The organism is Amycolatopsis sp. WAC 01416 (genome assembly GCF_003947485.1).
In the GTDB taxonomy this organism is placed as follows: Bacteria; Actinomycetota; Actinomycetes; order Mycobacteriales; family Pseudonocardiaceae; genus Amycolatopsis.
In genome coordinates, this window is record NZ_QHHX01000016.1 from 1 (window position 1) to 55,894 (window position 55,894).

Annotated in this window: 55 protein-coding genes, 2 tRNA genes, 1 rRNA gene and 1 other RNA gene (1 of these 59 cut by a window edge); 37 read left to right on the top strand and 22 right to left on the bottom strand. The window is 67.6% G+C overall.

The annotated features are described in order from the left end of the window. The first annotated feature begins 6 nt into the window (after nucleotides 1-6). A 5S ribosomal RNA gene (rrf, locus tag DL990_RS38885) occupies nucleotides 7-123 on the top strand. Nucleotides 124-244: 121 nt separating this feature from the next. Here the strand turns inward: rrf and DL990_RS38890 are convergent. After that, the gene (locus tag DL990_RS38890; protein WP_125801672.1) at nucleotides 245-688 is read right to left on the bottom strand and encodes an Lrp/AsnC family transcriptional regulator; all 444 of its coding nucleotides are present in this window, start codon (nucleotides 686-688) and stop codon (nucleotides 245-247) included. A gap of 107 nt (nucleotides 689-795) precedes the next feature. Here DL990_RS38890 and DL990_RS38895 point away from each other — a divergent pair, with 107 nt between their 5' ends. The 5 genes from DL990_RS38895 (at nucleotide 796) to DL990_RS38915 (ending at nucleotide 6,961) form a co-directional block, all read left to right on the top strand. After that, nucleotides 796-1,248 (top strand): rhodanese-like domain-containing protein, encoded by a 453-nt coding sequence (locus DL990_RS38895; protein WP_125801673.1) that lies wholly within the window; start codon nucleotides 796-798, stop codon nucleotides 1,246-1,248. An 87-nt stretch (nucleotides 1,249-1,335) separates the two neighbouring features. Continuing rightward, nucleotides 1,336-2,091 carry a type 1 glutamine amidotransferase gene (locus DL990_RS38900; RefSeq protein WP_125801674.1) on the top strand — a complete coding sequence of 252 codons (756 nt, stop codon included), beginning with the start codon at nucleotides 1,336-1,338 and terminating at the stop codon, nucleotides 2,089-2,091. A 93-nt stretch (nucleotides 2,092-2,184) separates the two neighbouring features. Beyond that, entirely contained in the window at nucleotides 2,185-3,315 is a 1,131-nt protein-coding gene (locus DL990_RS38905; RefSeq protein ID WP_199746783.1) for an inorganic phosphate transporter, read from the top strand. 108 nt (nucleotides 3,316-3,423) lie between these two features. Beyond that, on the top strand, nucleotides 3,424-6,396 hold the full coding sequence (locus DL990_RS38910) for a bifunctional [glutamine synthetase] adenylyltransferase/[glutamine synthetase]-adenylyl-L-tyrosine phosphorylase (protein ID WP_125801675.1): 2,973 nt from the start codon (nucleotides 3,424-3,426) through the stop codon (nucleotides 6,394-6,396). Nucleotides 6,397-6,526: 130 nt separating this feature from the next. After that, nucleotides 6,527-6,961, top strand: a complete 435-nt coding sequence (locus tag DL990_RS38915) for a thioesterase family protein (protein WP_043847922.1) — start codon at nucleotides 6,527-6,529, stop codon at nucleotides 6,959-6,961. 92 nt (nucleotides 6,962-7,053) lie between these two features. Here the strand turns inward: DL990_RS38915 and glnA are convergent, their stop codons facing one another. Then, on the bottom strand, nucleotides 7,054-8,478 hold the full coding sequence (glnA, locus tag DL990_RS38920; RefSeq protein ID WP_005167524.1) for a type I glutamate--ammonia ligase: 1,425 nt from the start codon (nucleotides 8,476-8,478) through the stop codon (nucleotides 7,054-7,056). Nucleotides 8,479-8,650: 172 nt separating this feature from the next. Between glnA and DL990_RS38925 the strand changes: the two genes are divergently transcribed. Beyond that, nucleotides 8,651-9,136: an RDD family protein gene (locus DL990_RS38925; RefSeq protein ID WP_233599245.1), complete on the top strand. Its 486-nt coding sequence runs from the start codon at nucleotides 8,651-8,653 to the stop codon at nucleotides 9,134-9,136. Between the two features lie 64 nt (nucleotides 9,137-9,200). Here the strand turns inward: DL990_RS38925 and DL990_RS38930 are convergent, their stop codons facing one another. Both DL990_RS38930 and DL990_RS38935 read right to left on the bottom strand, forming a co-directional pair. Then, nucleotides 9,201-10,154, bottom strand: a complete 954-nt coding sequence (locus DL990_RS38930) for a hypothetical protein (RefSeq protein ID WP_125801676.1) — start codon at nucleotides 10,152-10,154, stop codon at nucleotides 9,201-9,203. Between the two features lie 102 nt (nucleotides 10,155-10,256). Beyond that, on the bottom strand, nucleotides 10,257-10,985 hold the full coding sequence (locus DL990_RS38935; RefSeq protein WP_125789192.1) for a DUF4191 domain-containing protein: 729 nt from the start codon (nucleotides 10,983-10,985) through the stop codon (nucleotides 10,257-10,259). A 63-nt stretch (nucleotides 10,986-11,048) separates the two neighbouring features. Between DL990_RS38935 and DL990_RS38940 the strand changes: the two genes are divergently transcribed. The 6 genes from DL990_RS38940 (at nucleotide 11,049) to DL990_RS38965 (ending at nucleotide 15,572) form a co-directional block, all read left to right on the top strand. Next, nucleotides 11,049-13,136, top strand: a complete 2,088-nt coding sequence (locus DL990_RS38940; protein ID WP_125789193.1) for an ATP-dependent DNA helicase UvrD2 — start codon at nucleotides 11,049-11,051, stop codon at nucleotides 13,134-13,136. A gap of 216 nt (nucleotides 13,137-13,352) precedes the next feature. Beyond that, nucleotides 13,353-13,619 (top strand): hypothetical protein, encoded by a 267-nt coding sequence (locus DL990_RS38945; protein WP_125789194.1) that lies wholly within the window; start codon nucleotides 13,353-13,355, stop codon nucleotides 13,617-13,619. 167 nt (nucleotides 13,620-13,786) lie between these two features. Next, complete coding sequence (locus DL990_RS38950) at nucleotides 13,787-14,170, top strand: WhiB family transcriptional regulator (protein WP_125801677.1); 384 nt, start codon at nucleotides 13,787-13,789, stop codon at nucleotides 14,168-14,170. After that, nucleotides 14,167-14,424 (top strand): hypothetical protein, encoded by a 258-nt coding sequence (locus DL990_RS38955; RefSeq protein WP_125801678.1) that lies wholly within the window; start codon nucleotides 14,167-14,169, stop codon nucleotides 14,422-14,424. Before DL990_RS38950 ends, DL990_RS38955 begins: the two co-directional genes overlap by 4 nt. Nucleotides 14,425-14,526: 102 nt before the next feature. Continuing rightward, a complete protein-coding gene (locus DL990_RS38960) occupies nucleotides 14,527-15,396 on the top strand; it encodes a bifunctional 2-polyprenyl-6-hydroxyphenol methylase/3-demethylubiquinol 3-O-methyltransferase UbiG (protein WP_125801679.1) in 870 nt (289 codons plus the stop codon). Continuing rightward, nucleotides 15,393-15,572: a hypothetical protein gene (locus DL990_RS38965; RefSeq protein ID WP_125789197.1), complete on the top strand. Its 180-nt coding sequence runs from the start codon at nucleotides 15,393-15,395 to the stop codon at nucleotides 15,570-15,572. The genes DL990_RS38960 and DL990_RS38965 overlap by 4 nt, the downstream gene beginning before the upstream one ends. 5 nt (nucleotides 15,573-15,577) lie before the next feature. Here the strand turns inward: DL990_RS38965 and DL990_RS38970 are convergent, their stop codons facing one another. From DL990_RS38970 to DL990_RS38980, 3 genes are all read right to left on the bottom strand, one after another. Then, complete coding sequence (locus DL990_RS38970) at nucleotides 15,578-16,489, bottom strand: hypothetical protein (RefSeq protein ID WP_125801680.1); 912 nt, start codon at nucleotides 16,487-16,489, stop codon at nucleotides 15,578-15,580. A 142-nt stretch (nucleotides 16,490-16,631) separates the two neighbouring features. Continuing rightward, a complete protein-coding gene (locus DL990_RS38975) occupies nucleotides 16,632-17,972 on the bottom strand; it encodes an AarF/ABC1/UbiB kinase family protein (RefSeq protein WP_125801681.1) in 1,341 nt (446 codons plus the stop codon). Nucleotides 17,973-18,049: 77 nt separating this feature from the next. Beyond that, nucleotides 18,050-19,084 (bottom strand): ThiF family adenylyltransferase, encoded by a 1,035-nt coding sequence (locus DL990_RS38980; RefSeq protein ID WP_125801682.1) that lies wholly within the window; start codon nucleotides 19,082-19,084, stop codon nucleotides 18,050-18,052. A 163-nt stretch (nucleotides 19,085-19,247) separates the two neighbouring features. Here DL990_RS38980 and DL990_RS38985 point away from each other — a divergent pair, with 163 nt between their 5' ends. Continuing rightward, nucleotides 19,248-19,811: a M48 family metallopeptidase gene (locus tag DL990_RS38985; protein ID WP_125789290.1), complete on the top strand. Its 564-nt coding sequence runs from the start codon at nucleotides 19,248-19,250 to the stop codon at nucleotides 19,809-19,811. A gap of 6 nt (nucleotides 19,812-19,817) precedes the next feature. Here DL990_RS38985 and DL990_RS38990 read toward each other — a convergent pair whose 3' ends face one another. Continuing rightward, nucleotides 19,818-21,167: a zinc-dependent metalloprotease gene (locus tag DL990_RS38990; RefSeq protein WP_125801683.1), complete on the bottom strand. Its 1,350-nt coding sequence runs from the start codon at nucleotides 21,165-21,167 to the stop codon at nucleotides 19,818-19,820. A gap of 203 nt (nucleotides 21,168-21,370) precedes the next feature. Here DL990_RS38990 and DL990_RS38995 point away from each other — a divergent pair, with 203 nt between their 5' ends. Beyond that, entirely contained in the window at nucleotides 21,371-22,375 is a 1,005-nt protein-coding gene (locus DL990_RS38995) for a PDZ domain-containing protein (protein ID WP_199746789.1), read from the top strand. A 130-nt stretch (nucleotides 22,376-22,505) separates the two neighbouring features. Here DL990_RS38995 and DL990_RS39000 read toward each other — a convergent pair whose 3' ends face one another. Next, entirely contained in the window at nucleotides 22,506-23,054 is a 549-nt protein-coding gene (locus DL990_RS39000) for a PPA1309 family protein (RefSeq protein ID WP_125789203.1), read from the bottom strand. Between the two features lie 156 nt (nucleotides 23,055-23,210). Here DL990_RS39000 and DL990_RS39005 point away from each other — a divergent pair, with 156 nt between their 5' ends. Both DL990_RS39005 and DL990_RS39010 read left to right on the top strand, forming a co-directional pair. Further along, nucleotides 23,211-26,204: a UPF0182 family protein gene (locus tag DL990_RS39005; protein WP_125789204.1), complete on the top strand. Its 2,994-nt coding sequence runs from the start codon at nucleotides 23,211-23,213 to the stop codon at nucleotides 26,202-26,204. Between the two features lie 67 nt (nucleotides 26,205-26,271). After that, nucleotides 26,272-26,345, top strand: a tRNA-Met gene (locus DL990_RS39010). Between the two features lie 210 nt (nucleotides 26,346-26,555). On the opposite strand, the gene DL990_RS39015 is transcribed toward DL990_RS39010, so the two are convergent. Then, nucleotides 26,556-28,004 carry an FAD-dependent monooxygenase gene (locus DL990_RS39015; RefSeq protein ID WP_125801684.1) on the bottom strand — a complete coding sequence of 483 codons (1,449 nt, stop codon included), beginning with the start codon at nucleotides 28,002-28,004 and terminating at the stop codon, nucleotides 26,556-26,558. Between the two features lie 92 nt (nucleotides 28,005-28,096). Here DL990_RS39015 and DL990_RS39020 point away from each other — a divergent pair, with 92 nt between their 5' ends. The 8 genes from DL990_RS39020 to DL990_RS39055 all read left to right on the top strand — a co-directional run bounded on the left by DL990_RS39020 (nucleotide 28,097) and on the right by DL990_RS39055 (nucleotide 33,994). Further along, the gene (locus DL990_RS39020) at nucleotides 28,097-28,690 is read left to right on the top strand and encodes a TetR family transcriptional regulator (protein ID WP_125801685.1); all 594 of its coding nucleotides are present in this window, start codon (nucleotides 28,097-28,099) and stop codon (nucleotides 28,688-28,690) included. Nucleotides 28,691-28,774: 84 nt separating this feature from the next. Then, nucleotides 28,775-28,848: transfer RNA gene (locus tag DL990_RS39025), tRNA-Met, on the top strand. A gap of 277 nt (nucleotides 28,849-29,125) precedes the next feature. After that, nucleotides 29,126-29,626, top strand: coding sequence for a PadR family transcriptional regulator (locus DL990_RS39030; RefSeq protein ID WP_125789207.1), 501 nt, complete (start codon nucleotides 29,126-29,128; stop codon nucleotides 29,624-29,626). A gap of 66 nt (nucleotides 29,627-29,692) precedes the next feature. Next, complete coding sequence (prfB, locus tag DL990_RS39035) at nucleotides 29,693-30,796, top strand: peptide chain release factor 2 (protein ID WP_125789208.1); 1,104 nt, start codon at nucleotides 29,693-29,695, stop codon at nucleotides 30,794-30,796. Between the two features lie 135 nt (nucleotides 30,797-30,931). Next, a complete protein-coding gene (gene ftsE / locus DL990_RS39040) occupies nucleotides 30,932-31,621 on the top strand; it encodes a cell division ATP-binding protein FtsE (protein ID WP_005168409.1) in 690 nt (229 codons plus the stop codon). A 51-nt stretch (nucleotides 31,622-31,672) separates the two neighbouring features. Beyond that, nucleotides 31,673-32,566: a permease-like cell division protein FtsX gene (gene ftsX / locus DL990_RS39045; RefSeq protein ID WP_125789209.1), complete on the top strand. Its 894-nt coding sequence runs from the start codon at nucleotides 31,673-31,675 to the stop codon at nucleotides 32,564-32,566. Between the two features lie 52 nt (nucleotides 32,567-32,618). Next, nucleotides 32,619-33,101: an SsrA-binding protein SmpB gene (gene smpB, locus DL990_RS39050; protein WP_101612637.1), complete on the top strand. Its 483-nt coding sequence runs from the start codon at nucleotides 32,619-32,621 to the stop codon at nucleotides 33,099-33,101. Next, nucleotides 33,098-33,994, top strand: coding sequence for an amidohydrolase family protein (locus tag DL990_RS39055; RefSeq protein WP_125789210.1), 897 nt, complete (start codon nucleotides 33,098-33,100; stop codon nucleotides 33,992-33,994). The genes smpB and DL990_RS39055 overlap by 4 nt, the downstream gene beginning before the upstream one ends. Here DL990_RS39055 and DL990_RS39060 read toward each other — a convergent pair. The 5 genes from DL990_RS39060 to DL990_RS39080 all read right to left on the bottom strand — a co-directional run bounded on the left by DL990_RS39060 (nucleotide 33,984) and on the right by DL990_RS39080 (nucleotide 38,306). Then, entirely contained in the window at nucleotides 33,984-35,309 is a 1,326-nt protein-coding gene (locus DL990_RS39060; protein WP_125801686.1) for an acyltransferase, read from the bottom strand. The two genes, DL990_RS39055 and DL990_RS39060, sit on opposite strands and share 11 nt — an antisense overlap. A 93-nt stretch (nucleotides 35,310-35,402) precedes the next feature. Then, a complete protein-coding gene (locus DL990_RS39065) occupies nucleotides 35,403-35,654 on the bottom strand; it encodes a hypothetical protein (RefSeq protein ID WP_125789212.1) in 252 nt (83 codons plus the stop codon). Between the two features lie 144 nt (nucleotides 35,655-35,798). Further along, nucleotides 35,799-36,440: a response regulator transcription factor gene (locus tag DL990_RS39070; RefSeq protein ID WP_125789213.1), complete on the bottom strand. Its 642-nt coding sequence runs from the start codon at nucleotides 36,438-36,440 to the stop codon at nucleotides 35,799-35,801. 52 nt (nucleotides 36,441-36,492) lie between these two features. Then, nucleotides 36,493-37,632 carry a sensor histidine kinase gene (locus DL990_RS39075; RefSeq protein WP_125801687.1) on the bottom strand — a complete coding sequence of 380 codons (1,140 nt, stop codon included), beginning with the start codon at nucleotides 37,630-37,632 and terminating at the stop codon, nucleotides 36,493-36,495. After that, nucleotides 37,629-38,306 (bottom strand): sensor domain-containing protein, encoded by a 678-nt coding sequence (locus tag DL990_RS39080; RefSeq protein WP_125801688.1) that lies wholly within the window; start codon nucleotides 38,304-38,306, stop codon nucleotides 37,629-37,631. Before DL990_RS39080 ends, DL990_RS39075 begins: the two co-directional genes overlap by 4 nt. 155 nt (nucleotides 38,307-38,461) lie before the next feature. On the opposite strand from DL990_RS39080, the gene ssrA reads away from it, so the two are divergent. The 4 genes from ssrA to DL990_RS39095 all read left to right on the top strand — a co-directional run bounded on the left by ssrA (nucleotide 38,462) and on the right by DL990_RS39095 (nucleotide 40,355). Continuing rightward, nucleotides 38,462-38,834: a transfer-messenger RNA gene (gene ssrA / locus DL990_RS39085) on the top strand. Nucleotides 38,835-39,282: 448 nt separating this feature from the next. Further along, nucleotides 39,283-39,438, top strand: a complete 156-nt coding sequence (locus DL990_RS41630; protein WP_199746784.1) for an alpha/beta fold hydrolase — start codon at nucleotides 39,283-39,285, stop codon at nucleotides 39,436-39,438. Between the two features lie 3 nt (nucleotides 39,439-39,441). Further along, nucleotides 39,442-39,819 (top strand): alpha/beta fold hydrolase, encoded by a 378-nt coding sequence (locus DL990_RS41635; protein WP_199746785.1) that lies wholly within the window; start codon nucleotides 39,442-39,444, stop codon nucleotides 39,817-39,819. A 320-nt stretch (nucleotides 39,820-40,139) separates the two neighbouring features. Continuing rightward, on the top strand, nucleotides 40,140-40,355 hold the full coding sequence (locus DL990_RS39095; RefSeq protein ID WP_065913043.1) for a hypothetical protein: 216 nt from the start codon (nucleotides 40,140-40,142) through the stop codon (nucleotides 40,353-40,355). Here the strand turns inward: DL990_RS39095 and DL990_RS39100 are convergent. After that, nucleotides 40,343-41,128, bottom strand: a complete 786-nt coding sequence (locus DL990_RS39100; RefSeq protein WP_125789217.1) for an IclR family transcriptional regulator — start codon at nucleotides 41,126-41,128, stop codon at nucleotides 40,343-40,345. The genes DL990_RS39095 and DL990_RS39100 overlap by 13 nt on opposite strands. Before the next feature lie 338 nt (nucleotides 41,129-41,466). On the opposite strand from DL990_RS39100, the gene hutH reads away from it, so the two are divergent. From hutH to hutI, 5 genes are read left to right on the top strand one after another with little or no spacing between them, the layout of a single operon-like run. After that, nucleotides 41,467-42,993, top strand: a complete 1,527-nt coding sequence (gene hutH, locus DL990_RS39105) for a histidine ammonia-lyase (protein ID WP_125789218.1) — start codon at nucleotides 41,467-41,469, stop codon at nucleotides 42,991-42,993. Nucleotides 42,994-42,997: 4 nt separating this feature from the next. Then, nucleotides 42,998-44,650, top strand: a complete 1,653-nt coding sequence (gene hutU / locus DL990_RS39110; protein ID WP_125801689.1) for a urocanate hydratase — start codon at nucleotides 42,998-43,000, stop codon at nucleotides 44,648-44,650. Beyond that, complete coding sequence (locus DL990_RS39115; RefSeq protein WP_125801690.1) at nucleotides 44,647-45,843, top strand: allantoate amidohydrolase; 1,197 nt, start codon at nucleotides 44,647-44,649, stop codon at nucleotides 45,841-45,843. Before hutU ends, DL990_RS39115 begins: the two co-directional genes overlap by 4 nt. Continuing rightward, nucleotides 45,840-47,135, top strand: a complete 1,296-nt coding sequence (locus tag DL990_RS39120; protein ID WP_125789221.1) for a formimidoylglutamate deiminase — start codon at nucleotides 45,840-45,842, stop codon at nucleotides 47,133-47,135. The genes DL990_RS39115 and DL990_RS39120 overlap by 4 nt, the downstream gene beginning before the upstream one ends. Continuing rightward, nucleotides 47,123-48,286: an imidazolonepropionase gene (gene hutI / locus DL990_RS39125; protein ID WP_125801691.1), complete on the top strand. Its 1,164-nt coding sequence runs from the start codon at nucleotides 47,123-47,125 to the stop codon at nucleotides 48,284-48,286. The genes DL990_RS39120 and hutI overlap by 13 nt, the downstream gene beginning before the upstream one ends. A 175-nt stretch (nucleotides 48,287-48,461) precedes the next feature. Here hutI and DL990_RS39130 read toward each other — a convergent pair whose 3' ends face one another. Both DL990_RS39130 and DL990_RS39135 read right to left on the bottom strand, forming a co-directional pair. Further along, on the bottom strand, nucleotides 48,462-49,220 hold the full coding sequence (locus DL990_RS39130) for a hypothetical protein (protein WP_125789223.1): 759 nt from the start codon (nucleotides 49,218-49,220) through the stop codon (nucleotides 48,462-48,464). Beyond that, entirely contained in the window at nucleotides 49,217-49,426 is a 210-nt protein-coding gene (locus DL990_RS39135) for a hypothetical protein (RefSeq protein ID WP_007034335.1), read from the bottom strand. Before DL990_RS39135 ends, DL990_RS39130 begins: the two co-directional genes overlap by 4 nt. A 97-nt stretch (nucleotides 49,427-49,523) precedes the next feature. Between DL990_RS39135 and DL990_RS39140 the strand changes: the two genes are divergently transcribed. Beyond that, nucleotides 49,524-51,146 (top strand): histidine kinase, encoded by a 1,623-nt coding sequence (locus DL990_RS39140; RefSeq protein WP_233620706.1) that lies wholly within the window; start codon nucleotides 49,524-49,526, stop codon nucleotides 51,144-51,146. Next, nucleotides 51,121-51,795, top strand: a complete 675-nt coding sequence (locus tag DL990_RS39145) for a response regulator transcription factor (protein WP_125789224.1) — start codon at nucleotides 51,121-51,123, stop codon at nucleotides 51,793-51,795. The genes DL990_RS39140 and DL990_RS39145 overlap by 26 nt, the downstream gene beginning before the upstream one ends. Here the strand turns inward: DL990_RS39145 and DL990_RS39150 are convergent. Beyond that, nucleotides 51,740-52,861, bottom strand: a complete 1,122-nt coding sequence (locus DL990_RS39150) for an FAD-dependent monooxygenase (RefSeq protein ID WP_125801692.1) — start codon at nucleotides 52,859-52,861, stop codon at nucleotides 51,740-51,742. The genes DL990_RS39145 and DL990_RS39150 overlap by 56 nt on opposite strands. Before the next feature lie 43 nt (nucleotides 52,862-52,904). Between DL990_RS39150 and DL990_RS39155 the strand changes: the two genes are divergently transcribed. Then, on the top strand, nucleotides 52,905-53,450 hold the full coding sequence (locus tag DL990_RS39155; RefSeq protein WP_125801693.1) for a TetR/AcrR family transcriptional regulator: 546 nt from the start codon (nucleotides 52,905-52,907) through the stop codon (nucleotides 53,448-53,450). Nucleotides 53,451-53,687: 237 nt separating this feature from the next. On the opposite strand, the gene DL990_RS39160 is transcribed toward DL990_RS39155, so the two are convergent. The 3 genes in view from DL990_RS39160 to DL990_RS39170 are tightly spaced (each overlapping or abutting the next) and all read right to left on the bottom strand, a layout consistent with a single transcriptional unit that may run on beyond the window. Next, nucleotides 53,688-54,434, bottom strand: a complete 747-nt coding sequence (locus DL990_RS39160; protein ID WP_125801694.1) for an ABC transporter permease — start codon at nucleotides 54,432-54,434, stop codon at nucleotides 53,688-53,690. Then, nucleotides 54,431-55,477: an acetylhydrolase gene (locus DL990_RS39165; RefSeq protein ID WP_233599246.1), complete on the bottom strand. Its 1,047-nt coding sequence runs from the start codon at nucleotides 55,475-55,477 to the stop codon at nucleotides 54,431-54,433. Before DL990_RS39165 ends, DL990_RS39160 begins: the two co-directional genes overlap by 4 nt. Further along, nucleotides 55,474-55,894, bottom strand: the end of a protein-coding gene (locus tag DL990_RS39170; protein WP_125801695.1) for an ATP-binding cassette domain-containing protein. It continues 497 nt past the right edge of the window; the window shows 421 of its 918 coding nt (coding positions 498-918); its start codon lies beyond the right edge, outside the window; it ends in the stop codon at nucleotides 55,474-55,476. The genes DL990_RS39165 and DL990_RS39170 overlap by 4 nt, the downstream gene beginning before the upstream one ends.

Here is a 55,894-nt window from a genome sequence, read left to right on the forward strand (position 1 = left end):
CAGTGTTTCGGTGGTCATAGCGTCAGGGAAACGCCCGGTCCCATTCCGAACCCGGAAGCTAAGCCTGACAGCGCCGATGGTACTGCAACCGAAGGGTTGTGGGAGAGTAGGACACCGCCGGACTAACATTGAACAAGGTCTGGGACCTGGTCGAGAACCCCGAGTTCTCCCAGGTCCCAGACCTTTTTCATACCCATCTCCGCCAGGTGACAGCAAAGGTCCCTTGCTCTCTCCGCGGCCTCGCTCAGCTCTGCCGACCGACCGCACGTCGGCGCACAGGCGACGAGAAGACCAGCGAAGTCGTCGTCTCCCCATAGCGCTGCATCCGCTCTACGAGCTCCTCCAACTCCGCGGTGTTCCGGCAGGCGACCCGCACAAGCCAGCACTCGTCACCCGTGACGTGATCGGCGTCGAGCACCTGTGGCAGGACCAGAATGGTTTCGCGGAAGCGAGCCGTGTCGAGGCTCCGTACCTTCGCCCGGACTATCGCCTCGATCGGTAGCCCGAGCTTCGCCAGGTCGACCCCGGCCGAGTATCCGGTGATTATCCCCCTCTCCTCGAGCCGGCGGACCCGCTCGGTCACCGCGGGTGCGGACAGCGACACCCGTCGGCCGAGCTCCGAGAAGGTCAGCCGGCCGTCGGACTGGAGCAGTTCGAGTAACTGCCAGTCGAGATCATCGAGGTTCACGGAACTCCAGGTCGATCGTCATGCCCGCCAGGGATCTCCAGGCTAACCGGCGGTGAGACCTGGATTCTCCGATGTTCGGATCGAACAGTGAGCAGCAGGATTGAGGTATGACGACCGAACCCCGCGTACTGATGTTTCCGGCCCTGGACAGTGCGACCGCGGCCGCGCACCTGCGAGCCGAACTCGCACTCGAGGTGGACCCCGACGACCTTGTCCAAGACCTCACGTCTGATGCTCGGCACGGGTACGTGATCGTCGAGACCCGAGCAGCTGAAGCCTTCGCGTCGGCTCGCATCCCCGGTGCGATCAACCTCCCGTATCGGGACATGACGCCCGAGTCGGTCAGTGAGTTGGACCGCGCCCTCGTCTACGTCTGCTACTGCGAGAGCATCCACTGCAACGCCGCGACCAAGGGAGCCCTGAAACTCGCGGAGCTCGGCTTCAAGGTCAAACGGCTGTCCGGCGGCATCATCGCCTGGCAAGCAGCCGGCTATCCCATTGACCGGGACACCTTGGTGCCCGCCCTCACCTCCGCGCCCACCCCACGCTGCGCCTGCTGACCAGAGGGAGCAGGGGGACCTTTGCTACCGCCCGTCCCGGAGCGATAGCAAAGGTCCCCTGCTCTCCCAGGGTCGTAGGCTGGTGAGGTGACCGCTCCCAAGTTGCTCGTCATCCAGCCGGATGCATCAGACCCGATCGGCCCACTCGGCGACTGGCTCACCGAGGCGGGAGCCGAGCTCGACATCCGGTTGCTGCCCGATCAGACTCTCCCCGCCGTTCTTGATGGGTACGGGGGCGTCGTATGCCTCGGCGGCGGGATGGGCGCCAACGATGACGACGCACACCCGTGGCTCGCGGACGTGCGGAAGCTTCTTTCGAAGGCTGCTGGCGCGCGTATCCCGACGCTCGCGATCTGCCTCGGCGGTCAGCTCCTGGCGGTGGCGTTGGGCGGCAGCGTCGCGACCGGCGATCAAGGGCCTGAGGTCGGCCCAGGGCTCGTGTCCAAGAAGGACGCAGCCTGGATCGACCCGCTCTTCGCGGAACTGCCGCTCATGCAAGACGTCCTCCAGTTTCACAACGACGCGATCACCCGGCTGCCCGCGGGCGCCGAGCTTCTGGCCTCCTCGCCGCGGTATGCCTACCAGGCCTTCCGGTTCGACCGTTGTGCCTACGGTGTCCAGTTCCATGTCGAGACGACACCGGACGTGGTCCTCGACTGGGCGCGGCAATCGCCGGAAATGGCGGAACTCACCCGGCCGGACGTACTGACCCCGGAAAACCTCGCCCGAGTGCATGCCGATATCACCGAAACCTGGCGACCGTTCGCCCACCGCTTCGTCCGACTGGTGTCCGGTGACCTCGCCCCGGCTGCGGACCGTCAACGTACATTGCCGATGGCTTAACGACTTATGTCTCAAATGCGTATGGGTTATTAACACTCCGGTCTTGCCGTCAGGTACCTTGCGAAGGGAATTTCGAAGGGTTCGGAGGTCGGGGTGGAGCCCTCAGTGTTGGTCGTGCTCGTCGTCGTCACGGCCCTAATTTTCGATTTCACGAACGGGTTCCACGACACGGCCAACTCGATGGCGACGTCGATCGCCACCGGGGCGTTGCGTCCCAAGGTCGCGGTGACGATCTCCGCGGTTCTGAACCTGGTCGGGGCCTTCCTTTCGGTCGAAGTGGCCAAGACCATCTCGAATGGACTGGTCGACGACACCAAGATCGGACCGGCGATCGTGTTCGGTGGCCTGGTCGGGGCGATCGTATGGAACCTGGTCACCTGGTTCGTCGGACTGCCGTCCAGCTCGTCCCACGCGCTGTTCGGCGGGCTGATCGGCGCCACGTGGGTGTCGGCCGGGACGGACTCCGTCCATTTCGGAAAGATCGTCGAGAAGGTGCTGGTTCCAGCGGCGCTGTCGCCGGTCTTGGCAGGCCTCGCCGCGATGATCGTGACGTACTTCGTCTACCGGATCTTCGTCCGCCGCGGCCGCACTGCCGGCTTCCGAGTCGGGCAGATCATTTCGGCTTCGCTGGTCTCGCTCGCCCACGGTACGAACGACGCGCAGAAGACCATGGGTGTCATCACACTGACGATGATCACCGCGGGAACCCTCCCCGCCGGGGCCGGGCCGCCACTCTGGGTGATCGTCAGCGCGGCGTTGGCGCTGGCGCTCGGCACGTACCTTGGCGGCTGGCGAATCACCTACACGCTGGGTAAAGGGCTGACGGACATCGCCGGCCCGCAGGGCTTCGCCGCGCAGACCAGCTCGGCGGCGGTCATCCTCGCTTCGACGAACTTCGGCTTTCCGCTTTCGACCACTCACGTCTGTTCCGGAGGCATCGTCGGCTCCGGCGTGGGCAGGAACGAGTCACCGGTGCGCTGGCGCACGGCCGGCCGCATGGTGATCGCCTGGCTGTTCACGCTTCCGGCAGCGGCCATCGTCGGTGCCGGGGCCGGTCTCGTGACCTCGACGGGCACGGTGGGCACGATCTCCGTCGGCGTCGCCGGCCTGGCGATCGGCATCGGGATCTATCTCCTTTCCCGGCGGAGTCCCGTCAACGCCGGCAGCTTCACCACTCCCGCTCCGACCCGTCCTGAACCGGAAGTAGGCAGGATCGCCGCCTAGCGAAGCAAGGGACCTTTGGTACCGCCGCGCGAAGGCGACACCAAAGGTCCCTTGCTCCCTTGCGCGTCCGTCTGGTCATGGCCGGAAGGGCGACTACGGTGGAAGCCGATGGTTGAGCGCGCCAGGCCGACCGCTTCCGTGGCGAGATACGGCTTCACGGACCCCCGTGCCGACGGGCAGCTGCGTGCTGCCGGTTGGTGGACCGAATCCGGCCCGGACGGCTCCGCCGTCGACGTGTTGTCAGCACTCTCCCGTGCGGCGGATCCCGATCTCGCCCTGAGTGGGCTGGACCGGATCCGGGAAGCAGAGCCGTCCGCCTGGGACGAGCTCGACCAGGCGCTCCGCACCAACCGCACCTTCCGCGGCCGGATGCTCGGTGTCTTAGGCACTTCGAGCGCGCTCGCGGACTTCCTCGTCGCGAACACCGACTGCTGGAAGACCCTTGAACGCGAGAAGAGCGCCGAGCCGGATCAGTACGTGAATAGCCTGCTCGAGCATCTTCGGCCGGAAGGGGAACTGCTCACAGGGCTTGAGTCGGAGCAGGCTCTTCGCATCGGGTATCGCGAGCTGCTCCTCGGAATCGCGGCCGCGGACCTCGGTCATCTGGTCGAACCAGGCCTCCGCCAGCCGCCCTATGCCGAGATCGGCGCACAGCTCACCACGCTGGCCGAGGCCGCGCTTTCGGTAGGACTTCTGGTCGCGGAGGCCGAGGTGGGCGCCGGGGTTGACGGCCGGCTCGCCGTGATCGCGATGGGTAAATGCGGTGGTCGAGAGCTGAACTACGTAAGTGACGTGGATGTCATCTTCGTCGGTGACGGCGATCTTTCGGTTTCCACGCGGCTGGCCAGCACGATGATGCGCGTGGTCGGCAAGGCCTGTTTCGAGGTCGATGCGGCGTTGCGTCCCGAGGGCAAGGCGGGCGCCTTGGTCCGGACTCTCGACGGACATGCCACCTACTATCAGAAGTGGGCCAAGACCTGGGAGTTCCAGGCCTTGCTCAAGGCACGGCCGGTCGCGGGCGATGCCGAGCTCGGGCGCCAGTACGCGGAGATGGTCGCGCCGAAGGTGTGGGCAGCGGCCGATCGGGAGAATTTCGTTCCCGAGGTGCAGAAGATGCGGCGCCGCGTCGAAGGCCATGTGCCGTCCGCGCACGCCGAGCGGGAGCTGAAGCTCGGACGTGGAGGCCTTCGCGACGTCGAGTTCGCCGTGCAGTTGCTGCAATTGGTCCACGGCCGGATCGACGCGGAGCTACGTTCTCCGTCCACGTTGGACGCACTCGCCGCCTTGGGAGAAGGCGGGTACGTCGGCCGTAAGGATGCCGCGGAGCTCGCCTCCTCGTACGTGTTTCTCCGGACCATCGAGCATCGGCTCCAGCTTCGCCGACTACGGCGTACGCACCTGTTCCCAGCCGCCTCCGACTCCAGCGAGCTGCGAACGATCGCGAGGGCGAGCGGTGTGCGGCCCGCCCGTGGCAGAAGCGAAGGCGACGCGTTGCTGGCGGAATTCCGCCGCCACCTGCAGAGCATCCGCCGCCTTCACGAGAAACTCTTCTACCGGCCGCTGCTGCAATCGGTCGCGAACGTGCCGACCGAAGCGCTACGGCTGACTACGAAACAGGCGGAGAGCCGCCTCGCCGCGCTCGGCTATGCCGCGCCGGACGGGGCGCTGCAGCACATCAAGGCGCTGACCGCGGGAATGTCCCGTCGGGCGGCCATTCAGCAGGCACTGCTGCCGGTCCTGCTGGATCTCATCGCCGACACCCCGGACCCTGACCGTGGACTTCTGTCCTACCGGAAGGTCTCGGAAGCGCTCGAAGAAACGCCTTGGTACCTCAGGGTCCTCCGTGACGAGGGGGCTGTCGTCGAGCGGCTCGCGTTCCTGCTGGGCACGTCGCGGCTGGTGCCGGACCTGCTGGCGAGAGCGCCGGAAGTCCTGCAGCTGCTCGGTGATCCCGCGCGGCTGGCCGGTCGCACTCCGGTCGAAGTAGCCACCTCGCTGCGAGCCGCGGTGCGGCGCCAGCCCGGTTTGAACGCCGCGGTCGCGGCCGCGAGATCACTTCGCCGACATGAGATGTTGCGGATCGCATCGGCAGACCTGCTGGGTCTGCTCGACGTCCCAGCCGTCTGTGAGGCGTTGTCGAGTGTGTGGGCCGCCGTGTTGCAGGGCGCCTTGGCCGCTGCTTTTCGCCAACGTCAGACGGAACTCGGCCAGACGCCCGCGAAGATCGCTGTCATCGGAATGGGGCGTCTCGGTGGGGCCGAACTCGGCTATGGATCCGACGCGGATGTCCTCTTCGTATGCGAGCCGGCCGAGGGGGTGTCGGACTCCGAAGCGGCGAAGTTCGCTTCCTCTGTTGCCGAGACGGTGCGCAAGATCCTCGGTGCGCCCAGCCCCGACCCGGCGTTGGTCGTCGACGCCGATCTCCGGCCGGAGGGGAGGAGCGGTCCCTTGGTGCGGACCCTCGAGTCCTACCGCAGTTACTACGGGCGGTGGGCCGAGGTCTGGGAATCCCAAGCGCTGCTCCGCGCCCGGTTCATCGCCGGCGACGACGACCTCGGTGCGCGGTTCATCGAGATGATCGACCCCATTCGCTACCCGCAGGAAGGCCTCGACGCGGTCCGGGTGAGGGAGATCAGGCGGATCAAGGCACGGGTGGAGACCGAACGGATGCCCAAGGGCGCCGACCCGACACGGCACACGAAGCTCGGGCGTGGAGGGCTCGCCGACGTGGAGTGGACCGTGCAGCTCATGCAGCTGCGTCACGGGCATCAGGTCGAAGGGCTTCGGACCACCTCGACGATCGAGGCGCTGAAGGCCGCGGGGGAGGCCGGGCTCGCCGACCTCGCCGAGATCGAATCCCTGACCGAGGCATGGTTGCTGGCGACGCGTGTCCGTAACGCCGGGATGCTGGTCAGGGGTAAAGCCGTCGACGAGATCCCCAGCTCCGGTCGAGACCTCGCCGCGGTCGCACGAGTGCTCGGCTACTCAGCCGACGACGATCCAGGCGAGTTCCTCGATGCCTACCGGCGGACGACGCGACGTGCCCACGCAGTTGTGGAGACCCTCTTCTACCAGGGCTGACCGGTGGTGACCTGTGGTAAGTGAGCAAGGGACCTTTGCTGTCACTTGATCACGGGTGGCCGAAGCGGCAGCAAAGGTCCCTTGCTCACACTCGGCGTCGCGGACGGAGAGCGGCCCTTACAGTGGACCGGTGACTGTGCGCGAGCCATTTCGCACCCGGATCAAGGTGCGCCACTACGAGCTGGACACTCTCGGCCATCTCAACCACGCCGTTTACCACTCGTACGGCGAGGTCTCCAGACTCGAGCTGATGGAGCTCGCAGGTGGCCTGAACTCGGGCATGCGCGACGCGAATCTTGCCTTCGTGCTGCTCGAATCCCACATCGTGTTCCGGCGCGAGCTTCGGGCAGGCGATGTCGTCGACGTGACCTGCGACGCCAAGTTCGGTACCGGCAAGACCTTCCACATGGACTCGAACATCTACAAGATCGACGGCACCCTCTCCGCGGAGATCACTTGCACCTTGGGACTGATGGATCTCGAGCGACGCAAACTCGTGGATGACCCGCGTGGCCGTATCGAGCGGGCGGGCGTCGATCTGAAGGTTCTTTCCACTTCGGAGTAGTCGCGCCGCGTAGATCCAAATAAGAAACGCCGGTGGTGAGGGCGTTTCCGCACCTCACCACCGGCGTGCTCTGGGTGTTGCTACCGCACGACTTACACGTCGTAGTACAGCGAGAACTCGTACGGGTGCGGACGCAGCCGCAGCGGGTCGATCTCGTTCTCACGCTTGTAGGAGATCCACGTGTCGATCACGTCGGGGGTGAACACGCCACCCTCGAGCAGGTAGTCGTGGTCGGCTTCCAGCGTGTCGAGAACCGCGCCGAGGTCGCCAGGGACGAGCTTGACGTTCTGGGCCTCCTCCGGCGGGAGTTCGTAGAGGTCCTTGTCGATGGGCTCCGGCGGCTCGATCTTGTTCTTGATGCCGTCGAGGCCGGCCATCATCATCGCCGAGAACGCCAGGTACGGGTTGCCGGACGAGTCCGGGCACCGGAACTCGGCGCGCTTGGCCTTCGGGTTGTTGCCCGTGATGGGGATACGGACACAAGCCGACCGGTTCCGCTGCGAGTACACCAGGCTGACCGGTGCCTCGAAGCCCGGCACGAGCCGGTGGTACGAGTTGACGGTCGGGTTGGTGAAGGCCAGCAGGCTCGGCGCGTGCTTGAGCAGACCACCGATGTAGTGACGGGCCGTGTCGGACAGGCCCGCGTACCCCGACTCGTCGTGGAACAGCGGCGTGCCGTCCTTCCACAGCGACTGGTGGCAGTGCATGCCCGAGCCATTGTCACCGGCGAGCGGCTTCGGCATGAAGGTCGCGGTCTTGCCGGCGGCGAACACGGTGTTCTTCACGATGTACTTGAACAGCTGCAGGTCGTCCGCAGCGTGCAGCAGCGTGTTGAACTTGTAGTTGATCTCGGTCTGACCGGCGGTGCCCACCTCGTGGTGCGCGCGCTCGATCTCGAAACCGGAGCCCTGCAGGTTGCGGACGATCTCGTCACGCAGGTCGGCGAAGTGGTCGACCGGCGGGACGGGGAAGTAGCCGCCCTTGAACTTCGTCTTGTAACCCTGGTTGCCGCCCGGCACGTCGGCACCGGTGTTCCACCAGCCCTCGACGGAGTCGATCTCGTGGAACGAGGCGTGCTCGGCGGAGTCGAACCGGATCGAGTCGAAGATGTAGAACTCGGCTTCCGGACCGAAGAACACGTTGTCAGCGACGCCGTACTCGGAGATGTACTGCTCGGCTTTACGCGCGATGTTGCGCGGGTCGCGGCTGTACGCCTCACGGGTGAACGGGTCGTGCACGAAGAAGTTCAGCGAGAGCGTCTTCGCCTTGCGGAACGGGTCGATACGCGCCGTTTCGGGGTCCGGGAGGAGCAGCATGTCGGATTCGTGGATCGACTGGAACCCGCGCACCGAGGAGCCGTCGAAGGCAAGGCCTTCTTCGTAAGCTTCCTCGTTGAACGCCTTCGCCGGAACGGTGAAGTGCTGCATAACGCCGGGCAGGTCGCAGAACCTGACGTCGACGACCTCTACGTTCTCGTCGGCGATTAGGCGCTGAATGTCGTCTGGAGTAGTGGGCACCCTCGGTGACTCCTTCTCGTTCGTTGCCGGCGGCAGTACTCTCTTCGGCTCACGCTAAGAGCGCGGTGTTGCCCGACCGTCACCCGTATGTTTCGCCGGTGTTAACGGGGCGGCGATATCGGGTAGTCGACCAGGGCGAATGTGGCCCGCGCCACCGGCATACCCTGGATGGGTGGCGAGATGGACCGGAGAATGGCTACCCGGAGCCGGGGATGGAACGACGGCCGGTGGCGAGGGTACGCAGCGGTGGCGTGGTGAGCGACTCGGCTTGCCCCAATCGGGTGTCGGCTCGGTGGCGGGCGGCGGCGCACGTCTTCTAGGGCTGATAATCGATTTGGTTCTCGCCTCGCTGGTCACCACCCTCTTCGTGACACCCAGCCTTCAGGATCCGGCTGTCATGCAGACGTTCAATCTCTGGTCGGTCGGCGTCTGGGCGGCGATCACGGCCATTCCCGCGGCTTTCTTCGGCTTCACCCCCGGTATGGCAGCGGTTGGGATCCGCGTCGCCAGGCTCGATGGCGCGCAAATGGTCGGTGTGTGGCGTGCCGTCGTTCGGGCGGCGCTGACCTTCGTGATCATTCCGGCGGCGATCCGCAACATCGACGGCCGAAGCTGGCTCGACCGGCTGACCGGCACCGTCGTGATCCGCATGCGATGACCGCGGATGGAGAGCAAGGGACCTTTGCTCTCGCCGGAGGAAACGGCTGCCGAACCGGCTGTGGTCAGGCGGCCGGTGCTGTAGGGGTGCAGCCGACATCCGGAGGTGGGCGTTGACGAGCGCGGCGGTGGGCTGCTCGCAGCTCCTGGATCACTACCAGTGGCTCGGCTCGTAGCCGCGCGGGACTTATCTGGACGACGATAAGGCCTGGTGCGACAAGCGCCGGCGCCTCGCGCACCTTGCCCGGTTCGAGAGCGACCTCGTCATAACGAACTTGCACGGCGACGCCGACCTGCGGCCACCAGGCGTCGGCGACCCCGACTACCTTCCCGTCCGAAGTTCGTAGCTCTGCATTCCGCGCGGGGCAGGGCAAGCCGCTGCGCTCGAGTACGGACTCCAGCCATTGCTCGACGGCGGAGTCGACGCCGTCCTGGAGGGCGTTGACGACGATTCGGGGCAGTGCCGAGCCGATCGTGCTGGCTTGCGCCAGTTCGTCTCGAAGTTCCTCTGGAGTGCAGAGCCCACGATGGACCGCGTCGTGGATCATCTCGCGCACCGTCTTGAGTTCGTCCATGCGCCTAGCCGCGTCGATCAGGGCCCGGGCGAGTGGGGCTACGGGCAGTCCGTCGATCTCAACTGGTTCCGGCAGGTGGATCGTTCGCTCGACGACGGCGAACCCCCAGGTGGCGACCTTGCTCCGATGAGGAATCAAGGTGTGGGCCCGTCTTTCGGGCGGGAGTCTTCGGACTCCGTACAGCCTGGCGGCCTGTACTCCGGTGAGCATCGCCTCTGGGCCTGCGTGGGTCAGGGCGACCTTCAAGAACTGGCGGCTGGTCGGTGTGGCGTTGGTCAGGAGGATGACGCCGGGGATCGGACGTCGCCATGGACCGCCTTCGCGGCAACGGCGAGAGATCCAGGAATGGGAGTGCCCCAGGGCGACAAGCTTCGCCCGGGCGGCCACGCCGTCCGGGAACATCGCTGCCAGCGCCGTCTCCCGGGCGCTTGAGGTTTTGTCCACTCAGTGATCATGCGACCACGCACCGACAGTTTTCGTCCGGAGACGAATCAGGGGTCCTTTGCTACCGCATGCGGTAGCAAAGGACCCCTGATTCTCGCTTGGTCAGCGGCGGCGGATGGTGCGCTGGACGTTGCGCATCTTCGCGCCGGCAGGCATCGGACCCTTGGGCATCGCGGCGCCGCGGCTGCCGAGGGCGGCCAGCTTCGCTTCCAGCGCGTCGACCTGGGCAGGCTTGAGGTTCCGCGGGAGCTTCATGAGGTGGCTCTGCAGCTTCTTCAGCGGCACCTGCTGGTCTTCGTTCCCGATGATCACGTTGTAGATCGGGGTCTCACCGATCAAACGGGACACACGCTTCTTCTCCTGCGCGAGCAGGGACTTCACGCGGTGCGGCGCGCCTTCGGCGACGAGCACGACGCCCGGCCCGCCGAGCACCCGGTGCACGGCGTCGAGCTGAGTCGTGGCCGCGACGGTCGGCGTCACCTTCCAGCGGCCTCGCATGTTTTCGAGTGCCCAGGCCGCGGCACCCGGCTGTCCATCGGCTTTCGAGTACACGGTCTTCTGGACCCGCCTGCCGAAGATGATCACAGCGGCGAGCGCGCCGAGCAGAATGCCCAGCGGCAGCACGACCCAGTGGACGTCGAAGATGAACCCGATGCCGAACACGACACCCGTGATGACCAGGAGTGATCCGGCCATCCAGGGGATGAGCGCCTTGTCTTCCTTGCGCTGCATCTTGAAGGCCTCGAAGATCTGCCCGCGGCGAGCCTTGCTCGCGGCACGCTTCTCCTTCTTGGCCAGCTTCGCTGCTTCCTTGTCCTGCTTTCCCGCCATGTGTCCAGGATACGGCCGCGTGCCCTGCGACGATCCCGTCGGGCCCTCTGCGAGGATCGGGGCGTGGTTAGCGCATCGTCCCCGAAGAGTCGTCCAGGCCTGCTCGATGGGCTCGATCCCGAGCAACGTGCCGCCGCCTGCGCGCCGAGGGGGCCGGTCTGTGTCCTCGCCGGAGCGGGGACCGGCAAGACGCGGACGATCACGCATCGCATCGCCCACCTGGTCCGTTCCGGCCATGTCGCCGCTGGTCAGGTGCTCGCAGTCACTTTCACGACCCGTGCCGCGGGCGAGATGCGCGCTCGCCTTCGGGGCCTGGGTGTCGACGCCGCCCAGGCGCTCACCTTCCACGCGGCCGCCCGCCGCCAGCTTCGGTACTTCTGGCCGCAGGTAGTCGGGGATCGGCCTTGGGAGCTGCTCGAGAACAAGTTCCGTTACATCAGCCAAGCCGCCAACAAGGCCGGTCTCGGCACCGAGACGGAACTGCTGCGCGACCTCGCCAGTGAGATCGAGTGGAGCAAGGCCTCTTTGGTGTCGCCGGACGACTATCCGGCGGTCGCCGCGCGGACACAGCGGGACACGCCGGCGCCCGCGTCGCAGGTAGCGGAGGTCTACCGCAACTACGAGAAGGTCAAGAACGCCGCCCAGGTTCTCGACTTCGACGACCTGCTCCTGCACACAACCGCAGTCCTCGAGGAGCACACGGTGGTGGCCCAGGAGTTCCGCGAGCGCTACCGCTGCTTCGTCGTCGACGAGTACCAGGACGTCACCCCGCTGCAGCAGCGGCTGCTCGACGCGTGGCTCGGTGGCCGCGACGACTTGACCGTCGTCGGCGACGCCAACCAGACCATCTACTCGTTCGGTGGTGCCTCTCCGCGGCCGCTGCTGGAGTTCACACGAAGGTTCCCCGAGGCGACGGTCGTGAGGCTGGAGCGGGACTACCGGTCGACGCCGGAGGTCGTGGCTCTCGCCAATCAGGTGATCGGTGCAGCGCGTGGCCGTCCCGCTGGGTCGAGGCTGAAACTCGTCGGCCAGCGTCCTTCGGGTCCGGTCCCGCGTTTCGCCGAGTACGACGACGAGACCGCCGAGGCGGCCGCTGTCGCACGCAGGATCCGTGATCTGCTCGACAGTGGAGTGGCGGCCAGCGAGATCGCGGTGCTCTACCGCGTGAACGCCCAGTCGGAGGCCTACGAGCAGGCGCTGGCGGAGGTCGGAATTCCGTACCTGGTCCGTGGTGGCGAGCGCTTCTTCGCCAGGGCCGAGGTCCGGCAGGCGATGTCGGCGTTGCGGATGGCGTCGACCGATGCCGACACCGGGGAGCTGGTGACCCGGGTTCGCTCCGTCCTGGCGAAGGTCGGACTCACCGATCAGCCTCCTGCCGGAGGTGCGGCGAAAGAGCGGTGGGACGCGCTTCTGTCGATCGTCGAGTTGGCCGAAGAGCTGGCCTCCACCGTCGATGACGCGGATCTGCCCCGCTTCGTGGCGGAGCTCGAGCAGCGGGCGACCGCGCAGCATCCGCCGACGGTGGAGGGCATCACCCTGGCCTCGCTGCACGCGGCGAAAGGTCTCGAATGGGATGCCGTGTTCCTCGTGGGGCTCGCCGAGGGGACCGTGCCGATCCTTCACGCTGACGGTGATGACGCGGCCATCGAAGAAGAGCGTCGACTCTTCTATGTCGGTGTCACTCGAGCTCGAGAGCACCTGTCGCTGTCGTGGGCCTTGGCCAGGACGTCGGGAAACCGCCGCAATCGGCGGCGCAGCCGCTTCCTCTACGGCCTCATCCCCGAAGACCACCCGGCGGCGAGGGTCGCCCGATCGCAACAGCCGAAGCAGTCCGGCAACAAGGCCCGGTGCCGGGTGTGCGGTGGGCCGCTGCTGGAGACACTGGACATCAAGCTGGGTCGTTGCTCCCGTTGCCCGTCCAACGTGGATGAACAACTGCTCGAGAAGTTGAAGTCTTGGCGTGGCGAGCGTTCTCGTGAGCTCAAGGTGCCGGCGTTCGTCGTTTTCACGGACGCGACGCTGGTCGCCATCGCCGAGCAGCGACCGACCGATGACACTGCCTTGTGCGCCATCTCCGGGATCGGCGCGACGAAGCTAGAACGCTTCGGAGCGGAGGTTCTCGACGTCGTACGGGCCTCTGTGGAGACTTGACCGCGTCCCAGGCTTGATCCACGCGGCGAACCTGCTGCTCAGAGCCGATCTTCGTAGCTTCGACGGATTTTCTGGAAAATAAGTTGCCCCGGTGCGGCCGGTGGCAATAACCTGCAGGTACCGGGCGGGAAGCGCCTGGTCTGGGGAAGAACTTCTACAACACAGCGTAGACCGCAGGGCGGTTCGCGCGCGACAGAGAAAGGTGGTGCCGGTGAAATGACGATCAACATGATGCTCACGAACCCTGGCACCCGTCTGTCTTGCGTCGCGGAAGTCCCGCAGGCACAGCGCCAGGGCACCTTCATGCCCGTGAGCATCCTTGCCGCCCGCGGCACTCAGCGTCTCAACCGGACCTGGGTTACCGCCGACGAGGCCTTCACGCACGCTGCCGCCTTTGGTGGAGCGTACGTGAACGGCGGCGTCGATCTGCCGGTCATCAAGCAGTTCCGTGTTCCGTTGTCCAAACGGGAGCGAAGTTCCTGACCTAGTCAGGATCAGAGGCTCACGAAGGCCGCGGAACCGGTTACCGGATCCGCGGCCTTCGTGTTTTTTGCTGCACAAACAAGTTGGCTGCACAACCTAATTGGGGTTCAGCGTTGTCCAGTTCCACCGTGAGTACGAAATCCGTTACGGCACAGAGGAGTGCACTTATGTCATCGGCCATAGCTTTCGCGCCGGGGGAGGCCCTGCCTTTCGCCGACGCAGGCGTCGTCGACCTGCTCGACGCCATCGACTCGCCTGAGTCGATGCTTCCCTGCCGTTCGGGCGACGCGGACCTTTGGTTCGCCGAGTCGCCGGCAGAACTCGAGCGCGCGAAGGCGTTCTGCACGGACTGCCCGGTCCGTTCCGCGTGCCTCGCGGGCGCCCTTTCACGGCGGGAGCCGTGGGGTGTCTGGGGCGGCGAAATCTTCGAGCGTGGCGTTGTCGTCGCGCGGAAGCGGCCCCGTGGCCGCCCCCGGAAGAACCCGGTCGTCGAGCCCGCCGCCGAGGCTCGTCCCGTCGCCCGCAAGGTCGAGCGGAGCGCAGCGGCATGACCGTCGAACTCATCACCACCAGGGATTACGAGGCGCGGACGGGTTACCGCACTGTCACGCCGGCCAAGTTGAACGAGATCAAGGTCGAGGAGACCAGCGAGATGTTGCTTTATGAAGAACTGTCCAGGGTCCGAATACGAGACCTTGAGGAGGGAGTCCGCGCGCAGCGGGCTCGGAGCGGTCCACGCGCCGCACGCAGGTGGACCAAGGTCGCCCGCTGGGCGACCCGACGAGCCGAGCGCTTCCAGGCCTGACCACTCGGGGGAGCGGGGGACCTTTGCTATCGCGCCGCGACAGCAAAGGTCCCCCGCTCCCTTTTGGGCGTGGTGGGGCTTGGCGTGGTGTTCACTGGGGGAATGGCCGTACACACGCATGACGACATCGACTGGGCCGATCGGCTTCGATCGCTTCGCATGGCCGAGGTACTCGACGCCGAGCCGATGCGGGCGGCGGCCCGGCGGCTGTTGGAGGGCATGCCGGAGGGGCCGACCATCCTCGATGTCGGCTGCGGCGCGGGTGGGATGAGCGTGCTTTTCGCCGAGGAGCTCGCTGCTGTCGGCGCCAAGATCGTGCTGGTCGACGCGACCGAGCACCTGCTGGCCGAAGCACACCGGGTCGTCAGTGCGGCCGCGGGGGACAGGGCCGCCGTCGAGACGATCCATGCCGACGTGGCCGACGAAGGGTTGCCCGCCAAGCTCCCTCCCGCCGTTCTGGTCTGGGCTTCCCGCGTGGTCCATCACCTGCCCGATCAGCAGGCGGCCATCGGCATCCTCGCCCGGCTCGCCCGCCCCGGCGGGCTGGTCGCCATCGCCGAGGGCGGTTTGGACTTCAACTGCCTTCCCTGGGATCTCGGCATCGGCCGTCCCGGGCTCGAGGAGAGGCTGCTCGCCGCGCGTGGCGAGTGGTTCGCCGAGATGCGGGCAGGAATCCCCGCCTCCGTTTCCATGCCCTACGGCTGGAACATCGCGCTCCAACGGGCCGGCCTCGACGACGTCGATTCCTTCGGTGTGCTCATCCACCACCCGGCGCCCGGACCGGAGCTGCTGCGCGAGTTCGTCCTCGAACGGGTGACCTGGCTGAACGAGGTGGCAGGCGACCGCCTCGACGCCGAAGACCATGAGACCGCGGCAGCATTGGTTGATCCGGCGAACCCCGCCTTCCTCGGCGCACGCCGGGACTTGTTCCTGTTGGGGGCGAAAACGGTCCACTGTGGACGGCGATCGTGAGTGATCAGCCCGGCTGCTCCTTGTGCGGCCGGATCCGCGGCGTCGACGAGGAGTCCGCGCAGACGCTCGCCTGGGTTTCCACCCGTGAGAAGAACGTCGTGCGCTGGATGTGCCCTGCCTGCGCCCGCCGCCACACCCGTGACATCGAGGGAAAGCTGCCCGACGAGTACTGGTGAAGCACTCAGGCTGCGTCGATCCGGCCGATCGTGAGGACCTTCGGCCGAGGTGTCCGTGCCGCTTCGGCGAACGCTCTGACGAGCTCGGCGGCCACTTCCATCGGGACCTTCTTCATCTGGTCGATGGTGCAGCGGACCAAGACGGTTCCGGTCGCGGTCAGCGCCAGCGGGTGGAAATTCGCGGCGCCCTCTTTCGGGGCGCGGAACTGCCACGCCAGACCGATGTCGTCCCACCAGGCATCGGCAGAGCCGATGGGCCGCCCTCGTCTGTCGCAGAGCGTCGTGTTCCACGACGGCGAGGGCAGTGGGCAGCCGCTGAGGACCTTTTTCGCCAGCCCATGCGCGTAGGTCTCTTCGGGATCGATGCGCCGCAGAGCCGCTCGGACCGCAGCCGAACCTCTCCGGTTACCGGAATCGAGCTCCTCGCTGAGTTCTTCGAGCGTGCACAGACCCCAGTACAGGGGTAGCGAGATCAGCTCGTCGATCCGCGCGGGATCGAGCTCCAGCCGGGCCAGATCGAGTGCGGCCCGGGCCGGCGGGGCGAACGGGACGCCGTCGATCAAGGTCGGCGGCGGCATTCGCGTGGTTCTTCGGGGCAGCATGCCAGGCTCCGCCGGGACGCGCCGATAGTCGGGGACAAGGAGATGGACCTCCTGCGTTCTCTGGCAGTCGACGCCTCGTGCGCGCAGCGCGTCGGCACCCGTCACCACCACGTCCGGCCCGAACCGTGCGACAGCGGCTTGTAGCAGCTGAAGCCGGGTGGGCGCGGAGTCGCGCAACAAGATCACACCCGGCATCAGTCTTCGCCAAGGACCGCCAGGCCCACAGAGCTTCGCGGCGTAACGCGCGGTGACGCCCGCCTTCCGCAGCTCGCGGCTGGTGATGATCCCGGATTCGCTGGTGTTACTGAGCGCCATGAGTCGGGCGCTTCGTGTAGTGGCCATGAATCGAGGATGACCGCTGGGCCGACCGGGTGGAACCACTTCCGCGAAGTTGTGGACAACTCGCCCGGGCGACCCCGATTTCGGCTCAGTCGCCCCGTTCCCTGTGGATAACTGCTCAGGCCGCGAAGCCCGGCTGCCACCGTTCGACGATCGCGCGAGCGGGGATCTCCGCGTCGAGCTGACAGAGGATGCCGGTCGATCCGGCGGTCACCCGGTGGATCATCAGATACTCGGGCGGCAGATTGAGAGAGCGGCCGATCCGGAAATCCCGGCCGCGGGTGTCGCCGACCCGGCCTGCCTGCCGTTGCATCCAGCGGCGCGTGAAGTGGAACGTGTCGCCCGCCAGCGGTTCGGTGAACGGCGCCAGGTACGCGAGCACGTCATCGGCCTGCAGATCCGCGTCGGCCCGGATGAAGCCGGACTCCCTGAGCAGCCGCATGAGCTTCGCGGACTCGCCGTCGAGCGCCAGCCTGGTCATCTCACCGAGGTGCTGCGGAATCCCCTCGGGCAGCCGGGACACGCCGCCGAAGTCGATGACGCACAGCCTGTCGTCGGCGGTCAGCATGAAGTTGCCGGGATGCGGGTCCGAATGCAGGAGCCGGGCACGTTCCGGCGAGGAATAGTGGAACTCGGTGAGCAGGCGGCCGGCACGGTCTCGCGTCTCCTTGTCGCCGCCGGCGATGATCTTCGACAGGGGGGTGCCGGTGACCCACTCCGTGACGATGACCTTCGGAGCGCTGGCGACCACGCGAGGGATCAGGAACCCGGACACGCCTTCGAACGCCTTCACGAAAGCACGCTGGTTCTGGGCTTCCGCCTGGTAGTCGAGTTCTTCGTTCATCCGCTCGGCGAGTTCCGCCAGGAGCGGTTTCACTTCGGTTCCTGGCACGAAGGCCTGGAACAGCCTGCTGAAACGCTGGAGCTGTCGAAGGTCGCTCCGCAGGGCGTCGTCGGCTCCGGGGTATTGCACCTTGACGGCGACTTCGCGGCCGTCGTGCCAGGTCGCGCGGTGGACTTGGCCGATGCTCGCGGACGCGGCCGGTTCGTCGTCGAAGGCCGCGAACCGCTGCTTCCACGTGCGTCCGAGCTGCTCGGCCAGCACCCGATGGGTCTGCCGGGTGGGCATGGGCGGCGCGGCTGCCTGCAGCTTCGTCAGAGCCTCGCGGTACGGCTTGGCCATCTCATCCGGCACCGCGGCCTCGAAGACGCTCAGCGCCTGGCCGAATTTCATCGCGCCGCCCTTGAGCGTGCCCAGGACCTCGAAGAGCTGCTCCGCCGCCTTTGCGGACAGCGTCGCGTTGACCTCTTCGGCGCTTTGCCCGGTCAGCCGCCTGCCCCAGCCGCCGACCGCCCGCCCCGCTATGCCGAGCGGGATACTGGCCAGCTTCGCCGTTCGCGCGGCCCCGTTGCGGGGGATGGCGGCTTCACGGTCCTCGGCGTTGCGGGAGTCGGTCACCTTCGCGATTCTGCCTTGATTCACTCCGCCCGCGCAGCCTGTTGGGGGAGTGTGTGTGGGCTACATCGCTCGGCGTATCACCGAGCGCCACAACCACATCCGGTGTGCGGCGGCCAGTCGCGATGGCGGATCGCCCCGTCGAAGAAGTCGATCTCGAGGGTGGCGTTCCACGCGGGCGGCGCCTGATCGGCGGGGGAGAGAAGCCGGAGGGCTTGTGCCGAGGCCAGCGCGGCGCACGCATGCACGGCGCCGAGGTCCGGCCGTTGCACGCGTCCCGCGAGCTGGGTCGCCACCCTCGGCCAGGAATCGTCGCGGGCGGCGCGATGCAGATCGGCGCAGCGCAGACAGCTGCTGCGACCGGGCACCACCAGCGGTCCGACGATGCCGATCCCGTCCCGGACGCGTACCGGCAGGTGACTGACTCCGTCACGGACGAGTTCGTCGACCAGTTCGGGGGCCGGTACGACCGCGTCGGTGAGCAGGACGAGCTCAGGTTGACGGTCCGAGTAGAGCCGGGTGGTCGACGTGTCCGCACCGGCGCGGCGCACCACCTGCGCCATCGCATCCCGGCGCGGCATGCCGACCTCGGCTTCGGTGTAGCCCGAGCCCAGGTCGCGTTCGCGAACGGTGCCCGACGCCCGGATGTCGATATGCCCGACCCCGCCGTTGGCGAGCAGGACGGCGATGGCCACGGCCAGCCTGCCGTCGCCGTGGATCGCCACCGCGGCGCGTTTTCGGCGTGCCGTCATGGCCGCTTGGTGATGGCGGGCACGGAGCGACCAGAGCCCTGTCTCCGCCCTCGGTCTCGGATGTCGCTGAGGCTGCCCCGCGTCGGTCAAGAGCCCGCGGGCCGTCAGATCGGTCATCAGGTCCCGCAGCTGTTCGTCGTGTTCGCTTTGCGCGAGCACGATGTCGTCCACGGCTCGCGTGCCGTCCAGTCCGCGGAGTGCTTCGGCCACCTCGGAGGCGACCCCGGCGAGCACCACCGCGTGTGCGGGGTCGAGGCCGATCTGGAGCTCGCCGCTTCCCCGTTCCAGCACCTCCAGGCCGGGAAGCAGGGCCGGGAAGGCGGGCAGGATGATCGATCGCAGATCCGGTTCGCGCAGGTTCATGATCGCAGGATCGCACCGGCCCGCTAATCGCCCGCTAAGAAAAACGCGAGTTATCCACAGGTTGACCCCGTTGTGGACAACTCGAGGCTGTGACCTTTCGGCCCTCGGAGTTGTCGGTGACTGGCCTTACCGTGGTCGAGTGGTCGAAGCACGGACGCCCTCGCTGAGGGGCCGGGACACGACGAATCCGTCGGACACTCCCGAACACAAGGTCGAGGTACGGCGTAGCCAACGCCGTCACCGGACCGTCACCGCGTACTGGGACGAGGACACCCTCGTCGTGCTGATCCCTGCCCGGATGACCCGGGCAGAGGAGAAGCACTGGGTAGCCGAGATGCAGCGCAAACTGCTGCGCAAGGGCCCGCGGCAGGCCTCGCCGCCGAAAGCCTCCGACGAGGCGCTGCTGGCGCGCTGCGCCGTGCTCTCGGCGAAGTATCTGGACGGAAAGGCGATACCCGCGAGCGTTCGCTGGGTGCCGCCGATGCGGACGAGGTGGGCGTCCTGCACACCGGTCGACGCGACGATCAGGGTCAGTGATCGCCTGCGCCGGGTGCCGGGATGGGTGCTGGACTACGTCCTCGTGCACGAACTCGCGCATCTGAAGGAACCAGGGCACAACGCGGCGTTCTGGGAGCTCGTTCGCCGTTATCCCAAGACCGAACGCGCCATCGGCTATCTGGAGGGCCTGTCCTCCGCCGCCGGTTGGGGCATCGCGGCGGAGGACTGACGTGCCTCAGCTGTTGTCTTCGTCGTCCTTGGGCTTGTTCTTCTCGCGCTCGGTGCGTTCGATCTCGGCGATCGGGTCGATGCCTTCCAGCGTCGACTCGCCGTCGCCGAGACGCTCGGAGAAGTCGAGCGGCTCGTCGAGGTCCTCGGCGGTCGGCATGAGGTCGGGGTGGGACCAGAGGCCGTCCCGCTTCTCGATGCCGTGCTGGTCACCGACGAGCTTCCACAGCGAGGAAGCCGCCCGCATCCGCCTGGGCCGGAGCTCGAGGCCCACCAAGGTGGCGAAGGTCTGCTCCGCCGGGCCGCCTGTGGCCCGGCGGCGGCGCAGTGTCTCCCGGAGCGCGTCCGCGCCCGGAAGGCGGTCGCCGATCGCCTCGGCGACCACGACGTCGACCCAGCCTTCGACCAGCGCGAGCAGGGTCTCCAGGCGGTTCAGTGCCGCCTTCTGCTCGGGTGAGGTCTGGGGTTCGAGCAGGCCGGAGGACATGGCTTCTTCGATGCTGGCCGGGTTCGACGGGTCGATCTGGCCAGCGAGCTGTTCCAGCGCCGAGGTGTCGACGGAGATACCGCTCGCGAACTCCTCGACGGTGGCCAGCAGTCGCTGCCGCAGCCAGGGAACGTGGGCGAACAGCCGCTGGTGGGCGGCCTCGCGCGCGGCGATGAAGACCAGCACCTCGCTGGTCGGCAGCTCCAGGCCCTCAGTGAACTTCTCGATGTTCGCCGGCAGCAGCGCGGAGGTGGCCGCGGGGCCGAGCGGGAGACCGACTTCGGTGGAGGTGAGCACTTCGGAAGCCAACTGAGCCAGGGCGTTACCGAGCTGGGAGCCGAAGGCCATCCCGCCCATCTGCCCCATCATCGAGAGGAGCGGGCCGGCGGCCTGCTTGGCCTCCTCGGGCAGGGCCTGGACCCACGCGCCTGAGACCTGCTGGGCGACGGGGTCGCAGAGGCGCTGCCACGTGGGCAGGGTCTTCTCGACCCAGGTGCGCGCGGACCACGCGACGGTCGACGTTGCTCCGGCGGGCAGGATCGTCGCGGCGTCGAGCCACAGCTCTGCCAGGTGGGCGGCATCACGGATGGCCGTGCTCGAATCGCCGCCGCCGGATGACGAAAAGCCGAGCTTGACGTCGCTGTCGTCACTGCTGCTGAGGTTCTGCAACGCGATCTGTTTCGCCAGGTCGTAATTGACCGGTCCGGTCGAGCTGCCGGCCTGGCTGAGCATCTGGCCCAGCTGGCTGAGCATCTGACCGAGCTGATTGAAGGCCTCGGCGCCGGAGGGCTGGCCGCCGGAGTCCGACGGCTCGTTCTCGCCTCGTTTGTCGGGATCGGGCGGTCCGAAGCCGAACGGGGGTTTGCTCATGGCACCACCGTACGCGGGTCATGGGATCCAGAGCTCGTCAAGTGGAGTGATGAGCGTGGCCTTCACCGAGAAGCGAACACAGTCACCGTACGCTGTCACGCGTGACAGAGCCCTCGGAGCAGACCACAGCAGCGCGGAGCCGTGCGGGCTCCGCGAGTGACCAGGACCGCTCCGAGCGGCGACTGACCCGGCGCGGTTGGACGTTGCTGGTCAGCGGGGCGTTGTTCGTCGCCTTCGCACTGGTCGGGTTCTTCATCCCGGTGCCGTACGTGGCGATCAGCCCCGGACCGACCTACGACACGCTCGGCAAGGACGCCGCCGGACAGCCCGTGATCCAGGTCAACGGGCACGAGATCTTCCAGACCTCCGGCGAGCTGCGGATGACGACCGTCTCCCTGCGCGATGGCGGCATCACGCTCTTCAACGCGCTCGGGCTCTGGGCGAGTGGCCGGTATGCGCTGGCGCCGCGCGAGGAGTATTTCAAGCCGGGCGAAACCAACGAGCAGGTCCGCCAGGAGAACATCCAGCAGCTGCAGGACTCGCAGACCGCTGCTCAGGTCGCCGCGTTGCGTCGCAAGTCCCCGGTGAAGGTGCTCGCGAAGACGATCGTCTCCGGCAGCCCGGCAGACAAGGTGCTCGCTCCGGGGGACCGGCTCCTGGTGGTCAACGGGCAGACGGTCAAGGAAGCGACCGACGTGCGTGCCGCGCTGAACGGGACGAAGCCCGGCCAGACCGTCCAGATCACTTTCAAATCCGATGGGCAAGCCGAACGCACCGTGCCGCTCACGCTCGCGCAGCGGCCCGACGGCCCGGAAGGCTTCATGGGCCTGACGGCAGTGGACCGCGCCGATGTCCCCTTCGACGTGAAGATCTCGCTGCAGGACGTCGGCGGCCCGTCGGCGGGCCTGATGTTCGCGCTCGCGATCGTCGACAAGATGGAGCCCGGCGATCTCGCCGGTGGCAGGCATATCGCCGGGACGGGCGAGATCTCGGAGAAGGGCGTCGTCGGTGCGATCGGCGGCATCTCGTTCAAGGTGGTCGGCGCTCGCGAGGCCGGCGCCACCGACTTCCTCGTGCCCGCGCACAACTGCGCCGAGGCGAAGACCGCCGCGCCCGATGGCCTGAACCTGATCAAGGTGGCCACGCTGGACGAGGCGATCGCGCAGCTCGAGAACCTCAAGGCGGGACGGCCCACCGCCTCGTGCTGACAGCCGGGGAGCAAGGGACCTTTGCTATCGCCTCACAGGTCTGATCGAAGAGAGCAAGGGACCTTTGGTATCGCCCGGCTCGCGTCTCGAGGCCGGCGATAGCAAAGGTCCCTTGCTCTCTTTTCGCAGGTCAGGGCAGAAAAGTCGCCTTCAGGGCTTCGAGCAGGTTGGGAGCCAACTCCGGGTTCTCGATGATCTCGTCGACAGGGACATCACCTGGCTCCTCGGACTGCCCGGCACCGCGAAGCCGCATGACGCACGCTCCGGCGCCATCTCGCAGGACAGCGGCGACGAGCCGGGCTTCGGTACGGCGCGGGTGGTCGGCGGCCGCTTGACGCAGGCGTTCGGCATCGGTCTCGGGGACGACCGGAAGCTCGGCTTCGGCGTCCGGCGGCAGCACGATGATCTCCTGCGCGAGCGCGCACCCCAGCACCAGATCGGGCCACGCGATCTGCGCCAGCGCTTCGCCGAGGTCACCCTCCGGCAGCGCCTCCTGGGCGACCGGCGTCAGCGGGGCCGACGTGTCGAGCTGACCGGCCAGTTCGGGCTGTTCGTCCAGCAGTGCCGCGGTAGGGACCAGCGCGAACAACTGCGGCGGCTGATCCCATCCTCCGGAGGCGACGAACTCCTCGACTTCGCGGGCCAGGCCGGCCACGCCCTGCTGCTCACTCGATGCCATTGGCACATCGTTCCAGGCGGCCGGAGCGGCGGCCTTCCGAGTCCGGTTTGGGCGGGTTCCGGGAACTTCCGACGGCATCCGTAGAGTTAGAGCATCAGGGGCCGCACGCGGTACGCGCGCCCCAGCGAAAAGTTCACCAAACCAGGAGCGTGTGCAGTGGCCACTCGGCCCCCCGTGAGCCTGCCGAAGCTGTCCCGGCGCAGCCGGATACTGCTCATCATCGCCGCCGTAGTCATTCTGGCCCTGCTGCTGGGCGCGAGACTGCTGAACACCTACGTCGACTGGTTGTGGTTCGGCGAGGTCGGCGCCCGGACGGTGTTCAGCACGGTGTTGATCACCCGTGTCGTCTTGTTCTTCGCCGTAGGGCTCTTGGTGGGAGGTTCGCTCGCGGTCAGTTTGATGATCGCGTACCGGTCCAGGCCCGTCTTCGTGCCGATTTCCGGCAACGACGACCCGCTTGCGCGCTATAGGTCGGCGATCGTCGGCCGGATCCGGCTGTTCGGCATCGGTATCCCGGTGCTCACCGGGCTCATCGCCGGCGCGTCCGCGCAGAGCGACTGGCAGGTCGTGCAGCTGTTCCTGAACGGCACACCGTTCGGCCAGACCGATCCCGAATTCGGGAACGACGTCGGCTTTTACGCCTTCGACCTGCCGTTCTACAACTGGATCCTGGGCTGGCTGTTCATCTCGGTCGTCATCGCGTTCTTCGGTGCGCTGATCTCGCACTACATCTTCGGCGGCATCCGGCTCGCGGGTAAGGGCGGCCAGCTCGCCGGGCCGACCCGCGCCCAGCTCGCCATCACCATCGGCATCTTCGTGCTGCTGAAGGCTGTCGAGTACTTCTTCGACCGCTACAACCTGCTGCTCTCGGACCGGGGTGCGCCGCTGTTCGTCGGTGCGACCTACACCGACCTGAACGCGGTCCTGCCCGCGAAGCTGATCCTTCTGTGCATCTCGGTGATCTGCGCCGTCGCGTTCTTCGCCGGTGCGTTCCTGCGCAACCTGCAGCTGCCCGCGATCGCGTTGGTGCTGCTGATCCTGTCGAACGTCCTGGTCGGCGTCGCGTGGCCCGCGGTGCTCGACCAGTTCTCCGTGAAGCCCAACGCGAACGAGAAGGAATCCGCGTCGATCCAGCGCAACATGGACGCGACCCGTCAGGCGTTCGGCCTGACCAACGTCGAGTACAAGGACTACACCGGCAAGTCCGAGGCGACCTCCGCGGAGATCAAGGCGGACAAGGGGACCGTCCCGAACATCCGGCTGCTCGACCCGAACGTCCTCAGCGACACCTTCACCCAGCGCGTCGGCCGTGAGAACTTCTACGGCTTCCCGTCCAAGCTGGACATCGACCGTTACACCCTCAACGGTGTCACGCAGGACTACATCGTCGCCGCCAAGGAGATCAAGACCGAAGGCCTCACCGGCAACCAGACGAACTGGATCAACAAGCACCTCGTCTACACGCACGGAAACGGCTTCGTCGCCGCGCCGGCCAACACGATCGACCGCGCGCTGAAGGACGCCAACTCCGACGGCGGCTACCCGATCGCCACCACCAGCGACACCCAGAACCCGGCAGGCGCCGGCTCGACCGACCCGAACAAGCCGGGCATCAAGGTGGACGAACCTCGCATCTACTACGGCGAGCTCGCGACCGACGCCGCGTACGCGATCGTCGGCGGCAAGGCAGGGCAGGCGCCCGGCGAATACGACACCGCCGTCGACCGTGCCTACATCTACAAGGGCTCCGGCGGCGTGCCGATCGACAACTGGTTCAACCGGCTGGTCTTCGCCGCCGAGTACGGAGAGCGGAACATTCTCTTCTCCGACGCCATCGGCGACGGATCCAAGATCATGTTCAACCGCGAACCCCGGGATCGAGTCGCCAAGATCGCCCCGTGGCTGACCCTCGACGGTGACCCGTACCCGGCGGTCGTCGACGGCAAGATCAAGTGGATCGTCGACGGCTACACGACGATGAACAACTTCCCGTACGCCCAGCAGACCCAGCTCGGCCAGGCGACCAACGACTCGCTCAGCGGCACCACGCGCCAGGCGAACTCCTCGATCAACTACATCCGCAACTCGGTCAAGGCCACCGTCGACGCGTTCGACGGCACCGTGACGCTGTACGGGGTTGAGGACAACGAGCCGGTGCTCAACGCCTGGAAGAAGGTCTTCCCGGGCCTGGTCAAGCCGAGCAGCGAGATCTCTCCGGATCTGCGGTCGCACTTCCGCTACCCCGAAGACCTCTTCAAGGTGCAGCGGGAACTCCTCTCGAAGTACCACGTGAACAACCCCGCGGAGTTCTACGCGCAGCAGGCCTTCTGGAGCGTTCCGCAGGACCCGACGCAGGAAGGCGGCGTGAACGCGTCGGCCTCCGGGATCGCCAACCAGCCCGGCTACTACGTCCTGGCGACCGCGCCGGGCGACACCAAGTCGCGGTTCCAGCTCACCAGTTCGCTGACCGGTCTCCAAAGGCAGTACCTGGCGGCGTGGATGTCGGTGTCTTCGGATCCCGAAGACTACGGGCGGATGCGGGTCCTGAGACTGCCCACAGGGGCGAGTGGCTCCACTCAGGTCGACGGGCCGGTCCAGGTCCAGAACAGATTCCAAAGTGACCCGCGGGTCGCGCAGGACCGGACACTGTTCAACAACCCGAACGTCACCGTCACCTACGGAAACCTGATCACGCTGCCCGTCGCCAACGGTTTCCTCTACGTGGAACCGGTCTACATCCGGCAACGGAACCAGCTGAGCTATCCGCAGCTGGCCCGCGTCCTGGTCTCCTACGGCACCAAGATCGGCTTCGCGCCGACACTTAACGAAGCGCTCGACCAGGTCTTCGGCGCGGGAACCGGCTCCGGGGTCACACCGCCGCAGAGCGGTGGCACACCGGGGCCCACGGCTCCGCCGCCGGGCACGACGACACCGCAGCCGCCCGCCAGCGGCAACCCGGCGCTCGACAAGGCCGCGGGCGACATGCACGACGCCTGGCTCAAGTTCCGCGCCGCCCAGCAATCCGGCAACTACGCCGACCAGGGTGCCGCCCTGGCCGCCCTCGAAGCAGCTTCCAAGGCTTACGAGTCGGCCAAGGCAAACCCGCCGGCGACCAGTGCGCCGCCGACCTCCGGCCAGCCCGGAGGGTGACGTCGCTTACCTAAAGGGCACCTGCTTTGCGCCTGCTGGAAACACAGGCGTAAGGTAGGTGCTACGACGCGGGGTGGAGCAGCTCGGTAGCTCGCTGGGCTCATAACCCAGAGGTCGCAGGTTCAAATCCTGTCCCCGCTACAGACGAAAGAGGCCCGTGTTCGCGGAAACGCGAACACGGGCCTCTTTCGTATTTCACCGTGGGTCGAACCCCCAGACCCCTCCAGGAGGGCTCCGTCTCCTGGACCCCCGTGTGTTCGGATGTGTGGGGTGCCCGAGGTAGCGAGGGACCTTTGGTGGCGTGAGGGAGCAGGGGACCTTTGGTATCGCCGAGGGAGCGGGGGACCTTTGCTATCGCGTGGGGGCGGCGACCCAGCAGGCGTAGCCGTCGGGGCGGTACAGGACGGCCTCGATGGAGGGCCACGGCAGGTCGGTGACGAGCTGGACGGTCAGGCGCGGCGAGTGGGCCCGGGCGGCCTCGACGTGGGCCTGAGTGGTCGTCAGGAGCACGAAGTCGCCGGTGTGGAAGAGCGTGCTCGGGCGAAGCGGGCCGGCCTCTGTGGCGACGTCCTGGTCGTTGAGCCGCGAGCCGAGTGCCGGGTGCGACGTCCCGTAGGTCGGGTAGCGGATCCCGAGACCCGAGACCATGCCCGCCAGGTACCGGTTCACCTCGGGCAGCTTGGTCAGTTCAGCGAAAAAGTCCCTAAGCGCGCGAGACTCGTGAGACCGCGGAGTCAGTCCTAGCTGAGCGGCGACGTTGTGCAGTACCTGAGCACCGACAGGGTGCCGTTCGGCCTCGTAGGTGTCCAGCAGGTCGTCACCGGCCCAGCCGCGCACTGTCGCGGCGAGCTTCCAGCCCAGGTTCATGGCGTCCTGCACGCCGAGGTTCAATCCCTGGCCGCCTGCCGGGAAGTGGATGTGCGCGGCATCGCCCGCCAGCAGCACCCGCCCGACGCGGTAGTGCTCCGCCTGCCGCGCGGCGTCGGAGAACTGTGACGCCCATCGGATTTCCGAGACGGTCGCGGAGTCGCCGTACGAGTCGTGCAGTGCCTGCCTGACTTCGTCGTGGGAGATGGCGGACCGGATGTCCGCCGGCCGCGAGGCCCGGTCGCCGTACACGAAGCGGTAGAGACCGGGTTCTCCCAACGGAATCAGGCCTTTGAACGTGGTCGCACCGGTCGGCTGCCCGATGTTCCGCATCGTTCGCCACTGCTTTTGCGCGCCGTCAGGGGTTTTGTCGAACAGGACGTCCGCGACTACGCCGAAGCCTTCACCGTCCACGCCGGGGAAGTCGACGCCGAGTCCTTTGCGTACAACGCTTCGAGAGCCGTCGCAGCCGACGAGGAACTTCGCGTGCAGCCGATTTTCGCCACTGTCTGTTCGGTACCGAACGGAAACAGAGTCCTTGTCCTGTACGAAATCGATTACTTCGGCGCCCCGGATCACCTTCGTTCCTTGCGTGGCCAGCCGTTCCTCCAGGTACTCCTCGACCTGGGCCTGCGGAATGCCCAGCTGGAAAGGGAATCGAGTGTCCCATCCGTCGTAGTCGACGGGGATCATCGCGAAATGTCCGTCCTGCACCGTCGCGTACGAACGCTCCTCGACGCCGTCCAGAAGTCCGCGCAGCGCCAGCATTTCCGCGGTGCGCGGCTGCACGTTCAGCGCCTTCGACAGTCCTGTGCGTTCGTGAAGCCGTTCCAGTATCACGACATCGACACCGGCGAGCGCGAGTTCGTGAGCCAGCATCAGCCCGGTGGGGCCCGCCCCGGCCACGACCACGTCCGTCCCCAGGTTGTTCATACCACTCCTTAACGTTGTTAAATTGACCTGCGCCCAGCGTGCACTTAACATCGTTAAATTGTCAAGATGCTCTCACTGGAAGAAGGTTGAATGTGGGTCTGACCAGGCAGGACATCGTCCGCGCCGGGCTTCGGCTGCTCAACGACGTCGGGCTCAACGGGTTGACGCTCCGCCTGATCGCGCAGGAACTCGGCGTCAAGGCGCCCGCGTTGTACTGGCACGTGAAGAACAAGCAGGAGCTGCTCGACGAGATGGCGACGCTGATGTACGCCGACGCGATGCCGGGCCGAGTGCCGGAAGGCTTGGGGGAGCGGGGCTCGCTCGAGCTGGCGTCACGGGGTTTGCGCCGGATGATGCTTGCTTACCGTGACGGGGCGAAGGTCTTCTCCGGGACTTTCCTCACCGACGACAGCCTTCTCGGTGACAATCCGTTTCAAGGACGCGTCGACGCGGGGCTTGAGCCGCATCTGGCCGGCCGGGCGTTGTTCACCGTCTACAGCTATGTCGTCGGGTTCACCATCGAAGAGCAGGCCGTCTATCCGATTCCGGGCGAACGCGACCCTCGTTACGACACCACGCCCACGGCGTGGGTCTTCGACGAGGACGTCGAGGGCAGGTTCAGCGACGGGCTGACCATGGTCCTCGACGGCGTCTTCGGCTGGCTGGATGACAAAGTCGCGCCATAAAGGCAGGTCAAGGACCCTTTGCCGAGTTAAGGGGTACCCCCCTGAAACCGGGTTTCGCCCCCATGTAATCTATTAACACAACGACGCGGGGTGGAGCAGCTCGGTAGCTCGCTGGGCTCATAACCCAGAGGTCGCAGGTTCAAATCCTGTCCCCGCTACAGAGAAAACGAAGCGCGGATCTGCGGAAATCGCAGATCCGCGCTTCTTCTTTTCCGGGTTCCGTGTCCTGTGCCCCTCCGAGGCGATCATCCGCTGTTGTCGGCCGGGGTGGGGACGTGTGCCGCTGCCCGTGGCCGTCGCCGGTTGCGCAGCGTGTCCGGTCCTTTGTGGACAGGCGTAGTCCGTTGGGCCGAATGAGCGCATATCACTAGCCACAATGGACAGATGTGCTGACCACAGTGGACACAGGTTCCGAAAAGTGGGACCGTAGAGTACGTGTCCGAATTGAATGCAACAGCCGCCGCACTGCTCGGTCTTCTCCACGACGGTCCCGCCACGGGCGGGCAACTGGTCGCGGGGGCGGGTGAGCGTTTCGGCGCCTTCTTCAGCGTGACCCGCAGCCAGGTGTACCGGGAGCTTCCCGCCTTGTCGAAGGAGGGCCTCGTCCGCCTCGGCAAGCAGGGCCCGCGGTCGAGCCAGCAGTACCTCATCACTGCGGCGGGCAAGAAGGCGTTCAAGACGTGGCTGACCTCCGAAGCCGGTCCTGACCACCTCCGCAGCCCGCTGATCCTGCGTCTCGTGCACGCCGGTTCGCTGACGGTGAAGCAGCGCTCGGCGCTGCTCGAGTCGGCGCGCGCCAGCTACACCCAGCAGCTCGACGAAGCCAAGGTCGCCACCAAGGCCGCCGACGGCCCCTACGCCAAGGCGGTCGCCGAGTTCGCTCAGGCGCAGGCGAAAGCGGCACTGAAACTGCTGGATTCCATCCCCCAGTCCTGACCCGGACAGGTGCCCACGACCGGTTCCTCGCAACCGGTCGTGGGTTTTGCCGTAACCTTGGCCGACGTGAGTGATGAGTTCGATGCGGCACTGAAGGACCTGGCCGGCAAGCTGAAGCAGATCGAGTCGGTGATGGACCTGGATGCGCTGCGTGCCCAGGTGGCCGAGCTGGAGGAACAGGCGTCCAGCCCGAACCTCTGGGACGACCCCGAAGCGGCGCAGAAGGTCACCAGCCAGTTGTCCCACCGGCAGAGTGAGCTGCGACGCATTTCCGAGCTGCGGCAGCGGCTCGACGACCTGGGCGTCCTCTATGAGCTGGCCGAGGCCGAGGGCGACTCCGCCAGTGTGGCCGAGTCCGAGTCCGAGCTCACGGCCCTCACCAAGGACATCGACGGGCTCGAGGTCCGCACCCTGCTGTCGGGTGAATACGACCCGCGGAACGCCGTGGTCACCATCCGGTCCGAAGCGGGCGGCGTCGACGCGGCCGACTGGGCCGAGATGCTGCTCCGGATGTACCTGCGCTGGGCGGAGCGGCACGGCTACCCGACGGACGTCTACGACATCTCCTACGCCGAAGAGGCGGGCATCAAGTCCGCCACGTTCAAGGTGACGGCGCCCTACGTCTACGGCACGCTCTCGGTCGAGCAGGGCACGCACCGGCTGGTGCGCATCTCGCCGTTCGACAACCAGAGCCGCCGCCAGACCTCCTTCGCGCACGTCGAGGTGATGCCCGAGGTCGAGGAGGTCGACCACGTCGACATCCCCGAGAAGGACATCCGTGTCGACGTGTACCGCTCGTCCGGCCCCGGCGGCCAGAGCGTCAACACGACGGACTCGGCGGTGCGGATCACGCATATCCCGACCGGCGTGGTCGTGTCGTGCCAGAACGAGAAGTCGCAGCTGCAGAACAAGGCGGCGGCGATGAAGGTCCTCCAGGCGCGGCTGCTGCTGCGGAAGAAGGAGGAGGAGCGCGCCGAGATGGACGCGCTCAAGGACGGCGGCTCCAGCTGGGGCAACCAGATGCGCTCCTACGTGCTGCACCCGTACCAGATGGTCAAGGACCTGCGGACCGAGTTCGAGGTCGGCAACCCGTCGTCCGTGCTCGACGGCGATATCGACGGTTTCCTCGAGGCGGGCATCCGCTGGCGCAAGCAGTCCGGAGCCGCGTAGCAACCCTGCGTGAGAGAGCAAGGGACCTTTGCTGTCACTCTCCGGAAGAGAGTGACAGCAAAGGTCCCTTGCTCGCTTGGCCGCCGGTACCGGGCTACCCGGGCTTAACGGCGGGCATGGGTAGTATGCCGAACCGTGATCCGGCTCGAAGAGGTTTCCAAGGTCTACAAGACCTCGACCCGTCCCGCCCTCGAAAGGGTGTCGGTCGAGATCGACAAAGGTGAGTTCGTCTTCCTGATCGGTCCCTCGGGGTCCGGGAAGTCGACGTTCCTGCGTCTCCTGCTGCGCGAAGAGGTGCCGAGCAAGGGTCGCGTGATGGTCTCCAACTTCGACGTCGCCAAGCTCGCCCGTCGCCGGGTGCCGCGGCTGCGGCAGACCATCGGCTGCGTCTTCCAGGACTTCCGTCTGCTGTCGAACAAGACCGTCGCCGAGAACGTCGCGTTCGCGCTCGAAGTCATCGGCAAGCCGCGCCCCACGATCCGCAAGGTCGTGCCCGAGGTGCTCGAACTCGTCGGCCTCGACGGCAAGGCCGACCGTCTCCCCAACGAACTTTCCGGTGGTGAGCAGCAGCGCGTCGCGATCGCCCGCGCGTTCGTGAACCGCCCGCTCGTGCTGCTCGCCGACGAGCCGACCGGGAACCTGGACCCCGACACCAGCCAGGACATCATGTTGCTGCTGGAGCGGATCAACCGCACCGGCACGACGGTGCTGATGGCCACCCACGACCATTCGATCGTGGACTCGATGCGGCGCAGGGTCGTCGAGCTCCAGCTCGGCAAGGTCATCCGTGACGACGCCCGAGGCGTCTACGGCATCGGCCGCTGACCGGCCCCGCCCTCCTCCGTTACCCACGACTTCCAAGGGACATCAACCCCGATGCGCGCCAGTTTCGTCTTCAGCGAGGTAGTCACCGGCTTGCGCCGGAACGTCACGATGACCATCGCGATGATCCTCACCACCGCGGTCTCCCTCGCCATGCTCGGCTTCGGCCTGCTGGCCGTCGGCACGATCGACAAGATGAAGGCCAACTTCCTCGCCGACGTCGAGGTTTCGGTCTATCTGGTCAACGACATCAGCTCCGGTGACCCGAACTGCTCGCAGTCCGCCTGCCAGTCGCTGCGCCAGGACCTGCAGGGCAACGACGGCGTCGAGTCGGTCGTGTTCGAGAACCGTGAGCAGTCCTACGAGCGGTTCAAGAAGATGTTCGAGAGCCAGCCCGAACTGCTCGCGCTGACCGGACCGGAGGCGCTGCCCGCGTCGCTGCACGTCAAGCTGAAGAATCCCGAGCGCAGCCAGGCGATCATCCAGGAGTACACCGGGAAACCCGGCGTCAGCAAGGTCGACGACCAGCAGAAGGCACTGGACCGCGTGTTCAACGCGCTCAACGGTGTGCGGAACCTGGCCTTCGGCGCCGCGCTGATCATGGCCATCGCCGCGCTGCTGCTGATCGCCAACACGATCCAGGTGTCGGCGTTCACCCGGCGTACCGAGGTCGGCATCATGCGGCTGGTCGGCGCGACCCGCTGGTACACGCAGCTGCCGTTCCTCCTGGAGGCGGTGGTCGCCGGCCTCGTCGGTGCGATCATCGGCATCGTCTTCCTCGTGCTCACCAAGGTGCTGTTGCTCGACTTGGTGCTCACCGGAGACGTGTTCCCCGCGGTCGGCATGCTCGAATTGCTGTTCCCGGTGGCGCCGATCCTGCTCGCCGTCTCGGTCATCATTTCCGCGATCACCGGCTACGTGACGCTGCGCCTGTACGTGCGCCACTAACCGCCCCGATAACCACCTGCCCGAACACAGAAACTCACGTAGAGTCGCCGCTATGCCCAAGGAACGTGGACACAAGGTGATCGTGTCGAACCGCAAGGCTCGCCACGATTACTCCATCCTCGATACCTACGAAGCCGGTCTCGTGCTCGTCGGTACCGAGGTGAAGAGCCTGCGTGAAGGACGGGCATCGCTGGCCGACGCGTTCGCCACGGTGGACGACGGCGAGGTCTGGCTGCGCAACGTGCACATCCCGGAGTACGTGCAGGGCACGTGGACGAACCACACGCCGCGCCGCACCCGGAAGCTGCTGTTGCACCGCCAGGAGATCGAGCGGCTCATCGGCAAGACCAAGGAGAGCGGGCTTTCCTTGGTCCCGCTGTCGATGTACTTCAAGGACGGCAAGGTCAAGGTCGAGATCGCGCTGGCCAAGGGCAAGAAGTCCTACGACAAGCGGCAGGACATCTCCAAGCGCGACGCGGACCGCACCATCAGCAGGGCCTTGGGCCGGGCGCTGAAGGGCCGGTACAACGATTGATCCACGGGCCCGCTTCGGACGCCGAGATCCCTGACTGGATCTCGGCCCTCGGCATCGACGGGCTCGTGGACCTTCATCTGCACTTCCTGCCGAAACCGGTCATGGACAAGGTGTGGGCCTACTTCGACCAGGCCGAAGAGCACTACGGCATGGCCTGGCCGGTGTACTACCGCACGTCGGAAGAGGAACGCATCGAAACCCTGCGGTCCTTCGGCGTACGCAAGTTCGCGCCGCTGGTCTATCCGCACAAACCCGGGATGGCCGAATGGCTGACGTCGTGGGCGCTGGAGTTCGCCGAACGCGTCCCGGATGCCGTGCCGACGGGCACGTTCTACCCGGAGCCCTCGGCATTGTCCGTTGTGGACGGTGCGCTGCGGGCGGGTGCGCGCTGTTTCAAGGCGCACGTCCAGGTCGGCGCCTACGACCCGCGTGACGAGCTGCTGGACGGCGTCTGGGGCGCGCTGGCGGACGCCGGTGTCCCCGTGGTCGTCCACTGTGGACACGGTCCGTTGAAGGGTGCCTACACCGGGCTACGGTTGTTCGAAGAGATCCTGGTGCGGCATCCGGAGCTGACGCTGGTCCTGGCACACGCGGGTATGCCGGAGATCGACTTCGCGTTCGAGCTGGCCAGGAAGTATCCACGCGTGTACCTCGACACCACGATGGTCGGCGTGGACTTCACCTCGCGCGGCAACCCGCTCCCGCCGGACTGGACCGACCTGCTGGCGGAGTTCCCGGATCGCGTCGTGCTCGGCACCGACTTCCCCAACATCCCGTACTCGTACGCCACGCAGCTGCAGGCGATCGCCGGCTGGGCAGCCGACGATCGCCTGGGTGAGCCGTTCCTGCGGGCGGTGCTGCACGACACCCCTGCCAAACTGCTCAGCGTTTGAGCTGCGCCACCTCGCTGACCGAGACGGCACGGCCGAGCAGTCGCGTCCCCAGTTCCGTGACCGGGATCTGCTTGCCCGCCAGAAGGAATCCGCCCGTCGCCAGCGCCACCCACGGCACCGGGCCCTGTGCGAGACCGTCGCTCAGCGGGGCGAAACCGTGCGCGGCGAGACCGAGCAGGCCGCCTGCGATCGCCAGTCCGGCCAGCACCAGCTGAGGCGTGGGCGCCGTCGAGGCCGGGCCGGAGCTCTGTGTTTCGAACCGGGCGAACAGGCGCAGCAGGCCGAGGAGCACCAGTCCGCAGGCGCCGAGCCAGGCCGGGACCATCGTCAGCCACAGCACGGAACCCGGTTCGGGGGTCTCATAACCCAGGCCGTAGACCGCGACACCGGAGACGACGATCAGCGCCGGCATGTGCCACAGGTAGACGCTCATGAACCGCGGGCCGATCCACTTCAGGGCGGCGTCGAGGTTCGGCCGGGCGGCGAGTGCGTTCAGCTGCGGTTTGAAGGCCAGCAGGAGTCCGATCTGGCCGATCGCGAGGAAGGCCAGCAGCACGGTCGGCGGGCTCATGTTCGACACCGGGGCGCCCGGCATGCCGATCATGCTGGCCGGGTACGGACCGAAAGCGACCATCAGCGCGGTGATACCGAAACCGGCGGCGGACATGCCCAGCGCGGCGCGGCGGCCGAGCGAACCGAGACGGCCTTGGGTGTAGTGGAAACCGAGCTGATGCACGGCCATCCAGACGAAGATCGCGTTCGCGAAACCGATCAGGCTGAGGTCGTTGAAGCGGGCGACGTCGACGAGGACGGCGGCGGCGAGCATCACGAGCGGGACCTTGAGGCCCCAGCGCCGATGCGCGGCGGCCATCAGCGGGGTGAGCAGCACAGTGAGCACGTACACGGCCAGGAACCACAGCAGCTGCGCGGCGATCGCGCCACCCACCTGCAACGGCTGCTCCGGAATGCCCATCCCGCGCAGGATGTCCGGGACGAACAGCCAGACGGCCACCAGCGGCAGCACCGGGATCATCAGCCGCTTGAGCCGGGCCGCGAGCCAGGAACGGGAACTTTCCGCGCGGCTCAGCGAGATCAGGTTCGCCGCGCCGCCCGCGAAGAAGACCAGCGGCATGACCTGACTGAGCCAGGTGATGACCCACCAGCCGGGCGTCGCGAGAGCGTTCCCGGTCGAGAGATGGCCGTCGGCGTACGAGAGCACCGGCATTCCCCAGTGCTGAACGACGACCGCGAGGATCGCGACCGCTCGGACGATGTCCAGGAACCTGTCCCGGCCCTGCTTCTGGCTCGTGTGCATGGGAAAGAGCCTGGTGCTTCGGGGCCGCGAAAACAGCGGTGCGGGCCGCCGTATCGATCTTCCTGTTTTCGCCCTCGGAAGGTGGAGTTTTCCCTACCCCACGCCGTCCGGTTCGGGCTCGGGCCGCGGCGCGGGCTCCGGGACGGGGGCGGAACAGAGCCGGAATTCCCAGCAGTCGTCCTCGGCGAGGCCGAGTTCGTAGCGGGTCTCGATCTTCGGCCCGTCGTGCAGATGGACGTGTTTGAGGACGGTGCCCGCGACCGGCTCGGTGTCACCGAGTTCCTGGACGCGGCCGTCGAGGGGGCCGCCGAAGAAGCGGACGCTGTGGGAGGGCCTGCCGGTCATGGGTCCTCCTCGGTTCGGCTCGTCGCTCACCAACAGTCTGCCCATGTTAGGTGAGTGACGGGTTCGCCACCAAGAGCTACTCGGGCTGCTTCGTGGAGCCGTCCCGGGAGTGACAGCAAAGGTCCCTTGCTCTCTTTCCCCAGGTCAGCGCCCTAAGTAAGTGAGCACCGCGCGGACCCGGCGATGTTCCACCGAACTCGCTTCGAGGCCGAGCTTCGAGAAGATGTTGCCGATGTGCTTCTCGACCGCGCCGTGCGAGACGACGAGCGAGTTCGCGATCGCGGTGTTCGACAGGCCCTGCGCCATCAGCCCCAGCACCTCGGACTCGCGGGCTGTGAGGGCGTCGAGGGGGTTCTTGCGGCCCCGTGCCATCAGTTGCGCGATGACGTCCGGGTCGATGGCCGTACCACCGCCGGCGACCCGCTTGACCGCGTCGAGGAAGTCCCCGACGTCCGCGACGCGTTCCTTGAGCAGGTAACCGACTCCGCCTGCGCCCCCGGACAGCAGTTCGACGGCGTAGCTCTCCTCGACGTACTGGGAAAGCACGAGAACCGGCAGGCCCGGGATGACCTCGCGAGCGCCCAGCGCCGCCCGCAAGCCCTCGTCCGTGAATGTGGGCGGCATCCGCACATCGACGATCGCGAGATCCGGCCGGTGCTCCTTGACCGCGCCCAGCAGGTCGTCACCGTTGTCCACGGCCGCGACGGTCTCGATGTTCTCGTCGGCGAGGAGGCGGATCACCCCCGCGCGCAACAGAACCGCGTCTTCGGCGATGACAACCCGCATGCTGCCCCCAGCGTCGTGAGTGAATGGCAGAGCCTATTCACTCACGAGCTGGTCACCATTGGCACGGCAGGTCCGCACGAATCACCGTCGGACCGCCGGGCGGGCTGACGACGGTGATCACACCGTCGATCGTGGCCGCCCGGTCGGCGAGCCCCGCCAGGCCGCCACCTGGCCGGACTTCGGCGCCACCGTGCCCGTTGTCGGTGATCTCGACGATGACCATCGAGTCGGTGCGCCACACCTTCACACCCGCTTCGGTCGCTCCCGAGTGCTTCGCGATGTTCGTCAGCGTCTCGCCGACGATGAAGTACGCGGTCGACTCGACCGCCGCCGGCGGCCTCGGCTCGACGTCCACGTCGACATCGACGTGGATCGGCGACTTCGCGGCCTGTGCGGACAAGGCGGCGTCGAGGCCGCGGTCGCCGAGCACGGCCGGGTAGATCCCCCGGGCGAGATCGCGCAGTTCCGATACCGCGAGCTTGGCGTCGAGGTGCGCTTCGTCGATCAACTCGCGTACGGCGTCCGGGTCGTGGTCGAACTTCGACTTCGCCCGGCCCAGGCTCATCGCGACGGCGACCAGGCGCTGCTGTGCGCCGTCGTGCAGGTCGCGTTCGATGCGGCGGCGTTCGGCCTCGGCGGCGTCGACTCCTCGTGCCCGCGACGACTGCAACCGTTCGGCCTTCTGCTCCAGCCGCTGCGTGCGGTTCGGGCCGAGCAGCGAGTACGCCAGGTTGCCGTGCAGCCAGCCGAGCCACGGGGTGACCCAGATCGCCATCGGCAGCAGCACGATCGACGCGATCGCGATCGGGAGCTCCAAGCAGGCCAGCGGGAACGCTGCCATCAGGTACGCGAGGTCGCGCCACGTCGTCGCGTCGGTCAGCCGGGTCAGCCAGCGCTTGACCAGCGAAAGCCCTTCGACGGGGAGCCGCTCGATCGGTCCCAGCGGAGTCTCGAGCATCGTCCGCGCCCAGCCTCGCTCCCGGTCGGCGGACCAGCGGATGAAGTTGGTCGTGGCCATGAGGATCGGGAAGCCGACCCACACCACCGCCGTCGCGATGCCGACCGCCAGGCCCACGACGATCAAAACGAACTGAAGCAGCCGGAACACGAAGCTGACGATCATGTAGACGATCGACCGCAACGGCCGCGGCCGAGGAATCCCCACCTGCTGTACCTGCTGGTCGATCGTCATCCGTGAACCTCGCCCCATGAATCCTTCAGACGGCCGCGCTGGGCGCGGGTCGGCCCGAGCAGCGCCGTCGCCAGCCGGGCATGCGAGCCCGCCAGCGCCTTCGTCAACGCTACCGACAGGGCGATGCACAGCACTCCGAGAGCGGCCCAAGGCAGCGCCGAGACCGTCGAATCGACGGTGAACCAGGCGTTTTCCCAGGTCGGGAAGCGGTACTCGCCGCCAGGCAGGAAGCGGTAGTAGATCGGCAGGCCCGCGAGACCGAGACTGGTCGACCAGAATACCGTGACCAGCACGAACTCGATGATCCCGAGCGGGAAGAGCAGGAAGAAGTAGCCGAGGTCGCGCCACGTCGAGGCGTCCTTCAGCCGAGCCTTCCACCGCACGGTCTGGCCCGCGTCGGGCAACGGCAGGTACGGCAGGTCGATGTAGCGATCGAGCAGCGCGTACACCCTGGCGCGCTCCATCCGGGCGGCGCCGCGGACCGACAGGATCACCAGCGCGAGGATCGGCAGCCCGATCCAGACGACCGCCGTACCGATGCCCACCCAGAAGAACGTCATCAGGAGCGCGAACGCCACGATGCCCATCGGCAGGTTCATCAACAGGTAGACCAGCGAGCCGCCGAACGACGGATCGGACCTGCTCAGCTCCCGCTCGGCCGCTAGCGCACTCATGGTCGTGCTCCTCTCTGGTGCGAGGAGACCAGCATCTTCCCTCAGGAGGGACAGGCGACATGGTGCCCGCGGGCATCTCCCCGGTGGGGCTAGCCCCACCTGCGGGAATAACCCGGTTGCCGTCCGAGCTATGATGGGGAGGTTGTATCCCACAAGGGGGTGAACGGTTTCGACTTTGGACGTTGAATCAGGAGAAGCGTGCCGGTGCAGGCGAGAGACCACCGTAAGCGTCATCGCAAACCAATAAGCGCCGAGCCTAAGAGCCAGCGCGAGTTCGCTCTTGCTGCCTAAGCAGTAGAGCAACTCTGTCGGTCCGGGGTCGCCTCCGACCCGGTCACCGGCATCAGCTAGGAGGCTTACCGCCGCGCTCGGCTACGGGGTGTGGTTGGGAAACAAACAGTGGCTGGGCTCGTCACTTCAGCTTGTTCGCGTGACTGAAGGGGCCAAGTAGAGACATAGCGGACTGCGCACGGAGAAGCCCTGGTGATACGCCAGAGGACCCGGGTTCAATTCCCGGCACCTCCACTGGTCGACGGAAGCGGCTCTGCCCCTCGGGGTAGGGCCGCTTCTTCATGTATGGGGCGCTGCGGTTCCCTTGTGGCTCACCTTGGCATGACTCCGCAATGGGTGTCGAGATGCCGCCTATTGCGAAGATGCTTAAAGCGACTTACGGTCCTTCGCGCCTTTAGGCGCGCTTCGCTGCTTTCTCGGCACGTGCATTTCGGATCTTCTTCTCGATGGGCCGTTCGGGTTCGCACTCCTGTTCGATTTGGTGTAGTGTCGAGGTTGTGGCCAGCGACGATGCATCCCTGAAGGCGGCCTCCGGGAGAGGGGGTGGCTCATCCACTACAGCGAATGGAAAGGTCAAAATGGCCCAAGAAAGACTTCCCGGATTCACCTCGCCGGGGCACTGAGGCGGAACATCATGCGCTCACGGACATAGGCCGATCCCGTTTCGGCGAATAGGCCCAGGACCATGCGGCTTCATGTGCATCAGTGGGATCCGGACCGCGTCGTTCTCGTGCACGGTGTGCTGCTCGGCGGCAGGGAAGCGTGGCGGACTCAGCGTCCGTTGACCGAGCGGTGGACGTTGCTCGCGCCGGTCCGGCCCGGTTGCGGGAAATCGCCGTAAGGAGTGCGGGATTTCGAGGCCGATGCCGCACTGATCGCGGAGCAGGTGCTCGACGAGCCCGCGCATCTGGTCGGGCTGTCCTACGGCGCGATCGTCGCGATGCTCGCCGCCGTGCGGCGGCCGGAGATGGTCCGGACGCTCACCGTGGTCGAGCCGCCCGCGGCCGGGGTCGTTCGTGGTGATGAGGTCGTCGATGCGTGGGACGCCGAACTGAGGCAGCTCCTCGACGGCTCGCTGGAAGATCCTGGCGAGGTCTTCTTCCCTCTCGCCGGTGTGCCGTTGCCCATTGCGGATCCGGTGCCGAAAACGCTGCGACGTGGCGCTGGGCGTCGGTCGGGATGCGGCCGCCGGGAGACGCGGAGCTGTCGCTCGAAGTGCTGACCTCCGCGGATTTCCCGATGCTCGTGATCGCCGGCGATCACCGGCAGGAGTACGAGATCGTTGCCGACGCGATCGCGGACGGGACCGGCGCGCGCCGCGAGATCGTCGGGGAGGGGGCATCTGGTGCCGGACGCGGGGGGAGCCGTTCAATGCCGGCTCGAGTCCTGTTGAATCACGGAGAGTAGTGGAAACTAGATCATTTTTGTCTCAATTCACCCGCGCCGGGAACTGCTGCGGGGTGGGATGTCATGCTGAGTGTCCGACCATGGCCCTCTTTCGAACCGACCCCGTGTCGCCGGAGGGCCGGAAGAAGGTGGCAGATGACCTGGGCTAGGCATTCCAGTCGTCCCGATCCCGCAGAAGACCAGAGCCGCATGGCAGGTGTGCGGGCTGAAGAAGAAATCCGCCTCACCGTGCAGAACGGCAGGGCCGCAAGGACCGTCGCCGGGCACTCTTCGGACGCACTCGACTGCGCCGAACTACTGGCGATGCTCGGGCTCGAGGGAGTACAGAAGAAGCACGCTCAGCGCACCTGACCCCCGATCCGGGTAGTCAGTTCGGCCGCGGTCAGGCGGACCTCTTCGGCGAGGTCGGGCCAAGTTTCCTCGCATCCCTCGCCCCCCGGGCAGAGGTGGCGGAGGGTCACGCTGATCGCGGCCAACGGCCGGCCGCCGTGGTCGAAGACCGGGCAAGCCACCGAGGCGAACCCTTCGGTGACGTGACCGTCTTCGACCGCCCAGCCGAGCCTTCCTTCCGCGTTCAGCGTGCGGCGTAGTTCGGCGAGGGTGCGCGGGCCGCGACCGGTGCGCAGCACGAACGCCGACGCGGCAGGGAAGAGCGCGCGTACGTGCGGCGAGGGCAGGTGCCGCAGTATCGCCCTGCCTGACGCCGTGAGCTGCCCGGGCAGCCGGACGCCGACCTCGGTGACCAGGGTTTCCGGGCGCGTGGGGCGTTCTTTGACCAGGTAGAGCGACTCGTTGCCGTGTAGCACGCCGAGGTGCGCGGTGTGGCCGACCCGATCGGCGAGTTTGCGCAGCAGCGGGACCGCGAGCCGTTCCAGCGGATCGTGCCGCAGGTAGGCCGAGCCGAGCTCGAACGCGGCGATGCCGAGGCCGTACCGGCGCTCGGCGGGCAAGTGCGCCACGAAACCGGCGGCTTCCAGTTCGGCGAGCAGGTGATACGTCGTCGAACGCGGGAGGCCGAGTTCGCGCGCGATCGCGGCCGCCGACACCGGACCCGGCCGGGCGGCCAGGGCCCGAAGAATTCCGAGGCCGCGTCGCAGAGCCGGTACTTCGCTGCTCTCACCCATGCTGACCTCCTGTTTCGCTCGGCGCGATAGCAAGGGACCTTTGCTACCGCTTCTCTCAGCGTTGAGAGAAGCGGTAGCAAAGGTCCCTTGCTCTCTTTCTGCAGGTGACCGTGTGGGTTTTGGGACGTCAGATGTCCCAAAACCCACACAGTCAGTGCGCACCGCTACGCGGAGTACAGGGTGTGTGGATATAGGGACACTCAACATCCCTATATCCACACACCTCCGTCGCCCGCGATAGCAAGGGTCCTTTGCTAACACCGTGCGTGTCTTGGATACCAGACACAACCACCGGTTGGGGCCGCCCACCAGCGGGCATGGCGTTGTCCAATGGGGTTATGCCGGAAACCGTACTTCTGGGCTCCGAACCGCTTCGGCCCGAACAGGTCGTCGCGGTCGCCCGTGACCACTCGCCCGTCGCGGTCAGCGAAGCGGCCGAGAAGAACCTCGCCGCGACGCGTCAGCACATCGACGACCTCGCCCACGCCGAGACGCCGACGTACGGCGTTTCGACGGGCTTCGGGGCGCTTGCGACCAGGCACATTCCGCTCGAAAGCCGCACCGCCCTGCAGCGGTCGCTGATCCGATCGCATGCGGCGGGCGCGGGCCCGGTCGTGGAGACCGAGGTCGTGCGCGCGCTGATGCTGCTGCGTCTCCGCACGCTCGCCAGTGGGTACACCGGTATCCGGCCGCAGACCGCGCAAGCGCTTGCGGCCCTGCTCAACGCCGGGATCACCCCGCTCGTCCACGAGTACGGCTCTCTCGGCTGCTCCGGTGACCTCGCGCCTCTCGCCGCCGTCGCGCTCGCGCTGATGGGAGAGGGCGAAGTCGAGTACAACGGCGAAGTCGTCCAGGCGGGTGTCGCGCTGAAGCACGCCGGCATCGAGCCGGTCGTTCTCGCGGAGAAGGAGGGCCTCGCCCTCACGAACGGGACCGACGGCATGCTCGGCATGCTCTTGCTCGCCGCGGCCGATCTGCGCAAGCTTCTCGACACCGCCGACATCACCGCGGCGATGAGCGTCGAGGCGCTCCTCGGTACCGATCGTGCCTTCGCCGCCGATCTCCAGGCGCTGCGCCCGCATCCCGGGCAGGCACGGAGCGCCCAGCGCATGTGGACGGCGCTTCAGGACTCGAAGATCGTCGAGAGCCACCGCGGTCCGGACTGCAACCGCGTCCAGGACGCGTACTCCCTCCGCTGCGCGCCGCAGGTGCACGGCGGCGCACGCGACAGCCTCACGCACGCCGAACTCGTCGCTGAGCGTGAGCTTCACTCCGCGGTCGACAACCCGGTCGTGCTGTCCGACGGCCGCGTCGAGTCGAACGGCAACTTCCACGGCGCCCCGGTCGCGTACGTGCTCGACTTCCTCGCCATCCCGCTCGCGGACGTCGCCAGCATCGCCGAGCGCCGCACCGACCGGATGCTCGACAAGGCCCGTTCGCACGGCCTGCCGCCGTTCCTCGCGTTCGACCCCGGCGTCGATTCGGGCCACATGATCGCCCAGTACACGCAGGCGGCCATCGTCAGCGAACTCAAGCGTCTCGCGGTGCCGGCGTCGGTCGATTCGATCCCGAGCAGCGCCATGCAGGAGGACCACGTCTCCATGGGCTGGTCCGCCGCGCGCAAGTTGCGCAAGGCCGTCGAGGGGCTCAACACCGTCCTCGCCATCGAACTGCTCACCGCCGCGCGGGCACTCGACATGCGCGCGCCCCTGGTCCCGTCGCCGGTCACCGGCCGGGTCCGGGATCTCGTCCGCACCAAGGTCGAGGGCCCCGGCCCCGACCGTCATCTGGCGCCGGAGATCGCCGCCGCCGAAGAACTCGTCGCGTCGGGTGCCGTCCTCGCCGCGGCCCAACTGGAGGTCTGAGCCCATGTCCCGCACGGTCCGTGCCGCCCGAGGCACCACGCTCACCGCGAAGAACTGGCAGACCGAAGCCGCGTTGCGGATGTTCCACAACAACCTCGACCCCGAGGTCGCCGAGCGCCCGGAGGACCTGGTCGTCTACGGCGGCACCGGCAAGGCCGCCCGCAACTGGGCCAGCTTCGACGCGATCACCCGCGAGCTGACCGGTTTGGAGCGGGACGAGACGCTGCTCGTCCAGTCCGGTAAGCCGGTCGGCGTGTTCCGCACGCACGAATGGGCGCCGCGCGTGCTCATCGCGAACTCCAACCTCGTCGGCGACTGGGCGACGTGGCCCGAGTTCCGCCGCCTGGAGGCGCAGGGCCTGACCATGTACGGCCAGATGACCGCGGGGTCCTGGATCTACATCGGCACGCAGGGAATCCTTCAGGGCACGTACGAAACCTTCGCCGCCGTCGCGAAGAAGCGGTTCGGGGGCAGCCTCAAGGGAACGCTCACCGTCACCGCCGGTCTCGGCGGCATGGGTGGCGCGCAGCCGCTGGCCGTCACGATGAACGACGGCGTCGCCCTCGTCATCGAATGCGACCCGCAGCGTGCTCGCCGCCGCGTCGAGACTCGCTACCTCGACGAGGTCGCCGACGACCTCGACGACGCGATCCGCCGGGTAGAGGCCGCGAAGAAGGAGAAGCGCGCGCTGTCCGTCGGCGTGGTCGGCAACGCCGCCGAGGTGCTGCCCGAACTGCTGCGCCGCGGCGTCGAGGTCGACATCGTCACTGACCAGACTTCCGCGCACGACCCGCTTTCGTACCTGCCCAAGGGCATCGGTGTCGATGAGTGGCAGGACTACGCGGACAAGAAGCCCGACGAGTTCACCGAGCGCGCCCGCGAGTCGATGGCGGAGCACGTGGAGGCGATGCTCGGCTTCCTCGACAAGGGCGCCGAGGTCTTCGACTACGGCAACTCCCTGCGCGGCGAGGCGAAACTCGGCGGCTGCGAGCGCGCGTTCGACTTCCCGGGGTTCGTGCCCGCCTACATCCGCCCGCTGTTCTGCGAGGGCAACGGCCCGTTCCGCTGGGCGGCGCTGTCGGGCGATCCCGAGGACATCGCGGCGACCGACCGCGCGATGCTGGAACTGTTCCCGGAGAACGAATCCCTCGCCCGCTGGATCAAGCTGGCGGGCGAACGCGTCGCGTTCCAGGGGCTTCCGTCGCGGATCTGCTGGCTCGGCTACGGCGAGCGGCACCTCGCCGGCCTGCGGTTCAACGAGATGGTCGCCAGCGGCGAGCTGAAGGCGCCGGTCGTCATCGGCCGTGACCACCTCGACTCGGGCAGTGTCGCCTCGCCGTACCGCGAGACCGAGGGCATGGCCGACGGCTCCGACGCGATCGCCGACTGGCCGTTGCTGAACGCGCTGGTCAACACCTCGTCGGGCGCCACCTGGGTGTCGATCCACCACGGCGGCGGGGTCGGCATGGGCCGCTCCATCCACGCCGGCCAGGTCAGCGTGGCCGACGGAACCCTGCTGGCCGCGCAGAAACTCGAACGCGTGCTCACCAACGATCCGGGCATGGGCGTCATCCGGCACGTCGACGCCGGATACGACCGCGCCGCCGACGTCGCCGACCACCGGGGCGTGCGCGTGCCGATGCGGGACGCCGAGTGACCGCGTCCTCGCTGCTGGAGGAGATCTCGGGCGTCGGCCGCGACCCGAAGCGCGGCGGCTACTCCCGCCACGCCTTCGACGCGGCCGAAACCGAACTGCGCGCGTGGTTCGTCGAGCGCGCGGGACGGCTGGGGCTGGGTGTCGAGACCGATCGCAACGGCAACATCTGGGCTTGGTGGGGCACACCCGGGCCGGACGCCGTGGTCACCGGGAGCCACCTCGATTCGGTGCCCGGCGGCGGCGCCTTCGACGGCCCGCTCGGCGTCGCGAGCGCACTCGACGCGGTGGAGATCTTGCAGGCCAAGGGATTCCGGCCCGCCAAACCGTTCGCCGTCGTGGTCTTCGCGGAAGAGGAAGGCGGCCGTTTCGGCGTGCCGTGCCTCGGCTCGCGGCTGCTGACCGGCACCATCGACGCGGACAAGGCGCGCGGCCTGCGTGATCCGGACGGCGTCACGTTCGCCGAAGCGGCGGCGAAATCCGGCCTCGATCCCGATCGGATCGGCCGGGACGCCGAGCGACTCGGCCTGATCGGGCGGTTCCTCGAACTGCACGTCGAGCAGGGGCGCGGGCTGATCGACCTCGGTTCGCCGGTCGCCGTCGGCAATACGGTGATCGCCCACGGCCGATGGCGATTCTCCTTCCGGGGGCAGGGGAACCACGCCGGTGCGACGCTGATCGGTGATCGTCGTGACCCGATGATCCCGGCGGCCGAGACCGTGCTCGCCGTGCGGAAACTGGCGAAGGCGACTGCCGACGCCAGAGCCACCGTCGGCAGATTGGTACCCACTCCCGGCGGGACCAACGTCATCGCGTCCACTGTGGATCTGTGGCTGGACGCGCGGGTGCCGGGCACGGACACGCCCGAACTGGTCGCGGAGATCGCGAAGCTGGCCGAAGAGGCGGCCGGGCAGGAAGGCTGTCGCGTCGAGGTCACCAGAGAGTCGTACTCGGACGACGTGGTCTTCGACGACGCGCTGCGCCGCGACCTGGGCACCTGGCTCGGCGGACCGCCGGAGCTGCCGACCGGTGCCGGGCACGACGCCGCGATCCTCGCCGGATTCGTCCCGTCCGGGATGCTCTACGTGCGTAATCCGACCGGGATCAGCCATTCCCCGGAGGAGTTCTCCGAGGCGGCGGATGTCGACCACGGTGCCCGTGCGCTCGCGGACGCCCTGGAGAAACTGTCGACATGACGACATATTGGTGTGAACGTGCCTGGCTGCCGGACGGGATCGCCGACGCTGTCCGGATCGAAGTCGACGCCGGGAAGATCGCTTCCGTGACGGCGAACGCGCCTCGCGAAGGAACTGTCCTGAATGGACTGACCTTGCCCGGCTTCGCCAACGGGCACTCGCACGCGTTCCACCGTGCGTTGCGCGGCCGGACGCATCATGACCGCGGGACCTTCTGGACGTGGCGCGAGCGGATGTACTCGCTCGCGTCGCGGCTCGATCCGGACACGTACTACCGGCTGGCGCGTGGGGTCTACGCCGAGATGGTGCTGGCCGGATACACGAGTGTCGGCGAGTTCCACTACCTGCACCACGCGCCGGGCGGAAAGCCTTACCGCGAGCCGAACGCGATGGGCGAGGCGCTGCGGCAGGCGGCCAGGGACGCCGGGATCCGGCTGACGTTGCTCGACACGTGCTACCTCGCGGGCGGCATCGGCGTCGAGCCCGACGAGGTGCAGCAGCGGTTCTCCGACGGTTCCGCGGCGCACTGGGCGCGGCGAGTCGGCGAGCTGCGGGAGGACGAGACGTTCCGGGTCGGTGGCGCGATCCATTCCGTGCGCGCCGTTCCCGAAGATCAACTGTCCGAAGTGGATCGTGGAGCCGGGCCGCTGCACATCCACCTTTCCGAGCAGCGGGGCGAGAACGAGCAGTGCCTTGCGGCCTATGGCCGGACGCCGACGGGGCTGCTCCATGACCGCGGCGTGCTCGGCGAGCGGCTCACCGCGGTGCACGCGACGCATCTGACGCCGCTCGACATCGAGCAACTCGGCGAGGCGCGGAGTCGTGCCTGCTTCTGCCCGACGACCGAACGGGATCTCGGCGACGGCATCGGTCCCGCGCGGACGTTGCTGGACGCGGGTGTGAGGCTGTCGCTCGGCAGCGACAGCAACGCGGTCGTCGACGCGTTCGAGGAGACCAGGGCGCTGGAACTGAACGAGCGGCTCGCCAGCGAGAAGCGCGGCCGGTTCACCGCCGGGGAACTGCTCGCGGCGGCGACGGATCACGGCGCGATCGGCTGGGACGAGGTCGGCGAGCTGGCCGTGGGGGCGGGTGCGGACCTGGTCACGGTCGGCCTCGCGTCGGTGCGGACCGCGGGGATCGAGCCGTCCGGGGTGGTCTTCGCCGCCTCCGGCGCGGATGTCCGGGATGTCGTCGTCGCCGGACGTGAGATCGTCCGCGACGGCGCGCATCAGCTGATCGACCGGCCGGAAACGGTCTTGGCCAAGGAGATCGAGGCATTGTGGCAGTCCTGATCACGGGTATCGGCGAGCTCACCACGAACGACGCCGAGCTGGGCAAACTCCGCGACGCGGCCGTCATCGTCGAGGGCGAGACGATCGCCTGGGCCGGTTCGGCGGCGGACGCGCCCGACGCGGACGAGCGGGTCGACGTCGACGGCCGCGCGGTGCTGCCCGGCTGGGTGGACAGCCACACGCACCTCGTCTTCGCCGGGGATCGAACGGCCGAGTTCGAGGCACGGATGGCCGGGAAGGCGTACAGCGCCGGAGGGATCGCGGTCACCGTCGACGCGACGCGATCGGCTTCCGACGAGCAGCTGGCGGCGAACCTGCGGCGTCACGTCGACGAAGCGGCGAAGCAGGGCACGACGTGTCTGGAGACGAAGACCGGATACGGGCTCAACGTCGAAGACGAGGTGCGCTCGGCGCGGATCGCCGCCGACGTGGCCGACGAGGTCACCTTCCTCGGCGCGCATCTGGTACCGCCGGGCGCGGACGCGGAGTCCTATGTGGACCTGGTGTGCGGTGACATGCTCGACGCGGTGGCGCCGCTCGTGCGATGGGCGGACGTGTTCTGCGAGACCGGCGCTTTCGACGAGGCGCAGTCCGCGCGGGTGCTGAAGGCGGCGCGGGAACGCGGGCTCGGGCTGCGGGTGCACGGGAACCAGCTGGGGGAGGGGCCGGGGGTGCGGCTCGCCGTCGAGCTGGGGGCCGCGAGTGTCGACCACTGCACGTACCTGAGCGAAGCGGACGTCGAGGCTCTCGCTGCTTCGGACACTGTCGCCACCCTTCTGCCGGCGTGCGACCTGTCGACCCGGCAGCCGCTGGCGCCGGCGCGGCGGCTCGTGGACGCGGGGGCGACGGTCGCGCTGGCGAGCAACGCGAACCCGGGCAGCTCGTACACGACCTCGATGGCGTTCTGCGTCACGACCGCGGTGCTGCAGATGCGGATGACGATCGAGGAGGCCGTCTGGTCGGCGACGGCGGGCGGCGCTCGGGCTCTGCGGAGGGACGACGTCGGGGTGATCCGGCCCGGCGCGCGGGCGGACCTTCAGGTGCTCGAAGCGCCTTCGGTCACGCACCTCGCGTATCGGCCCGGGGTGCCGCTGACGGCCGCCGTGTGGCGGCGCGGGAAGCTTCTGACCAGTGGTTTCGCCTCAAAGTGATAGCAAAGGTCCCTTGCTCCTCCGCGGGGGAGCGACCCCGCGACGATGGAGGATTCGGGACACTCAACGTCCCGATTCCTCCATCGTCAGCCCCGCCAGTCACTCACGACCACCCGCGCCGACACATCGAGAACGGCACCGGACAGCGGCTATGCGACTTTGCCGGATGCCGAGGTCAGGAGGCCCGGCCGAGGGTTTCCTCGACGCGCAGGCGTAGCGCGGGCGGGAGTTCGCCGAGCAAATGGGACCACTGCTCGACCCGCTTCTCGCTCAGGTGGGTGAGCAGGTCGAGCACCGGCGGCCACAGGTCCTCGTCGGCGGCCGCAACCCGCAGCAGGCCGCGGAACCGGGCCTCGGAGAGCAGCCCGAGGACGTGATCGATCCGGTTCTTGTCGTCGAGGACGAACGCGATCCGGATCAGCGCCTCGTCGCCGATGACGTCGAGTGCCCTGCGCACCGTCGGATCGGGCAGGTGGCCGACGAACCGGCCGACGGTGATCCAGTCCTCGCGGCGCACGAGTTCACCGGCGACCGCGACCACGGTGTCGAGCGGGATCCGCCCGATGATCGCGCTCGCGCGGCGCGGGTCCAGTTCGGCCGCGACGTCGGCCAGGAAGGGCGGCTTCAGCCGCTTCGCGACGTCGACGCCCCGGGAGACGTCCACCAGCCCGGCGATCCGCGCGCACAGAAGCGGGCCGAAGACCTTCTCGGCGATCTTCGCGAGGATCGGGCTCGGGACGAGCTTGCTCGCCATCGCCATCCGCTCGAGGGCGGCGCGGTTGGCGTCGAACAGCGTGTCCGTGACCTGCTCGCGGAACGCCTGGAGTTCGGCGGCGTCCACCTTCTCCAGATAAGCGAGCCGCTCGGGGGTGGTGCCGAGGACGCGGGCGAGTTTGAGGATCTCCGCCCGCGAGGCGAAGTTTTCGGTGGTCACAGGCCCACCACCTTGCGAACGGTGCCCCGCAGAAGCGCGGGTACGTACTTCAGGCCCTCTTCGCCCGCTTCGGCCAAGGCCTTGGCCTGACGGTGGCGCGCGTCGCGCAACGCGTCGGAGAGGTCCTGCTTCTCGTTGTCGGCCAGCGCTTCGATGCCTGCCGGGACAGGACCGCCTAGCTGACCGGTGAGTGTGCGCTCGGCCATGGTGGATCATCATGCCCCATCGGGCTGGGAAAGCAGGGGACCTTTACTTTCGTCCATGGCGGTCCGCTCGTCACGGCTTGTAGCGTCCAGGTCTGTGATGGACGGAGAGGAGCCCGTGCGGCGCGGGCGGCGGCTGGTCATGGACGTCGCGCTGTGGCTCGGGCTTTGTGGCTGGGTGACCATCGACGCCGGATCCAGTACGAAGCACTGGGAGCTGCTCTTCGGGCTCACCGCGACCACGGCCGCGATCGCGGTGTCGCGCCGGTACCCGCTGGTCTCGCTCGCCATCGCCATGATCGCGAGCTTCATCGTGCTGGGCAGCTTCGGTGGCCGGGTGCCCATCTGGGAAGGGTTCCTCCTCGTCGCCGTGAGCTACCTCGCGGGTTACCGGCAGCCGGTCGCGAAGCCGATGTTGCGCGTCTTCACCGTCGTCTCCGTGATCGCGGTGCCGGTGGCGCTGCTGTGGAGCGAGGACGGCTTCTCGGCCTGGGGCGCGTTGCTCGGCCTCCTGGTCTTCGCCTCGGTGACGCCATGGCTGCTGGGCCGCTACATCCGGCAACGCGAGGACATGGCGCGTGACGGCTGGCGCCGTGCAGAGGAGATGGAGAGCCGCCAGCGGCTCATCGCCGACCGCGCGCGGCTGCGCGAACGGACGAGGATCGCCAGCGACATGCACGACTCGCTGGGCCATGAGCTGAGCCTGATCGCGGTGCGCGCGGCGGCGCTGGAGGTCGCGGGCGGGCTCGACGAGCAGCAGCGGCAGGCCGCCGGTGACCTGCGACAGAGCGCCGCGACGGCCACCGAACGGCTGCGCGAGATCATCGGGGTCCTGCGCGAGGACGACGCGCCGACCGAGCCGGTGCACGAGAGCATCGACGAACTGCTCGACCGGACAAGAGCCTCCGGCGTGCTGATCGAGTCCTCTGTGGACGCACCGTTCGACGGCGAACCGCAGATGGTCGACCGCGCCGCGTATCGCGTGGTCCAGGAATCGGTCACGAACGCGGTGAAACACGCGCCGGGTGCCGCCGTCACCGTCCGGGTCGTGCGGTCGGCGGGGCGGACGGACGTCGTGGTCACCAATGCCGCGCCGCCGGCGGGGCCGTTGCCGGGCCGGGCTTCGGGCAGGCGCGGGCTGATCGGCCTGCGCGAGCGGGTCCGGCTGGTCGGCGGGACCCTGCGGGCAGGACCTCACGAAGGCGGATTCGAGGTGAGCGCGACCTTGCCGCACGACGCGGCACCGTCGGAGGAATCGCCCGAGAGCCAGGCGGCGATGGACGCCGAGGTCGGGCAGTCCCTGTCGGCCAGGGAACTGGAACGTGCCCGCCGTGACGTCCGGCGCAGCCTGATCCAGGCGATCGTCGTGCCGATCGGGCTGTTCGGCCTGGTGGTCGGGATCAGCGGGGTGGTGTTCCTCGTCCAGTGGTACGGCTCCGTACTCGCCGGTGCCGACTACGACCGGATCCGGATCGGCCAGTCGCGGGCGGAGATCGCGGCCGTCCTGCCCGGCGGCCAGCGGATCGCCCGGCCGCGCGTGGTGGAGCCCCCGGTGCCCGCGGGGGCGACATGCGAGTACTACGGCACCGAGCGCACCGTGTTCAACTTGAACTACGAGGCCTACCGGCTGTGCTTCGCCGAGGGGAAACTCGTGGCGAAGGACATGATCAGTGAAGACGAGCAAAGGGGGAACCCGGATGATCCGGGTGGTGCTGGCCGATGACGAGGCGATGATCCGCGCCGGCGTGTCGGCGATCCTGGCCGCGGACGCGGGGATCGAAGTGGTCGCGGAGGCCGAGGACGGCCGTGCCGCGGTCGAGCAGGCGCGCGCGACCAGGCCGGACGTCGTCCTCCTCGACATCCGGATGCCGGTCATGGACGGGCTCAAGGCGGCGGAGGAGATCCGGCGGCTGCTGCCCGAGATCGGCGTGATCATGCTGACCACGTTCGGCGAGGACGCCTACATCGAGCGTGCGCTGGGCCTCGGCGCGAGCGGTTTCCTGTTGAAATCCGGTGATCCGCGCGAACTGCTGTCCGGGATCCACGCTGTCGCGGGCGGTGCGGCCTTCCTTTCGCCGAAGGTCGCGCAGCGGGTCATCGCCCGCTTCTCCGGCAACCAGGTGTCCCGCGCCGAGGAGGCGCGGGCGCTGATCGGCAAGCTGACCCCGCGTGAACAGGAAGTGCTGGCGCTGCTGGGTTCCGGACTGTCCAATGCGGACATCGCGGCCAAGCTGTTCGTGGTCGAGGGCACGGTGAAGGCCTACGTGAGCACCATCCTCAACCGGCTCGGCGCGCGGAACCGCGTGCAGGCCGCGATCACCGCGTACGAGGCGGGGCTGGTCGGCGGGGAACCGGAGGCGTCCAGCCGCTGACCCCGGCGCCGATGCGGGCGGTGAGCGCGCCGGGCAGCAGGCGGAACACGCCGTTGCGGACGGCCACGGCGAGCGGGTTGCGCAGCTGAGGTCCCATTTTTCCCGCCTGCACCGAGGATTTGACCACCGCTTGGGTTCGTGGGCGGCGCTGTTCGTCGTAACTCTTCAGTGCGGCGTCGACGTCTTCGGTGGTGCTCAGCGCGGCGGCGAGGACGACGGCGTCTTCGATCGCCTGGCAGCCCCCTTGGCCGAGGAACGGTGGCATCGCGTGGGCCGCGTCGCCGAGGAGCGCGACGCGGCCTTTGACGTAGGTCGGCAGGGGAGTGCCGAGCAGGTGGAGATCGTGGTGGAGCAGCGTCTCCGGCGTGGTCGCGTCGATGAGTTCGGGAATGGGCTCGTGCCAGCCGCCGAAGCGGTTCCGCAGATACGCCTTCGGGTCCTCGTAACGGATCCCCGCTTCGGCGACGTAGCTCGCCCACCAGTAGACGCGGCCGTCGTGCAGCGGAATGACGCCGATCTCGGCGCCGTCGTCCCAACTCGTGCTGAGTTCTGTCGGGTGAGGGAGGGTGGTCACCGCGCGGAAGGCCGTGCTGCCGCTGTAGACCGGTTCGGGATGCCGTGGCCAGAGTTGTCCGCGGGCGGTGCTGTGGATTCCGTCCGCGGCGACGATGACGTCGGCGTCGAGATCGTCGAGGCTCGTGACCTCGACGCCGGTGCGGATGCAGCCGTCGGGGAGGGCGTCGCGGAGCGCGCCGATGAGGTCCGCGCGATGGATGGCGGCGAGCGGACGGCCGTGATGACGGCGGAACGCTTCGGCGTCCCAACGGGTGATGCGGCGGCCTTCGCGGTCATGGAGACCGCCGGATGATTGTTCCCGCAGCGTGCGGGGGCGGACGCCCAGTGTTTCGAGTGAGCGCAGGGCGTTCGGCCACAGGGAGATGCCGGCGCCGACGGCGGTGAGCTCCGGCGCCTGTTCGAGGACGGTGACCTCCCAGTCGATGCCGTGCAGCCCGATGGCGGCACCCAGTCCGCCGATTCCTCCGCCGATCACGATCGCTTTGCGCATGTCGACCTCCTCTACATCTGTAGAGTACTACTACACTTGTAGAGTGCGAAAGGCGACGATCGGGGACGCGGCCATCGAGGTGATCGCGGCCGAAGGGATGCGAGGGTTGACGCATCGCGCCGTCGACCGGTTCGCCGGGCTGCCGTCGGGCTCGACCTCGTATTACGCGCGGACGCGGGCGGCGCTGCTGGAGCTGGCGATCTCGCGAATGGTCGAACTCGACGACGTCACCCTCGATCCGCCGCCCGGACGGCTGGCCGAGTACGTGGCGGGGTTCGCCCACGCGGCGATCACGAACGGGAGGACGCGGATGCTCGCGCGATACGAATTCGCGCTGGAGGCGACGCGGCGGCCGGAGCTGCGCGAGGCCTACGACCGCGGGGGACTGGTCATCCGGCGGCGATGCGCCGAGGTGCTCGCCGGATGCGGATCGGCGGAGCCGGAGCGGCACGCGCGGGTGCTCGTCGCCTGGCTGGACGGGACGGTCTTCGACGCGCTGGCCGGGACCGGCTCGCTGCGGCCGCCCGGTCTGGAGGAGCTGACGCGGGGGGCGCGGGAGGTTTTGGCGGGGCTCGGGGTGGCGGGGTAGCGGGGGACCTTTGCTATCGCCGGGGCGCTGACCTGCGGTTTTGTGCGTTGGGGGAGCAAGGGACCTTTGCTCTCGCTTCTCTCGACGGCCGGGGTGTGTGGATATAGGGACGTTGAGTGTCTCTATATCCCCACACCCTGTACTTGGCGTAGCGGCGCTGACTGACCGTGTGGGTTTTGGGACATCTGACGTCCCAAAATCCACACGGTCATCTGCGGAAAGGTCCCTTGCTCTCCCTCAGGCGTCGCGGCGCCGCAGCACGGTGGAGCCGGTGACGAGACCGGCCGCCGCCCACGCCGTACAGAGCGCGATGCCGACCCAAGGCGCGTAGGGCGAGACGCCCCCGAAGATCGGGTTCGGCTCGCCGGGGGTCACCATCGCGTTGACGCCCGCGAAGCCGGGGAAGTAGTTCACGATGTCTTCCCCGCCCAGCGAACCGGCGAACATCGGGATCATCACCAGCAGCACGAAAACGGTCACGATCGTCCCCGCCGTGCTCCGCAGCGCCGTCCCGAGGCCGAGGCAGAGCAGGCCCAGCAGCGCGAAGTAGCCGCCCATGCCCGCCGAGGTCGCGAGGACCTCGCCCACCGAGGAGTCCCGGTCGGGGATCAGCGGCGCCGAGATCGCCACGCCGGCGAGGGTGTTCAGGACGCCGTAGCCGAACAGCACCGGCAGCAGGACGGCCGATTTCGCGGCGAGGACCCGGTTCCGCACCGGGACCCACTGCAGGGTCGAGCGGATGCTGCCACTGGCGTACTCGCTCGTGACGAACAGCGTCGCCAGCGCGACCACGGCGAACTGCGTGAGGTAGAACGCCGCTCCGGCCACCACGGCGTGCGGAGCCATCGAGCTTTCGACACCGGAGTTCGCGGCCAGGCCCAGCGCGCCGGAATAGGCGAGCATCAGGAAAAGTCCGCTGATCAGGCACCACCAGGTGGACCGGACCGACCAGAACTTGGTCCATTCCGAAGAGATCGTGTTCATCGTGCGCTCCACTGCTTGAAGAAGCCGGTCAGCCGGTCGCGGAAGAAGTCCAGCGCCTTCCACGAATCGATCGAGCCGTACTGGTTCTCGATCTCGGTCGGCGGGAGGTGCGGCCGCAACCCCAGCTGGTCGACCAGGATCGCCGCGTCCGTCACCGACGAATGGCCGCTGTCCTCGAGCAGGTCCTGCTCCTTCGGCCCGGTGAGCCGCGGCCAGGTCTCGTTCCACGACGTGCGGTAGTACTTTTCGCCGGTCGGGCTGGTCAGCAGCAGGAACGGTCGGTCGAGAGAAACGGCACCGAAGAACGGGCCGTCGACGTTCACGCCCGCTTTGATCCGCCGGTCGGCCACCATCGCGGCGGCGGTCGCCGAACCTCCAGCCGAGTGACCGGCCATCCCGATCTTCGTAGCGTCGATCGACCAGCGACGGTCCTTCAGCAGGGTGTCGACGACGAACGACGTGTCGATCGCGCGGTTCGCGATCGCGGCGGGCCAAGGGTCGTTCGGTCGTGTACAAGCGACGCACTGGCGCAGTCCGTCGGGGAACTCCGTCGCCCAGGCTTCGTAGGCGTGGTCGATCCCGGCGACCACGAAACCTTGTGCGGCAAGGCGTTCCGCCACCGAGGTCAGCGTGATCCGGTTGTTGCCCGCGCCAGGCGAAAGCAGCACCAGCGGACGTCGTCCTGGCAGCGAAGGCGCGTTCTCCCTCGAGTGAACCCGGACCTTGCTCAGCGTGTCCGGCGGCGCGTCGATCTTCCGTCCGGCGACCGCCGCCGCCGACTCCGCATGCGTCATGTACAGCGGCGCCTTCCCGAGGGGGACGGCCGGGTACCAGACGTTGACCATCAGCTCGCGCCGCTTCTCGGGCACCCAAGGGTCGGCTCGCTGCTGGTCGGTGAGGTGCAGCGTGCGCAGCCCGATCGGGAGCGGGCCACCCGGCGCGGGCAGCGACAAAGCCGGGGCGGCCGGGGCGGCCGACGCGACCGCCGGTGCTCCCAGCAGGCCGGCGATCACTGCTACCGAGACCATGAGTGACTTCTTCATGCCGCGACTCCCGTTCCGTATTCGACCGACGATGCGGTCAGTTCCATGTATGCCTGTTCCAGTGACGCGGTCCGTTCGGCCAGTCCGTGCACGCGGATCCCGAGTTCGTGCACCGCGTCGCCGACGAGATGCACACCCATGTCGTGCACGATCAGTTCGTCCCGATCGGATTCCGTGGTCGCGCCGAGCGCGCGCAGTCGCTGTTCGAGGGTGCGCAGGTCGGCGGGAGCGGGCACCCGCACCGCGACCGACGTCCGCGAGTTGCCCGCGATGAATTCGTCGACCGGCGCGTCGGCGAGCAGTTTTCCCTTGCCGATGACGACCAGCCTGTCGGCGGTCAGCTGCATCTCGCTCATCAGATGGCTCGACACGAAAACCGTGCGGCCCTCTTCCGCGAGTGAGCGCATCAGCTGCCGC

Coding starts and splice junctions, on each gene's coding strand:
- DL990_RS39145 (WP_125789224.1), top strand. CDS start 51,121: ATGATCCGGGTGGTGCTGGCCGATGACGAGGCGATGATCCGCGCCGGC.
- DL990_RS38910 (WP_125801675.1), top strand. CDS start 3,424: ATGGTTGAGCGCGCCAGGCCGACCGCTTCCGTGGCGAGATACGGCTTC.
- DL990_RS38935 (WP_125789192.1), bottom strand. CDS start 10,985: ATGGCGGGAAAGCAGGACAAGGAAGCAGCGAAGCTGGCCAAGAAGGAG.
- DL990_RS39095 (WP_065913043.1), top strand. CDS start 40,140: ATGACCTGGGCTAGGCATTCCAGTCGTCCCGATCCCGCAGAAGACCAG.
- DL990_RS39120 (WP_125789221.1), top strand. CDS start 45,840: ATGACGACATATTGGTGTGAACGTGCCTGGCTGCCGGACGGGATCGCC.
- hutU (WP_125801689.1), top strand. CDS start 42,998: ATGTCCCGCACGGTCCGTGCCGCCCGAGGCACCACGCTCACCGCGAAG.
- DL990_RS39150 (WP_125801692.1), bottom strand. CDS start 52,861: ATGCGCAAAGCGATCGTGATCGGCGGAGGAATCGGCGGACTGGGTGCC.
- DL990_RS39100 (WP_125789217.1), bottom strand. CDS start 41,128: ATGGGTGAGAGCAGCGAAGTACCGGCTCTGCGACGCGGCCTCGGAATT.
- DL990_RS41630 (WP_199746784.1), top strand. CDS start 39,283: ATGCGGCTTCATGTGCATCAGTGGGATCCGGACCGCGTCGTTCTCGTG.
- DL990_RS39080 (WP_125801688.1), bottom strand. CDS start 38,306: ATGAGTGCGCTAGCGGCCGAGCGGGAGCTGAGCAGGTCCGATCCGTCG.
- DL990_RS39165 (WP_233599246.1), bottom strand. CDS start 55,477: ATGAAGAAGTCACTCATGGTCTCGGTAGCAGTGATCGCCGGCCTGCTG.
- DL990_RS38950 (WP_125801677.1), top strand. CDS start 13,787: ATGTCATCGGCCATAGCTTTCGCGCCGGGGGAGGCCCTGCCTTTCGCC.
- smpB (WP_101612637.1), top strand. CDS start 32,619: ATGCCCAAGGAACGTGGACACAAGGTGATCGTGTCGAACCGCAAGGCT.
- DL990_RS39015 (WP_125801684.1), bottom strand. CDS start 28,004: ATGAACAACCTGGGGACGGACGTGGTCGTGGCCGGGGCGGGCCCCACC.
- DL990_RS39160 (WP_125801694.1), bottom strand. CDS start 54,434: ATGAACACGATCTCTTCGGAATGGACCAAGTTCTGGTCGGTCCGGTCC.
- DL990_RS39135 (WP_007034335.1), bottom strand. CDS start 49,426: ATGGCCGAGCGCACACTCACCGGTCAGCTAGGCGGTCCTGTCCCGGCA.
- DL990_RS38895 (WP_125801673.1), top strand. CDS start 796: ATGACGACCGAACCCCGCGTACTGATGTTTCCGGCCCTGGACAGTGCG.
- DL990_RS39140 (WP_233620706.1), top strand. CDS start 49,524: ATGGACGGAGAGGAGCCCGTGCGGCGCGGGCGGCGGCTGGTCATGGAC.
- DL990_RS38990 (WP_125801683.1), bottom strand. CDS start 21,167: ATGAGCAAACCCCCGTTCGGCTTCGGACCGCCCGATCCCGACAAACGA.
- DL990_RS39060 (WP_125801686.1), bottom strand. CDS start 35,309: ATGCACACGAGCCAGAAGCAGGGCCGGGACAGGTTCCTGGACATCGTC.
- DL990_RS39000 (WP_125789203.1), bottom strand. CDS start 23,054: ATGGCATCGAGTGAGCAGCAGGGCGTGGCCGGCCTGGCCCGCGAAGTC.
- hutH (WP_125789218.1), top strand. CDS start 41,467: ATGCCGGAAACCGTACTTCTGGGCTCCGAACCGCTTCGGCCCGAACAG.
- DL990_RS39070 (WP_125789213.1), bottom strand. CDS start 36,440: ATGCGGGTTGTCATCGCCGAAGACGCGGTTCTGTTGCGCGCGGGGGTG.
- DL990_RS39065 (WP_125789212.1), bottom strand. CDS start 35,654: ATGACCGGCAGGCCCTCCCACAGCGTCCGCTTCTTCGGCGGCCCCCTC.
- DL990_RS39075 (WP_125801687.1), bottom strand. CDS start 37,632: ATGACGATCGACCAGCAGGTACAGCAGGTGGGGATTCCTCGGCCGCGG.
- DL990_RS38980 (WP_125801682.1), bottom strand. CDS start 19,084: ATGAACCTGCGCGAACCGGATCTGCGATCGATCATCCTGCCCGCCTTC.
- ftsX (WP_125789209.1), top strand. CDS start 31,673: ATGCGCGCCAGTTTCGTCTTCAGCGAGGTAGTCACCGGCTTGCGCCGG.
- DL990_RS38960 (WP_125801679.1), top strand. CDS start 14,527: ATGGCCGTACACACGCATGACGACATCGACTGGGCCGATCGGCTTCGA.
- DL990_RS38955 (WP_125801678.1), top strand. CDS start 14,167: ATGACCGTCGAACTCATCACCACCAGGGATTACGAGGCGCGGACGGGT.
- DL990_RS38945 (WP_125789194.1), top strand. CDS start 13,353: ATGACGATCAACATGATGCTCACGAACCCTGGCACCCGTCTGTCTTGC.
- DL990_RS38970 (WP_125801680.1), bottom strand. CDS start 16,489: ATGGCGCTCAGTAACACCAGCGAATCCGGGATCATCACCAGCCGCGAG.